This is a genomic window from Rhizobium sp. NZLR1b (assembly GCF_019685155.1).
In the GTDB taxonomy this organism is placed as follows: Bacteria; Pseudomonadota; Alphaproteobacteria; order Rhizobiales; family Rhizobiaceae; genus Rhizobium.
This window is the reverse complement of the sequence record NZ_JABDWC010000002.1, coordinates 283,698-338,404: the sequence shown is the minus strand read 5'-3', so window position 1 is coordinate 338,404 and position 54,707 is coordinate 283,698. Positions and strand designations below refer to the sequence as shown.

The 54,707-nt window shown below is 60.9% G+C and carries 59 protein-coding genes and 1 tRNA gene (2 of these 60 cut by a window edge); 27 read left to right on the top strand and 33 right to left on the bottom strand.

The features are described 5' to 3' along the window. The 3 genes from HJB84_RS03905 to HJB84_RS03895 all read right to left on the bottom strand — a co-directional run. Positions 1 to 1,077, bottom strand: the 5' portion of a protein-coding gene (locus HJB84_RS03905; RefSeq protein WP_207583578.1) for a glycosyltransferase family 39 protein. The gene continues 423 nt to the left of window position 1, outside the view; 1,077 of the gene's 1,500 nt are visible here — the first part of the coding sequence; its start codon is at positions 1,075 to 1,077; its stop codon lies off the left edge, out of view. A 12-nt stretch (positions 1,078 to 1,089) separates the two neighbouring features. Beyond that, complete coding sequence (locus HJB84_RS03900; protein ID WP_221115310.1) at positions 1,090 to 2,106, bottom strand: glycosyltransferase family 2 protein; 1,017 nt, start codon at positions 2,104 to 2,106, stop codon at positions 1,090 to 1,092. Between the two features lie 137 nt (positions 2,107 to 2,243). After that, on the bottom strand, positions 2,244 to 3,737 hold the full coding sequence (locus HJB84_RS03895) for a glycosyltransferase family 39 protein (RefSeq protein ID WP_221115309.1): 1,494 nt from the start codon (positions 3,735 to 3,737) through the stop codon (positions 2,244 to 2,246). 196 nt (positions 3,738 to 3,933) lie between these two features. Between HJB84_RS03895 and HJB84_RS03890 the strand changes: the two genes are divergently transcribed. After that, positions 3,934 to 4,896, top strand: a complete 963-nt coding sequence (locus tag HJB84_RS03890; protein ID WP_207583581.1) for a lysylphosphatidylglycerol synthase domain-containing protein — start codon at positions 3,934 to 3,936, stop codon at positions 4,894 to 4,896. Here the strand turns inward: HJB84_RS03890 and HJB84_RS03885 are convergent. Genes HJB84_RS03885 through HJB84_RS03870 form a run of 4 tightly spaced genes read right to left on the bottom strand, consistent with a single transcriptional unit; the run spans position 4,864 to position 7,203 of the window. After that, positions 4,864 to 6,105, bottom strand: coding sequence for an RNA polymerase sigma factor (locus HJB84_RS03885; protein ID WP_221115308.1), 1,242 nt, complete (start codon positions 6,103 to 6,105; stop codon positions 4,864 to 4,866). The genes HJB84_RS03890 and HJB84_RS03885 overlap by 33 nt on opposite strands. Before the next feature lie 9 nt (positions 6,106 to 6,114). Next, positions 6,115 to 6,474: a YciI family protein gene (locus HJB84_RS03880; protein WP_221115307.1), complete on the bottom strand. Its 360-nt coding sequence runs from the start codon at positions 6,472 to 6,474 to the stop codon at positions 6,115 to 6,117. Between the two features lie 2 nt (positions 6,475 to 6,476). Further along, positions 6,477 to 6,836 carry a YciI family protein gene (locus HJB84_RS03875; protein ID WP_207583584.1) on the bottom strand — a complete coding sequence of 120 codons (360 nt, stop codon included), beginning with the start codon at positions 6,834 to 6,836 and terminating at the stop codon, positions 6,477 to 6,479. Positions 6,837 to 6,846: 10 nt separating this feature from the next. Further along, a complete protein-coding gene (locus HJB84_RS03870) occupies positions 6,847 to 7,203 on the bottom strand; it encodes a YciI family protein (RefSeq protein ID WP_221115306.1) in 357 nt (118 codons plus the stop codon). A 155-nt stretch (positions 7,204 to 7,358) separates the two neighbouring features. Here HJB84_RS03870 and HJB84_RS03865 point away from each other — a divergent pair, with 155 nt between their 5' ends. Continuing rightward, on the top strand, positions 7,359 to 7,577 hold the full coding sequence (locus HJB84_RS03865) for a hypothetical protein (protein WP_207583586.1): 219 nt from the start codon (positions 7,359 to 7,361) through the stop codon (positions 7,575 to 7,577). 9 nt (positions 7,578 to 7,586) lie between these two features. Here HJB84_RS03865 and HJB84_RS03860 read toward each other — a convergent pair whose 3' ends face one another. From HJB84_RS03860 to HJB84_RS03850, 3 genes are all read right to left on the bottom strand, one after another. After that, on the bottom strand, positions 7,587 to 9,089 hold the full coding sequence (locus tag HJB84_RS03860) for an AMP nucleosidase (RefSeq protein WP_207583587.1): 1,503 nt from the start codon (positions 9,087 to 9,089) through the stop codon (positions 7,587 to 7,589). 88 nt (positions 9,090 to 9,177) lie between these two features. Beyond that, the gene (locus HJB84_RS03855) at positions 9,178 to 9,357 is read right to left on the bottom strand and encodes a hypothetical protein (protein ID WP_164010299.1); all 180 of its coding nucleotides are present in this window, start codon (positions 9,355 to 9,357) and stop codon (positions 9,178 to 9,180) included. Between the two features lie 269 nt (positions 9,358 to 9,626). Beyond that, a complete protein-coding gene (locus HJB84_RS03850; RefSeq protein WP_207583588.1) occupies positions 9,627 to 9,965 on the bottom strand; it encodes a DUF2147 domain-containing protein in 339 nt (112 codons plus the stop codon). 444 nt (positions 9,966 to 10,409) lie between these two features. On the opposite strand from HJB84_RS03850, the gene HJB84_RS03845 reads away from it, so the two are divergent. Continuing rightward, on the top strand, positions 10,410 to 10,676 hold the full coding sequence (locus HJB84_RS03845; protein WP_018071017.1) for a sel1 repeat family protein: 267 nt from the start codon (positions 10,410 to 10,412) through the stop codon (positions 10,674 to 10,676). Positions 10,677 to 10,876: 200 nt separating this feature from the next. On the opposite strand, the gene HJB84_RS03840 is transcribed toward HJB84_RS03845, so the two are convergent. The 3 genes from HJB84_RS03840 to HJB84_RS03830 form a co-directional block, all read right to left on the bottom strand. After that, complete coding sequence (locus HJB84_RS03840) at positions 10,877 to 11,989, bottom strand: pyridoxal phosphate-dependent aminotransferase (protein ID WP_207583589.1); 1,113 nt, start codon at positions 11,987 to 11,989, stop codon at positions 10,877 to 10,879. A 160-nt stretch (positions 11,990 to 12,149) separates the two neighbouring features. Then, a complete protein-coding gene (locus HJB84_RS03835; RefSeq protein WP_116405296.1) occupies positions 12,150 to 12,551 on the bottom strand; it encodes a PilZ domain-containing protein in 402 nt (133 codons plus the stop codon). 235 nt (positions 12,552 to 12,786) lie between these two features. Beyond that, the gene (locus HJB84_RS03830) at positions 12,787 to 13,188 is read right to left on the bottom strand and encodes a DUF2177 family protein (RefSeq protein WP_207583590.1); all 402 of its coding nucleotides are present in this window, start codon (positions 13,186 to 13,188) and stop codon (positions 12,787 to 12,789) included. 161 nt (positions 13,189 to 13,349) lie between these two features. Between HJB84_RS03830 and HJB84_RS03825 the strand changes: the two genes are divergently transcribed. Next, on the top strand, positions 13,350 to 13,796 hold the full coding sequence (locus HJB84_RS03825) for a host attachment protein (RefSeq protein ID WP_207583591.1): 447 nt from the start codon (positions 13,350 to 13,352) through the stop codon (positions 13,794 to 13,796). Positions 13,797 to 13,901: 105 nt separating this feature from the next. Here the strand turns inward: HJB84_RS03825 and HJB84_RS03820 are convergent, their stop codons facing one another. Next, positions 13,902 to 14,768 carry a LysR family transcriptional regulator gene (locus HJB84_RS03820; RefSeq protein ID WP_221115305.1) on the bottom strand — a complete coding sequence of 289 codons (867 nt, stop codon included), beginning with the start codon at positions 14,766 to 14,768 and terminating at the stop codon, positions 13,902 to 13,904. Positions 14,769 to 14,859: 91 nt separating this feature from the next. Between HJB84_RS03820 and HJB84_RS33440 the strand changes: the two genes are divergently transcribed. Beyond that, complete coding sequence (locus tag HJB84_RS33440) at positions 14,860 to 15,108, top strand: hypothetical protein (RefSeq protein WP_259669579.1); 249 nt, start codon at positions 14,860 to 14,862, stop codon at positions 15,106 to 15,108. Here HJB84_RS33440 and HJB84_RS03815 read toward each other — a convergent pair. Next, complete coding sequence (locus HJB84_RS03815) at positions 15,059 to 15,391, bottom strand: hypothetical protein (protein ID WP_049733849.1); 333 nt, start codon at positions 15,389 to 15,391, stop codon at positions 15,059 to 15,061. The genes HJB84_RS33440 and HJB84_RS03815 overlap by 50 nt on opposite strands. 371 nt (positions 15,392 to 15,762) lie before the next feature. On the opposite strand from HJB84_RS03815, the gene HJB84_RS03810 reads away from it, so the two are divergent. Beyond that, complete coding sequence (locus HJB84_RS03810) at positions 15,763 to 16,203, top strand: glyoxalase superfamily protein (RefSeq protein WP_221115304.1); 441 nt, start codon at positions 15,763 to 15,765, stop codon at positions 16,201 to 16,203. An 82-nt stretch (positions 16,204 to 16,285) separates the two neighbouring features. Continuing rightward, positions 16,286 to 17,653, top strand: a complete 1,368-nt coding sequence (locus HJB84_RS03805) for an MATE family efflux transporter (protein ID WP_221115303.1) — start codon at positions 16,286 to 16,288, stop codon at positions 17,651 to 17,653. A 45-nt stretch (positions 17,654 to 17,698) separates the two neighbouring features. On the opposite strand, the gene HJB84_RS03800 is transcribed toward HJB84_RS03805, so the two are convergent. The 8 genes from HJB84_RS03800 to HJB84_RS03765 all read right to left on the bottom strand — a co-directional run bounded on the left by HJB84_RS03800 (position 17,699) and on the right by HJB84_RS03765 (position 26,100). After that, entirely contained in the window at positions 17,699 to 17,860 is a 162-nt protein-coding gene (locus HJB84_RS03800; protein ID WP_007626555.1) for a hypothetical protein, read from the bottom strand. Positions 17,861 to 17,962: 102 nt separating this feature from the next. Next, positions 17,963 to 18,799 carry a helix-turn-helix transcriptional regulator gene (locus HJB84_RS03795; RefSeq protein WP_221115302.1) on the bottom strand — a complete coding sequence of 279 codons (837 nt, stop codon included), beginning with the start codon at positions 18,797 to 18,799 and terminating at the stop codon, positions 17,963 to 17,965. Positions 18,800 to 18,871: 72 nt separating this feature from the next. Beyond that, positions 18,872 to 19,099 carry a DUF1127 domain-containing protein gene (locus HJB84_RS03790; protein ID WP_207583597.1) on the bottom strand — a complete coding sequence of 76 codons (228 nt, stop codon included), beginning with the start codon at positions 19,097 to 19,099 and terminating at the stop codon, positions 18,872 to 18,874. Positions 19,100 to 19,187: 88 nt separating this feature from the next. Then, positions 19,188 to 19,985 (bottom strand): 5-deoxy-glucuronate isomerase, encoded by a 798-nt coding sequence (gene iolB / locus HJB84_RS03785; protein WP_221115301.1) that lies wholly within the window; start codon positions 19,983 to 19,985, stop codon positions 19,188 to 19,190. Positions 19,986 to 20,164: 179 nt separating this feature from the next. Next, positions 20,165 to 21,082, bottom strand: a complete 918-nt coding sequence (iolE, locus tag HJB84_RS03780) for a myo-inosose-2 dehydratase (protein ID WP_221115300.1) — start codon at positions 21,080 to 21,082, stop codon at positions 20,165 to 20,167. Positions 21,083 to 21,146: 64 nt separating this feature from the next. Then, on the bottom strand, positions 21,147 to 22,997 hold the full coding sequence (gene iolD / locus HJB84_RS03775; RefSeq protein WP_221115299.1) for a 3D-(3,5/4)-trihydroxycyclohexane-1,2-dione acylhydrolase (decyclizing): 1,851 nt from the start codon (positions 22,995 to 22,997) through the stop codon (positions 21,147 to 21,149). A gap of 200 nt (positions 22,998 to 23,197) precedes the next feature. Beyond that, positions 23,198 to 25,132 (bottom strand): 5-dehydro-2-deoxygluconokinase, encoded by a 1,935-nt coding sequence (gene iolC, locus HJB84_RS03770; protein ID WP_221115298.1) that lies wholly within the window; start codon positions 25,130 to 25,132, stop codon positions 23,198 to 23,200. A 92-nt stretch (positions 25,133 to 25,224) separates the two neighbouring features. Further along, positions 25,225 to 26,100 carry a MurR/RpiR family transcriptional regulator gene (locus HJB84_RS03765; protein WP_221115297.1) on the bottom strand — a complete coding sequence of 292 codons (876 nt, stop codon included), beginning with the start codon at positions 26,098 to 26,100 and terminating at the stop codon, positions 25,225 to 25,227. 206 nt (positions 26,101 to 26,306) lie between these two features. On the opposite strand from HJB84_RS03765, the gene HJB84_RS03760 reads away from it, so the two are divergent. From HJB84_RS03760 to HJB84_RS03745, 4 genes are all read left to right on the top strand, one after another. After that, positions 26,307 to 27,422 carry a Gfo/Idh/MocA family protein gene (locus tag HJB84_RS03760; RefSeq protein ID WP_221115296.1) on the top strand — a complete coding sequence of 372 codons (1,116 nt, stop codon included), beginning with the start codon at positions 26,307 to 26,309 and terminating at the stop codon, positions 27,420 to 27,422. A gap of 86 nt (positions 27,423 to 27,508) precedes the next feature. Further along, positions 27,509 to 28,726 (top strand): NAD(P)/FAD-dependent oxidoreductase, encoded by a 1,218-nt coding sequence (locus HJB84_RS03755; protein WP_207583604.1) that lies wholly within the window; start codon positions 27,509 to 27,511, stop codon positions 28,724 to 28,726. Positions 28,727 to 28,980: 254 nt separating this feature from the next. Next, positions 28,981 to 29,072, top strand: a tRNA-Ser gene (locus HJB84_RS03750). A 565-nt stretch (positions 29,073 to 29,637) separates the two neighbouring features. Continuing rightward, the gene (locus HJB84_RS03745) at positions 29,638 to 30,645 is read left to right on the top strand and encodes a porin (RefSeq protein WP_207583605.1); all 1,008 of its coding nucleotides are present in this window, start codon (positions 29,638 to 29,640) and stop codon (positions 30,643 to 30,645) included. A 104-nt stretch (positions 30,646 to 30,749) separates the two neighbouring features. On the opposite strand, the gene HJB84_RS03740 is transcribed toward HJB84_RS03745, so the two are convergent. Then, complete coding sequence (locus HJB84_RS03740) at positions 30,750 to 31,646, bottom strand: alpha/beta fold hydrolase (RefSeq protein WP_207583606.1); 897 nt, start codon at positions 31,644 to 31,646, stop codon at positions 30,750 to 30,752. A gap of 64 nt (positions 31,647 to 31,710) precedes the next feature. Then, positions 31,711 to 33,786: a lytic transglycosylase domain-containing protein gene (locus HJB84_RS03735; RefSeq protein WP_221115295.1), complete on the bottom strand. Its 2,076-nt coding sequence runs from the start codon at positions 33,784 to 33,786 to the stop codon at positions 31,711 to 31,713. Positions 33,787 to 33,997: 211 nt separating this feature from the next. On the opposite strand from HJB84_RS03735, the gene dapA reads away from it, so the two are divergent. Together dapA and smpB are read left to right on the top strand one after the other, a co-directional pair. Beyond that, positions 33,998 to 34,882, top strand: a complete 885-nt coding sequence (gene dapA, locus HJB84_RS03730; protein WP_207583608.1) for a 4-hydroxy-tetrahydrodipicolinate synthase — start codon at positions 33,998 to 34,000, stop codon at positions 34,880 to 34,882. A 93-nt stretch (positions 34,883 to 34,975) separates the two neighbouring features. Then, positions 34,976 to 35,455 (top strand): SsrA-binding protein SmpB, encoded by a 480-nt coding sequence (gene smpB, locus HJB84_RS03725; protein ID WP_164008587.1) that lies wholly within the window; start codon positions 34,976 to 34,978, stop codon positions 35,453 to 35,455. Between the two features lie 149 nt (positions 35,456 to 35,604). On the opposite strand, the gene HJB84_RS03720 is transcribed toward smpB, so the two are convergent. Next, positions 35,605 to 36,186 (bottom strand): NYN domain-containing protein, encoded by a 582-nt coding sequence (locus tag HJB84_RS03720; RefSeq protein WP_207583609.1) that lies wholly within the window; start codon positions 36,184 to 36,186, stop codon positions 35,605 to 35,607. 296 nt (positions 36,187 to 36,482) lie between these two features. On the opposite strand from HJB84_RS03720, the gene rpoZ reads away from it, so the two are divergent. The 12 genes from rpoZ (at position 36,483) to HJB84_RS03660 (ending at position 46,983) form a co-directional block, all read left to right on the top strand. After that, positions 36,483 to 36,887 (top strand): DNA-directed RNA polymerase subunit omega, encoded by a 405-nt coding sequence (gene rpoZ, locus HJB84_RS03715; RefSeq protein ID WP_003558080.1) that lies wholly within the window; start codon positions 36,483 to 36,485, stop codon positions 36,885 to 36,887. A 189-nt stretch (positions 36,888 to 37,076) separates the two neighbouring features. Continuing rightward, a complete protein-coding gene (locus HJB84_RS03710; RefSeq protein WP_207583610.1) occupies positions 37,077 to 39,311 on the top strand; it encodes a bifunctional (p)ppGpp synthetase/guanosine-3',5'-bis(diphosphate) 3'-pyrophosphohydrolase in 2,235 nt (744 codons plus the stop codon). Positions 39,312 to 39,504: 193 nt separating this feature from the next. Beyond that, positions 39,505 to 39,654, top strand: coding sequence for a DUF3563 family protein (locus tag HJB84_RS03705; RefSeq protein WP_207583611.1), 150 nt, complete (start codon positions 39,505 to 39,507; stop codon positions 39,652 to 39,654). 158 nt (positions 39,655 to 39,812) lie between these two features. Continuing rightward, a complete protein-coding gene (locus HJB84_RS03700) occupies positions 39,813 to 40,403 on the top strand; it encodes a DUF2062 domain-containing protein (RefSeq protein WP_164008596.1) in 591 nt (196 codons plus the stop codon). A gap of 38 nt (positions 40,404 to 40,441) precedes the next feature. After that, positions 40,442 to 40,846, top strand: coding sequence for a holo-ACP synthase (acpS, locus tag HJB84_RS03695; protein ID WP_007626522.1), 405 nt, complete (start codon positions 40,442 to 40,444; stop codon positions 40,844 to 40,846). Positions 40,847 to 41,115: 269 nt separating this feature from the next. Continuing rightward, positions 41,116 to 41,859, top strand: coding sequence for a signal peptidase I (gene lepB, locus HJB84_RS03690; RefSeq protein WP_207583613.1), 744 nt, complete (start codon positions 41,116 to 41,118; stop codon positions 41,857 to 41,859). Next, complete coding sequence (gene rnc, locus HJB84_RS03685; RefSeq protein WP_207583614.1) at positions 41,856 to 42,575, top strand: ribonuclease III; 720 nt, start codon at positions 41,856 to 41,858, stop codon at positions 42,573 to 42,575. The genes lepB and rnc overlap by 4 nt, the downstream gene beginning before the upstream one ends. Positions 42,576 to 42,582: 7 nt before the next feature. Next, positions 42,583 to 43,524, top strand: coding sequence for a GTPase Era (gene era, locus HJB84_RS03680; protein WP_221115294.1), 942 nt, complete (start codon positions 42,583 to 42,585; stop codon positions 43,522 to 43,524). A gap of 150 nt (positions 43,525 to 43,674) precedes the next feature. After that, complete coding sequence (locus HJB84_RS03675) at positions 43,675 to 44,427, top strand: Crp/Fnr family transcriptional regulator (RefSeq protein WP_207583615.1); 753 nt, start codon at positions 43,675 to 43,677, stop codon at positions 44,425 to 44,427. 102 nt (positions 44,428 to 44,529) lie between these two features. After that, positions 44,530 to 45,015 (top strand): hypothetical protein, encoded by a 486-nt coding sequence (locus tag HJB84_RS03670; protein ID WP_221115293.1) that lies wholly within the window; start codon positions 44,530 to 44,532, stop codon positions 45,013 to 45,015. Between the two features lie 98 nt (positions 45,016 to 45,113). Continuing rightward, positions 45,114 to 45,878, top strand: coding sequence for a DNA repair protein RecO (gene recO / locus HJB84_RS03665; protein WP_207583617.1), 765 nt, complete (start codon positions 45,114 to 45,116; stop codon positions 45,876 to 45,878). A gap of 109 nt (positions 45,879 to 45,987) precedes the next feature. After that, positions 45,988 to 46,983, top strand: coding sequence for an aldo/keto reductase (locus HJB84_RS03660; protein ID WP_207583618.1), 996 nt, complete (start codon positions 45,988 to 45,990; stop codon positions 46,981 to 46,983). Between the two features lie 40 nt (positions 46,984 to 47,023). Here the strand turns inward: HJB84_RS03660 and HJB84_RS03655 are convergent, their stop codons facing one another. From HJB84_RS03655 to HJB84_RS03645, 3 genes are all read right to left on the bottom strand, one after another. Further along, positions 47,024 to 47,881, bottom strand: coding sequence for an MOSC domain-containing protein (locus HJB84_RS03655; RefSeq protein WP_207583619.1), 858 nt, complete (start codon positions 47,879 to 47,881; stop codon positions 47,024 to 47,026). A gap of 9 nt (positions 47,882 to 47,890) precedes the next feature. Further along, entirely contained in the window at positions 47,891 to 48,535 is a 645-nt protein-coding gene (locus HJB84_RS03650) for an HD domain-containing protein (RefSeq protein ID WP_221115292.1), read from the bottom strand. Between the two features lie 145 nt (positions 48,536 to 48,680). Beyond that, positions 48,681 to 50,576, bottom strand: a complete 1,896-nt coding sequence (locus HJB84_RS03645) for a bifunctional diguanylate cyclase/phosphodiesterase (protein WP_207583621.1) — start codon at positions 50,574 to 50,576, stop codon at positions 48,681 to 48,683. Between the two features lie 426 nt (positions 50,577 to 51,002). Between HJB84_RS03645 and HJB84_RS03640 the strand changes: the two genes are divergently transcribed. Together HJB84_RS03640 and HJB84_RS03635 are read left to right on the top strand one after the other, a co-directional pair. Next, positions 51,003 to 51,356, top strand: a complete 354-nt coding sequence (locus HJB84_RS03640) for a hypothetical protein (RefSeq protein WP_207583622.1) — start codon at positions 51,003 to 51,005, stop codon at positions 51,354 to 51,356. Positions 51,357 to 51,561: 205 nt separating this feature from the next. After that, a complete protein-coding gene (locus tag HJB84_RS03635; RefSeq protein WP_207583623.1) occupies positions 51,562 to 52,077 on the top strand; it encodes a superoxide dismutase family protein in 516 nt (171 codons plus the stop codon). A 78-nt stretch (positions 52,078 to 52,155) separates the two neighbouring features. Here the strand turns inward: HJB84_RS03635 and HJB84_RS03630 are convergent, their stop codons facing one another. The 4 genes in view from HJB84_RS03630 to HJB84_RS03615 are tightly spaced (at most 58 nt apart) and all read right to left on the bottom strand, a layout consistent with a single transcriptional unit that may run on beyond the window. Further along, positions 52,156 to 53,043, bottom strand: coding sequence for a mechanosensitive ion channel family protein (locus HJB84_RS03630; protein WP_221115291.1), 888 nt, complete (start codon positions 53,041 to 53,043; stop codon positions 52,156 to 52,158). 58 nt (positions 53,044 to 53,101) lie between these two features. Next, a complete protein-coding gene (locus HJB84_RS03625) occupies positions 53,102 to 53,632 on the bottom strand; it encodes a tyrosine phosphatase family protein (protein ID WP_207583625.1) in 531 nt (176 codons plus the stop codon). After that, positions 53,629 to 54,237, bottom strand: coding sequence for a YfbR-like 5'-deoxynucleotidase (locus tag HJB84_RS03620; RefSeq protein WP_207583626.1), 609 nt, complete (start codon positions 54,235 to 54,237; stop codon positions 53,629 to 53,631). Before HJB84_RS03620 ends, HJB84_RS03625 begins: the two co-directional genes overlap by 4 nt. Next, positions 54,234 to 54,707 carry the 3' portion of a folate-binding protein YgfZ gene (locus HJB84_RS03615; protein WP_221115290.1) on the bottom strand. Its footprint extends 399 nt past the window's final position, so the window shows 474 of its 873 coding nt (coding positions 400-873); the start codon falls outside the window, past its right edge — the gene reads right to left on this strand; it ends in the stop codon at positions 54,234 to 54,236. The genes HJB84_RS03620 and HJB84_RS03615 overlap by 4 nt, the downstream gene beginning before the upstream one ends.

Here is a 54,707-nt window from a genome sequence, read left to right as displayed (position 1 = left end):
TGCGATCAGCACGCAGGCCATCAGCACCGGCAGCACCGGCCGGAGGCGGCGTAGCCCTCCGGAAAGGTCGATGCCGGCAGCCTGCATCTTCGCCAGGAAATAGATCGGCAGCACCAGCAGGAACGGGTCGAGCCAGCGTTCACGCACAGTGGTGGAGCCGGTGAAGAGCACGATGAGAACGATGCCGGCAAGGCTTGCGAGCATCATCCGCTCCATCATCCCGGTCCAGCGGTTGCCGGCCGAAAGGGCACGGATAAAATCCCGGCGGAAGGTGGCGGCGAAAATGGCGACCGGCAGCGCCGCAAAGGCAATGATGGCAACGACAAAGGCGATGATGCCCTTGCCGATTCGCACCATGCCGGCGGGTTCGTTGCCGGCGGCCATCTTGACCAGAGTATCCGAGGAAGCAAATGCGAGATTGTCTCGCAGCCAGATCGCGTGCGGCAGGACGATGGCGAGCGCAATGACGATTGCCGCCAATATGCGCCAGTCGAGCGCCCTGCGGCGCCATTCGGCATCCGGCAGGATGGCGATCAAGCCGGCGGCTGGCATCAGTGCGAAATTATATTTCGAGATCAGGCCAATGCCTGTGGCAAGCCCGAGCACGAGATAGCTGCCGAGATTCGGTCGATCGAGCGTGCGGAAAAAGCCGTAGAGAAACAGCGAACTGGCAACGAGCAGTGCCGTCGTGTGGGTCAGATCCTGCTGGGCCATAAAGGAGACCTGGGGCAGGGTGATCAGCGCGAGCATGCCGATGGCGGCAAGCGCCTGGTCCTTCAAAGCTTCGCGCCCGGCAAGGCCGTAGAAAAGGTAGCACAGAAAGAGGAGAATATTCTTCGGAACGATCAGCGCGCCGATCGACATGCCCGTGACCGAAACGACGGCATATTGCATCCAGTTGTAGAAGGGCGGCTGCGGACCGTAGCCCGCCAGCAGATATTGCGAGAAGAAGGATTGCTCGGCCTCGTCGAGCTCCAGCGAATGCGGAAGCGCGAGGCGCAGCACGATGTTGAGCACGAAATAGGCCGCAAGCAGCAGGCCGGCGGTTTTGATCGTCCTCGTCGCGCGCTCCAGCATCGTGCTGCCGGCTTAGGCTTGGCTTCGATCGTCGAAGATCTGCCGCACGATATAATTCGGAGAGGCGTCGTCACGGTAATAGGTGCGCGCGATCATCTCCGCCAGGATGCCGGTTGTGATCATCTGCACCGACGACAGCAGCAGCACGACGCCGACCATCAGCATCGGCCGCGTGCCGATATCGTTGCCCATGATGAACTTGTCGAAGCCGAGATAGATGAGGATCAGCATCGCGACCGCACCGAGGCCAAGACCCAGCGAGCCGAAGAAATGCCCAGGCCGCGCCTTGTAGCGCATAAAGAACATCACCGACAGCAGGTCGAGAATGACGCGGACGGTGCGCGAAATTCCGTATTTCGAAACGCCGTGTTCGCGCGCATGGTGGGTGACGGTCATCTCGCCGATGCGCGAGCTCGGGACGACGCCGGCCACCCAGGCCGGGATGAAGCGGTGCATTTCGCCCATCAGCTTCACCTGCTTGATGATTGAGGCACGGTAGATCTTCAGGCTGCAGCCGTAATCGTGCAGCTTGACACCGGTGATGCGGCCGATCAGGTAGTTTGCGCACCAGGAGGGGATCTTGCGCAGCAGCAGACCGTCCTTGCGGTTCTTGCGCCAGCCGACCAAGAGGTCGAGTTCGCGCCGTTCCAATTCGGCGACCATCGCAGGAATGTCCTTCGGATCGTTCTGCAGGTCGCCGTCCATCGTTGCGATCAGCCGGCCCTGAGCGGTGTCGATACCAGCCTGCATGGCAGCGGTCTGGCCGAAGTTGCGCTGCAGCTCGACAATCCTGAGCACCAGCCCGTCGCGTCCGACGAACTTGCGGGCGTTGACGAGCGTCGCATCCGTGCTGCCGTCGTCGACGAGGAGCAGCTCCCAGCGATGGGGATAGGCTGCCATCGCAGCCACGACACGCTCGACGAGCGGACCGACGCTATCCTCTTCGTTGAAAATCGGCACGACCAGCGACAGCTCGAGCGATTGTACCGGATCATTCGTACCGCGAATGGGCTCTACGGTTGTCTGCAACGTTCATCTCCAAAAGGCCGGACGGCCGAGCAATCTTACTGCTGCCGTCGCGCTTGCGGAAGGCTAGTACATGAACTGTCCGCCGGTTGCCAGCGGGCAATGCCGGTTTCCCCGCAATCGCTTGACCTGCCGCAACGCTATTTGGCGCCGCCCTCTACCCAGGAATACCCGATGGAGAAGCTGCGTTTGCCGTCACCGAAGAGATAGGGCAGCGTCAGCGTGTTCAACTCCTGCAGATGAATGCCTGATCTTGCGAGATCGTTGGCGAAGCCGGGGGAAATCGTCGGGTCGTCTGCGGTCTCGCCGCGCCAGACAACCAGAACCGGTCCCTTCGCAGCCGCATATTCGGGAACCCCGGATCCCGGGAAGAACGGTATCACCACGGGAACATCGGGAAGCGCCAGCTTCAGATTGCCGGCCACGAACTTGGTTCCAGCGACGATGAGAACCGGCTTGCGGGTCGCGGTCAATTCAGCGACGTAGCCCGCAAAGGGTACGTTCGTTCTCGTATAGGTGCCGATATATTGAATGCCGATGATCCGGAAGAGAAGGATCGACAGGATGACGACCATGAAGACCGGCACCACGGGCCGGAAGCGCGCAAGGCCGGCGGAAAGATCGACACCTGCGGTTTCCAGTTTCAGGAACAGATAGAGCGGCAGGACGAGCAGGCAGGGGTCGAGCCAGCGCTCGTGGATATCGCTTGCGCCGGCAAAGAGCACCACGCCGACGAAAGCGACCAAACTGATGACCATCATCCGCTCGATCACCCGGATCATCGGGCTGGACGAGGAGAGCGCGCCAAAGAAGTCCCGCCGGAATGCGGCTGCGACGAGAACGATCGGCAAGGCGACGAAGCCGAGGACGGCGATGAGGAGAGATAATAGTCCCTGTCCGATGCGGGGCATGCCGGCGGGGGCCAAGTCTTCTGCGGTCATTCGCTCCAGTGTCGGCCCAGAGGCGCTGAGGAGATTGTCAGGCAACCAGAGCGCATGCGGCAGCACGATCAGAATGGCGACTACGATCGCCGGCAGCAAACGCCAGTCGATCAGGCGGCTGCGCCATTCCCGGTCAGGCAGCACGGCGAGGAGTGCTGCAGCCGGCAGGATGGCGAAATTGTATTTCGAGATCAGCCCGATGCCGGTGGCGATGCCGATGACGAGGAAACTTGCGAGCGTCGGCTGGCGCAGCGTCCGGAAAAAACCGAAGAGGAAGAGCGAGGTCGCAAACAGCAGGGCGACGGTATGGGTCAATTCGCGCTGCGCCATCAGGCCCACCTGCGGCAGCGTAATCAGGCTCAGCATGGCGACGGCTGCCAGCGAACGGTTCTTCAGCACCTCGCGGGCAGCAAGCCCATAGAAGAGATAACAGCCGAAGAGAATGATATTCTTGGGCACCGACAGCACCCACATCGATATGCCGGTCACCGAAACGATGGCATATTGAATCCAGTTGTAGAACGGCGGCTGCGGGCCGTAGCCGGCAAGCAGGTATTGTGAATAGAAAGATTGCTCCGCCTCGTCGAGATCGAGCGTATGAGGCAAGGCGATGCGCAGCGCGATATTGAGCAGGAAATAGACTGCCAGAAAAATGCTTGCGCTCGTAATGCTTTTGGTAATCCGCTCCAACATCGATCTCCACGTCAAGCCGGCAAGGCATGTGATTTACCGGTCAGCGCTCGGATCGTCGGCGGGGAAGCGGAGTTCGCCGCCACTGCCCATCAACTCCGCCGTTGTGCGCAACCGTCATTTCTCTTAAAAGGCCTGGCGACGGGATCGGGCCCTGCCGACCCAAGCCCTGCCGACCCAAGCAAGGAATGCCTACTACATGAAGAGTTCGATCGTTGAAAGCCGGCAATCCTGGTTTATGCGCAATCGCATGACGGTGCTGACGGTCGTCATCGTCGCAGCCTATGCGCTCTTCATCCAATGGTTCTGGGGTTGGCCTGTCATTATCAGGCAGTGGGCGGATGTCGGCGCCGGTCCGGTGATCGGCGCGCTGGTGCTCCTGACGAGCACCTATTTCCTGCGCACCTGGCGCATCTATGATTATTTTCCGAAGGAGACGGCCGGCCGGTTCGCGGTCCTCTTCCGCGTCACGCAGATCCACAACCTGTTGAACATCATGCTGCCCTTCCGCACCGGCGAGACCAGCTTTCCGCTGTTGATGCGCACGGAGTTCGGTATTCCGCTGACGCGCGGAACCTCGGCGCTGTTCGTCATGCGGCTGCTCGACCTGCACGCGCTTGTCGCCGCCGCCGGTATCGGTTTTGCCGTCGCCGCCGCAGATGCAGTTGTTGCCTGGTTGCTCTGGACGATGTTTCTGCTGCTGCCGGTCGCAGCTTTCGCCGCCCGCAAGCCGCTGCTGCGCCTCGCCGCCAGGCTGCTGCCGGGGAAGGCGCAGAAATTCGTCGCCGAGATCGAAAACGGGTTGCCGGTCGATGCCATCGCTTTTACACGCGCCTGGGCGATGACCATCGTCAACTGGCTGGTGAAGGTGATGGTGCTTGCCTGGGCGCTCGGCCTGATGGGCGTGCTGCCGATGGCGGCAAGCTTCGGCGGTGCGCTTGGCGGTGAGCTTTCCTCCGTGCTGCCGGTACACGCGCCGGGTGGCGTCGGTACCTATCCGGCCGGCATCACCGCCGGCGCCATTGCTCTCGGCGCTTCGAGCGAGCGGCTGGCCCTGGCCGCGTTGGCGCAGGCAAGCGTCAACGCCCACCTGCTGATCATCGTCTCAGCGCTGACGGGCACGGCGATCTCACTGCCGCTCGGGCGTCGCGGCAAGCTCTGAAATCCGTTTTCTGAGAAATGCCTGCTCCGGCTCCTGCCGGCAAAGCGACAGCGCCGTTCCATAGGCCGCGATCGCCTCCTGCCGCCGGCCGAGGCGCCGCAGGAAATCGGCGCGCGCCGAATGAGCGAGATGAAAGGCCTTGAGCTCCTGGCGTTCCAGAATGGCATCGACCAGATCCAGCCCCTTCGCCGGCCCTTCCGCCATCGCGATCGCCACGGCGCGATTGAGTTCGACGATCGGCGAGGGCTGAGCCGCCAGAAGAAGATCGTAATAGAAGGCGATCCGCCGCCAGTCAGTCTCATCGGCAGCAGGTGCCCTGGCATGCTCGGCGGCGATTGCCGCCTGCAGTGTGTAGGTGCCGATCTCTCCCGCCCGCATCGCCTCGGCAAGCAGCGCCGATCCTTCCGCAATCTTTTCATGATCCCAGAGCGAGCGGTCCTGATCGGCAAGCAGCACCAGCAGCCCCTGCTCATTGCTGCGGGCGGTGCGGCGGGAATCCTGCAGCAGCATCAGCGACAGCAGGCCGCGGACATCGGGATGCGGCAGCAGCGCCAGAAGCAGCCGGGCCAGACGGATCGCCTCCGCCGTCAGGTCGGCACGAACCACGGCCTCGCCCGAAGAGGCGGAATAGCCTTCGTTGAAGACCAGGTAGATGACGTGCAGCACCTGGTCGAGCCGCTCAGGCAGCGCCTCGCGGCCTGGCACCTCATAGGGGATATTCTCCGTTCGGATCCTGTTCTTGGCGCGCACGATCCGCTGGGCGACCGTCGGCGCCGGGGCGAGGAAGGCATGGGCGATCTCCTCGGTGGTCAATCCGCAGATTTCCCGAAGCGCCATCGCCGTCTGCGCATCGGAGGGGATGGCGGGATGGCAGCAGGTGAAGATCAGCCGCAGCATATCGTCCTCGATTGGTTCCATGTCGCCGATCTCCGTTGCATCAGGCGTGTAGAGGCTGTCCTCGATGTGATGCTGCGACGCATCGAAGCGCGCTCGCCGCCGGATCGTGTCGATCGCTTTGAAGCGCCCCGTGGAAACGAGCCAGGCGAAGGGATTGCCGGGAATGCCGTCGGCCGGCCATGTCCGGGCGGCCGCGGCGAAGGCGTCGTGCAGCGCTTCCTCGGCCCGGTCGAAATCGCCGAGCAGGCGGATCAGCGTCGCCAGCACCCGGCGCGATTGGGTTCGATAAATCTCCTCGATCAGGCTTTCCAACGGCGCACCTCAGTCCGGCAGGGTCAGCATCCGTACGGGCCGAAGTTCGACCGCGCCGAAACGCGCCGAAGGGATCCGCCCGGCGATCTTTTTTGCCGTTGCCATATCTGGCGCTTCGATGACGTAGAAGCCGGCCAGATGCTCCTTCGTCTCGACATAGGGACCGTCGGTCGCGGACAGAGTGTTGTCTCGAACACGCAGCACGGTCGCCCTATCAGGCATCTCAAGCGCATCGGCGTGGACCATGATACCGTCGCGGCGCAGTTCCTCGTCGAAGGCGAAATGCGCTTTGACGAGGTCATCGGTCTCTTCAGATGTCAGCGTGCCGTCGGTGTCGGCGCTGTTATAGATCAGGCAGATGTAGCGCACGACTATTTCCCATCCTGGATGGCATAAGTCGGGCGCACTTCGATTGAGCAATATCTGAGGATCGGAAAACTGGACACGATCGTCTTCGCCTCCTCGATATTCTCGGCTTCGATCAGCACGAAACCACCGAGGTGCTCTTTGATTTCGGCAAAAGGACCATCGGTCGCGGAGGCTTCGCCGTTGCGCAGGCGGACGGTGATCGCCGCTGACGGTTCATGCAAGGCGAGCGCCACCAGCAGATGACCGCTCTCGCGCCAGCGATTGTCGCTGGTGATGCACTCCTGTGTGAGCGCATCCCATTCGGTCTGAGGAACCAGCTTGCTTTTTTCCGTGTCGAACCAGATCTGGCATAGAAACTTCATTGGTACCTCCTCATTGAGCTGCGAATTCGTGGATGGGCCGCACCTCGATCGCGCCGAGCTTGGCAAGCGGGATGCCAGCGGCGATGCGGATCGCGTCGTTGAGATCCTTGGCCTCGATCAGGATGAAGCCGCCGAGCGCCTCCTTGGTCTCGGTAAAGGGACCGTCCGTTATCGACATTTCACCGCCCCGCACCCTAACGGTCACCGCCGCTTTCGGCGACTGCAACGCCTGGGCGACGATCATATGTCCGCTTTCGACGAGGTCCTTGTCATAGTTCAAGGAGTTCGTGTCGAGCTTGGCCTTCTCCTCTTGCGTCATGGCGTCGAGCACGCCGTTATCGAACCAGACCTGACAGAGATATTTCATCGCGGACAGCCTCCCTTGCGGCGCTTCAATGACTCTGGACGATCGAGCTTCGCGCATTTCGACATCGCCCTAAAAAAACTTTTGGTGGGTCGGCTGTCGAAACGGCAAGTCAGCACTCGACAAGGCTTCATCGAAACCTGTCGAGGAGAACGACAATGAGCATTCTTGAAATCGCGCTGGCAAGCCAGATCTGGGCACGTCGCCATGAAAAGCGTCAGCAGGAGTTCCTCGAAAGCGATGGGCTGAAGATTCTCCAGCGCGTCGCTTTCGCCTTCCTGGCCTTCACCCTGTTGATCGCAGGGCTGAATATTGCCGCTGGCAGGCCGCAGACGCTTGCACAGCGCTCAGTGCCTGTTGTGATGACAGGCCGATGAGGAAACGGCCTATTGGAAGGCCGTTTCGAAGAAGCTGCGCAGCTTGCGCGAATGCAGCGCTTCCGTCGGCATGGCGGCAAGCTTCTGCACGGCGCGGATGCCGATCTGCAGATGCTGGTTGACCTGTGTGCGGTAGAAGGCCGTCGCCATGCCCGGCAGCTTCAATTCGCCGTGCAGCGGCTTGTCGGAAACGCAGAGCAGCGTGCCGTAGGGCACGCGGAAGCGGAAGCCGTTGGCGGCGATCGTCGCCGATTCCATGTCGAGCGCGATTGCGCGCGCCTGGGACAGCCGCTTCACCGGCCCGCGCTGGTCGCGCAGTTCCCAGTTGCGGTTGTCGATCGTCCCGACGGTGCCGGTGCGCATGATGCGTTTCAGCTCGAAGCCCTCGTAGCCGGTGATTTCGGCAACGGCTGCCTCAAGCGCCACCTGCACTTCGGCCAGCGCCGGGATCGGCACCCAGACCGGCAGATCGTCGTCGAGAACATGGTCCTCGCGCATATAAGCATGGGCAAGCACATAATCGCCGAGCCGCTGGCTGTTGCGAAGACCGGCGCAGTGGCCGAGCATCAGCCAGGCATGCGGGCGCAGCACGGCGACATGATCGGTGATCGTTTTGGCGTTGGAGGGGCCGACGCCGATATTGATCATGGTGATCCCGGCATGGCCCTTCTTCTTTAGATGGTAAGCCGGCATCTGCGGCAGGCGCGTAAGCGCCGCATCGGTTTCCGGCGCGCTCGAGCCGGGCAGGGTGACGATGTTGCCGGGCTCGACGAAGGCCGTATAGCCGTCGCCGCCCTCCGCCATCAGCTTGCGAGCCCAGCTGCAAAATTCGTCGATATAGAACTGATAGTTCGTGAACAGCACGAAATTCTGAAAATGCTCGGCATGCGTCGCCGTATAATGCGACAGACGGGCGAGCGAATAGTCGATGCGTTGCGCGGTGAATGGCGCAAGCGGCGAGGGCTCTCCCGGTGGCGGGATATATTCGCCGTTGGCGATCTCGTCATCGGTGGTGTTGAGGTCGGGCGTGTCGAAAATATCGCGCATCGGAACGTCGATGAAGGCGTTTGTCGATGCTTCCACATGCGCACCCTCGCCGAAGGCGAAATGCAAGGGGATCGGCGTCGTCGATTCCGACACGATGACCGGAACATTGTGGCTCTTCACCAGGAGCGCCAGCTGCTCCTTCAAGTAATGCTTGAAGAGCTTCGGCCGGGTGACTGTCGTCGTATAGATGCCCGGTGCCGTGACATGGCCGTAGGAAAGGCGCGAATCGACATGGCCGAAGCTTGTCGTCTCGATGCTGACCTGCGGATAGAAAGCACGATAGCGCGAGGAGATCGGAGCGCCCTGCGCCAGCTCGGTGAAGCTCTTGATCAGGAATGCCGTATTGCGCTCGTAAAGCGCCGTCAGCGCCTCCACCGCCTTGGCGGGATCATCAAAGCTCTGCGACTGGAAAGGGGGTGGCGAGGATATGTCGAGCGGCGACAAAGGGGAGATTCGTTTGTTCATGACGCATTATAGAGAGTTGTTTTTGACAAGCAAACGACGCGCGCCGGCGGAATCCGATTATTTTATCGTCTTCCGCGTCAGATGCCGCTCACTGCACCGATGGCGCGCAGAAGGTGCCGTTTCTCTCCAGGCAGGTATAGCTCGCCCCGAAATGCGACTGTGCGCCACCGCCGCCATTGTGCACCACCACCGCCGAAAACGTGATCGCGAAGATCGCCGCAAACAGTGTGATGATGCTGAAACGCCTTGCCAGAATATACATGTCCATTGCCTTGCTCCCGATACGCAACTCTATCGTGACAAGGGTTTTGCCATGGGGCGGCTGAATGAGTGCTGAGATACCGGTTCATCCAGCGTTCAGCTTGCCGGGGAGGCTCGGGCGGGTTGCAGAGGGGATTTACATGGGTTCGCCAGGCCCGGCTCAACGCGTTCGATTTTGCCGGGTCGCTTGGGTGAAGGGGCGGAAAAGGGCCGCTGGCATGCCGGGGCGTTGGCATGCCCCGCGTTTGGTGATCGTCGTGCAGCCGCCTTACAGGCTCAGAGCCGTGTCCATGTCTGGGCCTTGCAGAGGACCTTCATCACGCAGCCTTGCATCCTCAGCGAATTGCCGGAAATCTTGCCCGAGCCGCTATAAGTCTTGTCGGCGGCCGGGTCGATGATCTCGCCGGCATAGCTGCCACCGGTTCCCGCAAGCGTGCCGATCTTCCGGCCGGCATATTTGCCGGTCTTCAGCGTCACGCAATAACTGCCGCCGCAGGAAGCGATCACCGCCGTATCGCCGGCGGCCGTCTTCCAGTTACCGACGATCGGCTCCTCGGCATGCGAGATCCCCGCGATCATTGTTATGGCGGCGGCGAGAACGAAGCTGCGGATCATCTTTTCCTCCATGATGTCCCTGATCGGCCGCGAAACTAACTGACGCGAACGTAAAGGTAAATAAGCATGATTGTTATCCCGCAGACTGGGCAAAAGACGCGAGAAAAAGCCGTGCGGCGGCCTTTCAAAAATATCGCCTGCTGATTTCATGATGAACGATCCCTTTATTTTCAGATCTGAATCTTTCGTAAAATTCGAGCGAAAATCCCTAATCCGCAAGGCATCTGATGTTTAACAAAAACCCAAATTTACCAAGCATTTGCACTTTGTTTGTCTAGAATTAATCATGCATTTTAGGCGTTTTTTGAAAGCCGTTTGGCATAGTGAACCCATCAAACGAGCGGGGCAAACCCGCCGGACCGCAAGGGCCGCAAGCCGCGATAGACGGCAAGGCCCAGAGGTAAAACAGGGTAAGTCATAAACAGGCTAACAGGGATAAAACCGATGGCACGCTTTGAAATGCACAATGCTGAAACGGCCACCATGGGTGGCGACAACAGCGCCGATGTCTTCTGCGAAATGGGTCTGATGTATGCGACCGGCCGCGGTTGCGAAGTCGATCTTGTCGCAGCTCACAAATGGCTGAACATCGCCGCAATCAAGGGCAACGACCGCGCCGCCGAGCTTCGTGCCGACGTGGCCGCCGCCATGGACAAGATGCAGCTCGTGGCAGCGCTACGCGCCGCCCGCGAGTGGATGACGGTTCACTGACATTGTCCTGCCGGCAAATCGGCAGGAACGATATAACAACCTCGAAAAGAGGGGCTGGCGGGCACTTTAGATGGGGCCGACGCCGGGAGAACGGAACCGCGACCGGATCCTCCACCCGGTCGCGGTTCTCGCTGTTTTACAGCAAAGAGTGAGAGCATGATGCCGCCCGAAAACCGCTGACATTTTCGGCACATGCTCCATCAGCCGATCTGTTTCAGCACCTGCGGCAGGGTTTCTTCGAGAAGCGCCATATCCGCCTCTGGCCCGACGCTGACGCGAATGCAGCGATTGAGGGGCGCCACGCCAGGCATGCGGATGAAGACGCCGCGTTCCATCAGACCGTCGACGATCGCCCTGGCATATGCGCCGTCGCGGCCGGCGTCGATCGCCACGAAATTCGTTGCCGAGGGCAGGGGCTCAAGGCCGTTTGCCCGGGCGATACCGCCGATCCGGTCGCGCGCCGCGTGGATTTTCCCGACCACCTCGACGAGATAGGCCTGGTCCTTGAGGGCGGCGAGCGCTGCGGCCGTCGCCAACCGGTTCATGCCGAAATGATTGCGGATCTTGTCGAAGGCCTGCGCCGTGCCGGCGGCCGAGATCACGTAGCCGGTGCGCGAGCCGGCAAGCCCGTAGGCTTTGGAGAAAGTGCGGGTGCGAACGACGTTCGGCAGGTCGATAAGCGAGGAAATCGACGGCAGCGACCCTGCCGGCCCGGTCTCGCTATAGGCCTCGTCGAGCACCATCAGCGTCGTCTCGGGCAGCGCCCGGGCGAAAGCGACGATCCTGTCGGCATCCCACCAGCTCCCCATAGGATTGTCGGGATTGGCGAAATAGACGAGCGGCGCATTCTCGCGCTTCACGGCATCCAGCAGCCCGTCGAGATCCTCACGGTCGTTTGCGTAGCGAACCGTCACCAGTCGGCCGTCGAAACCGGTCACATGGAAGTTGAAGGTCGGGTAGGCGCCAAGCGAAGTGACGACAGGCGCGCCCGGCTCGATCACCAGCCGGACGATTTGGCCGAGCAATTCGTCGATGCCGCTGCCGATGGCGATATTGGTGGCCGAGACGCCGAGATGGGCGGCAAGCGCTTGCCTGAGCGCGAAATTTTCCGGATCATTGTATTTCCAGATATTGCCGGCCTCCTCGCGCATCGCCGCAAAGACGGAAGGGGCTGGACCAAAGCCGTTCTCATTGGCGCCGATACGGGCCAAAACGGCAAGTCCGCGTTGGCGCTCGATCGCCTCGGGGCCGACGAAAGGAACTGTGGAAGGCAGGGCGCTGGCAAGAGGCGTGAAGCGCGAAAAGGCGGACATGCGACGGCGGTTTCCCGGATATCGTGACAATTGGCGAAACAATAGGCCCGGGCACGGCCAACGCAAGCAAGATTATTTCCGCAACGGCAGCCCAGCGCGTCTTTTCAGACGCGCGAGACGCCAATCCCGATTCAAGGAATTATGCAGCCTCTTGGCCTGTTCACGCCCGGAAGATCGGCCCGCGCCGGGCGGCGATCGCTTCCATATTGCCGACGAGGAAATCGGTGCGGACGACGCGGCGCAGAACCTCGGGGTCCATAATGTTGATGAACCGCACGCCGATGCGTTCCTTGTGACGATAGACTTCGGCGCATCCGATGCGATAGGCGAGGCCGAGAATGTTGAGATAATAATGCTTCGGCAGGCCGGCCGTGGTCGATACGACAAACGTCGCGCCACCCTGGGAAATATCGATGATCTCGGCGCTTCGCATCGAGACGCCTGTGAGGCACGGCCGGACGGCGACGATGCGGGCTGGCCGCTTGACGCTGAATTCTTCCCAGCGCAGGTCGTAAACAGCGGACTTCACCGTGGCAAGGTGTGTGGCGCGGAGCATAGACATTCACATTCTCCGTCAGGACGCATTTGGGGTCTATGATCTCGATCAGGGCGGTTTTGATCGAGCAAGCTGGTCTTCATCCCGAGCAATCTGGTCTTGCTCCCAACCAAGGTCACATGAATGTTTTGCACATTCGTCAAATATAAAATTACAATTTTAACGAGTTCAAACTTTGTTCCTATGCGGGACGCCGTCATGTCCATTATCGGGACGCGGGCTTTCACTCCTTGGTATCGTTTCAGGCAAGAATTCTGACGGCGAGATATCCGCCGCCGGCGGTCAGCGCCGTCAGCAACGTGCCCCACGCCATGTCGACAAGGCTCATGGCGAGTGGCCAGTTGCGGAGTGTGGCAAGATTGGTGACGTCATAGGTGCCATAGGCCGCCAATCCTAGAATGGCGCCGTGAAGAAACGCTGTGGCGATCGAGCCTGCCGACAGCGCGGGCAGCACTGCAAGCACGACCACTGCGGCGGCGAAGAACAGGTAGAACAATGCGGCGACCGCTAGATTGGGGGAAGGCAGCATCAGCGCCCCCAACTGGTCGCGATAAAAGTTGCGGGCGATGAGGCCAAGCCATATCCCGTCGCAGACGAGCAGGGTGAGAAAGGTGCCGGCATAGGCCAACAGTGATGTCTTCATCGTCAATCTCCCGAACCTGCCTTTTCTACGCAGCAAAGGCCGACCGGATTGCCGCCCGTTCGATTTCGGTGCAATTTTCCCGAACTCTTTCAACTGCCGGGCGTTCTGCCTTGATCGATGACGCAGGGCGCGCTTCGAATGACGACAGCGAGGAGTTGAAAATGGCCAACGTTAAAATCCCTTTGGAATCATGGGTTGTGGTCTGTGACGGAGCCAAGGCTCTGATCATGCAGAACGCGGGCGATGCCCAACTGATGAACCTGAAGGTGCTGGAAACCCTGACGCAGCCGAGCGCGCCGGATCGCGAGATTGGCGCCGATAAGCCCGGCCGAACCCATGCAGCAAATGGCTTCAGCGGCAGCGCTGTCGAGGAGACCAGCTGGCAGGATCAGGCCGAAGCCGAATTCCTGAAACAGGTGGCGGAAAAGCTTGACGAACTGGTGCAGGAAAAGAGTGCCCGCCGCATCGTTATCGTCGCACCGCCAAAAGCGCTCGGCACATTGCGGCCGGCGCTCAGCGCCGATACCCAGGCCGTGATCACCGCGGAAGTGGCGAAGGACTATACGAATATGCCGGTCGATGAGATCGAGCGCCATCTCGCCGCCTGAACCGACAGAAGCCTATCGACAGCGCCGCGCGTCGATTCCGGCGCGTTAAGGACGCTGTACACTTTGAATGATGGGGGCGCGGGTCGAGAGGCCCGCGTTTTTGTGTCATATCGACGGCCTCTGCCCGGCAAACAGGTCTTCATGATCGGCAAAGAGTGCCGCCAGGCGGTCGATGACGATCCTGACCTCCGGCCGTTGCCGCTCGTCGTCATGCGCAACGATCCACATTTCGTAGGTCAGTTCGTCGATGAGAGGCCCGGCGCGGACAAGGTGGCGTTCCGGGTCGCCGATGAAACATGGGAGCACGCCGCGGCCGGCGCCCCCACGGATCAGGTAAAACAGCATATGCGGCGTGTTGGTCCAGCTGGTGATCCAGTAATCCGGCTGTTCGAACGTCCATTTGTCCGCCGGCGTGACGGCGGTATCGGTGCCGAGCGAGATCCAGTTGCAGTTGGCTTCGTCATAGTCTGCCGCCTGGTAAACCGCATGCGCCACCTTGACCGAGCGGCGGATCGCGACGTTACCGCTGTCCGGCCGGCTGTGGCCAACGGCGATATGCGCTTCCCGGTAGGTGAAATCGACGCTGGCATCAGAGGTCTTGTAGCACATGCGGAAACTGTCCTTCGGCGTCCAGACGCTGGCCAGATGGTCGGCGATGAAACGCGACGTCCAGCTGTCGGCGGCCGTCGAGACGATCGGCAGTGTCAGAACCTCGCCGCGCCAGTCGGAGATCGCACGCGCCGCATCCTGCATCAGCCGGACGCGGCCGAGCAATTCCTGCCCGTCCCTCGCGAGCAGATAACCGGTGGGGCCGCGGCTGAACAGCGATCTGCCCGTCACTCGTTCAAGCGCCAGCATCCGCCTGCCGATCGTCGGCGCGCTGAGCCCGGTGCGCGCGGCTGCGGCCGAGAGCCCGCCGCCGGTCGCGACATGGAAGAAAAGTTGCAGGTCGTCCCAGCTCGCATCTTTCATGGATGAAAACCCCCTTTCCCCAGCGCCTCTACATCGGAGCGGCGTGAAGCCCTAGCTCAAGTGCTCCAGCCAATAGATGGAGGATGAAGCAATGCTTCTCAACTGGGTAGTTCTCTTCAGGGAAATTGAAATCCGCAATCGCCGGATCCGCCGCGATGCTTTTGCCGACCCGCTCGATCGACCGGAGTGGCACGGGAGTCTCTGGGTCGTTCCGATCATTGCTCGTCTGGCCGCAAGGCGGGACGTCGAAACAAAAATGCCGCGCCGCAATGATCTACCGATCGCAAGCCTCAGGTTTCGAAGCTCAGTCGTAGCACGTGGTGCAGAAATTCCGGATTGAGCAGCATGTTGAAGCTGACCGTCACCCATTCGCCTTCGCGCTTGACCATGGTTGCGCCGATCTCGTCATGGATGCCGAGAATTTCGAGGAAGAAATGGCTCGGCATTTCCAGGTTCGGGCTGACTTCGAGCAATGCGCCGGCAAGCGTGATCGTGCGGATCAGGCAGCGCACCTGCGTTCCGGTGCTGAGGTGATGGCCGACGAAGATGATGTTGCCGGGCCTGTCGAGATTGAATTCCCTGTAAGCACGTTCCGGCTTGGGGTGTTCTGTGTCGAGGTGCATCTGAAAGGCCCTTTCAGCCTCCGCTTGTTCTACCACAGGATATTAGTTGAAGAATGCTGACAGCTGCTGAACAACATCGATAAGATTGAATGTTTATGTGGAACTTGCGGGGAAATCGCACCGATTTCGAGCAGATTTGCCCCAAATTTGCTCATTCCCAAATTTGCTCATTATCAAGTGCGCATGCGCCATTCTTGACATGTCGGCGGCGTTCGCGCATACAGAGGCCGGTTCGAGGCACCGGCCGCTCGCGGATGAAAATCCATGGTGAAGTCCTCGCGATCATGGTCACGGCCCCTTGTGCATGCTGACTGGCGGCAATGCGAGCTCCCATTCACAGTCGAAGAGCATGCCTTGCGAAGGCTCACTCCATGACGGCGAACTATCCTGCCATTGAAGAATTGAAGGCCCAGGCCAAGCGATTGCGCCAGGCGATGAACGATCGCGGCACCGCACTGACCCACAGTGCAGCCCTCGAAATGATTGCCCGCCAGCACGGCGCACGCGATTGGAACACGCTCGCAGCCCTTGCGGCAAAGCCCAATACCAGCCCGAAGACACAGCTCTTCGTCGGCGCCCATATTCGCGGCCGCTATCTCAATCAGCCGTTTACCGGCGAGATTCTGGCGCTTTCGGCCTTGCCGGGCGGCGATCTCCACAGGATCACCATCCATTTCGACGAGCCGGTTGATGTCGTCACCTTCGAGAGCTTTTCGGCCTTTCGCCGGCGCGTGAACGCGCAGATCGATGCCGACGGCGTCTCGCCGCGGAAGACCTCGAACGGCGTGCCGCATCTGGTGCTTGATCTCTAGATTGCTTTCTTTCTTTTGAGGCCGTCCAGATCCGGATGATTTAGCCGGCTCGGGCCTTGCCTCCTATCGCACGGATTTCTCCATGACCGCTCTTTCCCAAGGCAACGCCTTTCTCACCGGCTGGCTGCCGGCCGTCTTCATCAAAACGGCGGCACCGATCGTCGCGATCACCACCGTCAACGGCCTGTTCACCGTCGTCGATGCCTACTTCCTCGGCGCCTATGTCGGCCCTGACGCGCTTTCTGCCGTCAGCCTGATTTTCCCGGGGCTGATGCTGCTCGTCGCCTTGCAATCACTGGTCTCGAACGGCATGGCCAGCATCCTTGCCCGCCGGCTCGGCGCCGGCGATCGCCAAGGCGCGCGCCGAGTATTCACAGGCGCCCATACGCTGGCGCTCGCCGTCATCCTGATGCTCAACGCGGTCTACTGGACCGCGGGCCGGCAGATCATCGATGCCGGTGCTGCCGGCAACGCCGCGGTGGCTGAGGGCGCCATGCTGTTCATGGGCACAATGATCGCCTTTGCGCCGGTCAGCTTCTTCCTGTCGCTGCATCTCGACGGATTGCGCTGCGAAGGCAAGATCGGTTTCATGACGCTGGTGACGCTGTCGGCCTCGCTGCTGAACATTCTCGCCAACTGGCTGTTCATGGCCGTCATGCATTGGGGCGTGCTCGGTTCGGCGGTCGGCTCCATCACATCGCAATTCGTCTGTCTCGCAGCCGTGCTCGCCTATCGCCGGCGCCGGCCGGCGGCCCTCAGGCCTTCTTTGGAAACCGCATTGACCGAGTGGCGCGGCATCGTCGCCTTCGGCGCGCCGATGAGCCTCGGCTTCATCGGCATATCGCTGGCCTCGGCAGCCATTCTGATCAATATCTCGCTCTGGAACTCGCATGACCACGTCGCGACGATCGCCGCCTACGGCATCATCACCCGGATCATGACCTTCACCTATCTGCCGCTGCTCGGCCTCAGCATTGCCCTGCAGACGATCGCCGGCAACAATCATGGTGCTGGTCTCAAGCTTCGCGTCGGCCAAAGCCTGCAGATCGCCATGCTCGCAGCGCTCGTCTATTGCAGCCTGGTGGAGATCACCGTCGAGTTGCTGGCTGGCCGCCTCGGCGCCGTCTTCGTCGCCGATCCCGCCATTGTCGCCGAGGTCAGGCGAATTCTGCCCTGGACGATCGGCGCCTATTTTCTTTTCGGGCAGATGCTGATTCTGTCTTCCTATTTCCAGTCGATCGGCGATGCGCCGCGCGCGGCGATCTTCGGCCTGTCGCGGCCCTACCTGCTGACCCTGCCGCTCACTTTCCTGCTGCCCTTTATCTTCGGCGAGCAGGGGATCTGGATGGTGCCGGTCTTTGCCGAGGCAGGCATGTTTATCCTCGCCTTCCTTGTCCTGTCACAGAATGCAAAACGCCGCGGCTGGCGTTACGGCCTCCTGCAGGCCTGAATCGCAAGAGCCGCGCTGCGGAGCGCGGCTCTTGCCTGATGCCGTCTACTCCTTGCCTGTCGGAGCCGCCGATGTCGCCGCTTCCGCCTCGTTCAGCGCCTCGGCGCATTCCTGGCAGCAGACCTCGACCGTCTTGCCGCCGAGCTTGACGGTGATGGTCTCGGCGCCGAGTTCGCAGTCGCAGGCGGCACAGGTTGTCTTCTTCATCTGGTGATCCTCCGGTTGATCGTCCACGGATCGGGACGGGCTGATAAGATCATCGAAGACCGCAACGCCGCTGTCGAAATCTTTAGCGATCGACCTGGACCATCACCTCCGGCGCAGCTGCGTCGCGCGCTGGAATTCGGCCGGGGTCTGCCCGAAGGATTGTTTGAAGGAAGCGCTGAAATGGCTGTGGCTGGAAAAGCCGAGATCGAGCCCGAGCGCGGTCAGATCGTCGTACTCTCCGAGTAGATCGAGCGCGCGGGCAAGTCTCAGCCGCAGCTGATAGCGATAGAGCGGTGTCGCCTCGACCTGTTGGAAGACCTGGGTGAGATAAACCGGCGAGACGCCCACTTCGACGGCGATTTCGCCGAGCGTCCAGCGCCGCGCGAGATCGGAGGAAAGCACCAGCTTTGCCCGGTCGACGAGTTTCTGCCGGCCGGCGCTGGCGCCCGGCGCATGCGATGTGCGCTCGCCGAGCGAGCGGCGGACCAGCGTCAGTGCGAGTGTTTCTGCCTCCAGCGTTTCGGCGACATTGCGGCTCAAACCGTGACGCAGGAGGGCGACCAGCGCCTGTGCGCGCGGATCGATCCGTCGGCGCTGGCGGCGGAAGGAAAAAGCAGGGCCGGGCTGCACCTGATCTTTCGGCGCGAGTTCTTCGAGCATGGTTTCGTCGATTGCCAGATCGATGCAGGCGTCGCCACCTTCGATCGGATGGCTGATCCGATATCCCTGGCCGGCATTGAAGAACAACAGCTGATTGGCTTCGGCCACCGTGTCATTGCGGCCGACATGCCGCATGAAGACGCCGCGATAGGGATAGACGAGGCTTGTTGCGTGGGCGCATTCCTCGTCGCTCTTATGGCGGCACTCACCATTGCAGACGATGTCACGAATGGTGATCATCTTCGTTTGCAGGAGCGGTCCTGTTGAAAACTGCGACATTTGATGTTCCGGGTCAGGACAGGCCGCCGACGAGGCGGCCCGAGGCACAGTATCACAACTGACGCCTGTATTTTAGTAGCGACTATAGACGTGAACGTCGCTTTCTGTCTGCCCCCTGGAGAGACCGATATCTTTCAACTGATCGTCGGAAAGTTCCATTAGCGCATTACTGTTGCGCCGTTCGCCTATCTTGCGCGCCAGCCAGCGTGCTGCCGCGACGACGGCAAGAAGCAGGCCGGGACGGAAATGACGCGAAGAGCGAATATTCCGGGCCGAGATTGTGACATTCGAGCTGTGCATGGTGTCCTCCATCCGTGTTTGGATGGAGGCAGTGAACCATCAACGGCAGCTTGCCGCTGTCAGATTATTTAGCGATCTGACGCAGTCCTCACGCCTTGACCAGCCACTCGTGCTCGACGGCATTGTGGAATTTCCAGATCCGCGTCGGCCCGGCCATGACGTTGAGGTAATAAAGATCGTAGCCATGGCAGGCGGCGCAGGGGTGATAGCCTTTCGGCACCAGCGTCACGTCGCCGTCCTCGATCGCCATCGCTTCGTCAAGCGAGCGATCGTCGGTGTAGACGCGCTGGAAACCGAAGCCCTGCGGCGGATTGAGGCGATGGTAATAGGTCTCTTCCAGGAAGCTCTCGTTCGGAAGGTCGTCCTGGTCGTGCTTGTGCGGCGGATAGGACGATGTATGGCCGCCGGGCGTAATCACCTCGACGACAAGCAGCGAATGCGCCGAGCTGTCGTCCTCAGGCATGATATTGTTGACGTAGCGCACATTCGTGCCCTTGCCGCGCGTCACCTGCGCATGCGTGCCCGGCGGAATTTCCTTCGCCGGATAGGTGCCACCGCCGGGCGCCGAGCAGACGGCGAGCTCCAGATCAGTTTCAGCCGTCACCGACCACGTCGATTCCATCGGGATGTAGAGCGCATGCGGCGCGCCTTCGAACGGGTTCATGCGGCCGCCGAGCGTGCCGAAATCCTTGGTGCCTGCCGACGCCTTGCCCTTGCCGCTCACCCAGACGAGGCACACTTCGCGGTCGCCCGTCTCTCCGGAAACGGTCTCGCCCGGTTTCATCCGATGCAGGTCGAAGCCGACATAGGTCCAGCCGGCATTCTCAGGGGTGACATGCGTGACCCGGCCATGTGTGCCCGATGGTTTGACCTTGAGGTTTGGCATGGTGATTTCTCCTCGTAAGTTAGGGGGCACGGTCCCCTCATCCGGCTGCCGCCACCTTCTCCCCGAGGGGAGAAGGGATATGCCGCGCCGTCTCTTTTCCCCTTCTCCCTTGGGGGAGAAGGTGCCCGGAGGGCGGATGAGGGGGCCTCTTGCTCCAGCAGTTCGGCAGGACCTTTCAGTTATCCCTTCGGAAACCCTTCGGTCTCGACTGTATAACCCGCGGCGGTCATGACCCGCATCAATTCCGCATGGCCGATCTCGGCCATCTTCTGCGGAGGTGACTTGCGTGGATCCTGTTCTGCCTCGACAACGAACCAGCCTTCATAGCCGTGATCGGCCAGCCGCTGGACGATGGCGCCGAAATCGAGCGAGCCGTCACCCGGCACCGTGAAGGCGCCGAGCGCCACTGCGTCGAGGAAGGATTGCCGGCTGCGGTCGAGCCCGTCGACGACAGGCTTGCGGATGTCCTTGACGTGAACATGGTTGATGCGGGCGTGGTGGTTGCCGATGGCGCGCAGCACGTCACCGCCGGCAAAGGCGAGATGGCCGGCATCGAGCAGCAGCGGAATGCCTGCGCCCGAAGAGCGCATGAAGGCGTCGAGTTCCGGCTCGGTTTCGACGACGGCGGCCATATGATGGTGATAGGAGAGCGGCATGCCCTGTTCGGCGCACCATTCCCCAAACTCGGTGACGCGGCGGGCATAGGCCTTCATCTCGTCGTCGGAAAGGCGCGGCTTGGTCGCGAGCGGCTTGGACCGGTCGCCCTGGATCGAGCGGCCGACCTCGCCATAAACGATGCAGGGCGCATTGACCGCCTTGAACAGCTCGATCATCGGAGCGATGCGGTCTTTGTTGGCGGTAAGCTCCTCATTGACCAGCGTGCCCGAGAACCAGCCGCCGCACAGCGTCACGTCGGCGGCGCGCAGGATGGGCAGCATATCCTGGGGATTGCTGGGGAAACGACGGCCTTGCTCCATGCCGGTAAAACCGGCGCTGCGCGATTGCCGAAGGCATTCCTCCAGCGATACGTCGTCGCTAAGTTCAGGAAGATCGTCGTTCCACCACGCGATGGGCGACATGCCGAGTTTGGCCTTCATCACATTCTCCTTAAAAGCACTGCAGAAGAGCGGCTCCGCTCCTCCGAAAAATGACAGCAGTAGATTAGCCGATGCGCTGGGCGGCGCGTGCGTCGACATAGCCCTTGCGCGCCTCGTTGACCTGTTCGCGGGGGCTGACCTCCGGCACCGCGACATCCCACCAGTGGCCACCGGCCTCCGTGGTAACAAGCGGATCGGTGTCGATGAGGAAGACCGAGGTGCGATCGTTCTTCTTCGAACCGGCGATCGCCTGCTCCAGCTCGGTGATCGAGCCGACCTTGACGGCAATGGCGCCCATGCTTTCGGCATGCGCGCGGAAATCGATCTCCGGCATCACCTCGTGATAGGAGTCCTTGAGCAGATTGTTGAAGTTGGCGCCGCCGGTGCCCATCTGCAAGCGGTTGATGCACCCATAGCCGCGATTGTCGAGCACGACGATGTTCAGCTTGAGGCCGAGCATGACCGAGGTCGCGATCTCGGAGTTCATCATCATGTAGGAACCGTCGCCGACCATGACGACGACATCCCGTTCGGGATGCGCCATCTTGGCGCCGAGCCCGCCGGCAATCTCGTAGCCCATGCAGGAAAAGCCATATTCCATGTGATAGCTGCCCGGCGCTGTCGCCGGCCAGAGTTTGTGCAACTCGCCGGGAAGGCCGCCCGCAGCGCAGAGTACCGTCGTATTCTCGCCGCCGATCGTGCGCGCCACCGCGCCGATCACCTGGGCGTCGGAGGGCAGGGCGGCATTGGTCGTCGCCAACGCTTTAGCGGCGGCCTCCATCCAGGCCGTCTTCTCCGCAGCCGCCTTTTCGGCCAGTGCCGCCGGCGCCTTCCAGCCGGAAAGCCCCGCCGAAAGCGCCTTCAGCCCTTCGCGGGCATCGGCCACCAGCGGATGGCTGTCATGCTTCACCGCATCATAGGCGGCGATATTGAGACCGATCATCCTGAGGCTGTCGTTCTTGAACAGCGCCCAGGAGCCGGTGGTGAAATCCTGGCAGCGGGTGCCGACGGCGATAACGAGATCCGTCTCTTCGGCAATCGCATTCGCCGCAGACGTGCCCGTGACGCCGACCGAGCCAAGCGCCAGCGGATGGGTCTCGTTGATCGACGATTTGCCGGCCTGGGTGACGACAACCGGAATGGCGTGGGCCGCGGCAAAGGCGGCAAGCTCCTTCGTCGCCTGCGAATAAAGCACGCCGCCGCCGGCAACGATCACCGGCTTCTGCGAGGCCTTGATCAGCGCGATGGCATTCGCCAGCTCGTCGGCATCCGGTTGTGGCCGGCGGGTCGTCCAGACTTTTTCATCGAACAGGCTTTCCGGGTAATCGCAGGCTTCCGCCTGGACGTCCTGGCAGAGCGACAAGGTCACCGGGCCGCAATCCAGCGGATCCGTGAGCACTTGCATGGCGCGCTTCAGCGCCGAAATGATCTGCTCGGGCCGGGTGATGCGGTCGAAATAGCGCGAAACCGGACGGAAGGCATCATTGGCCGAAACCGTGCCGTCGCCGAAATCCTCGATCTGCTGCAGCACCGGATCTGGCGCGCGGTTGGCGAAGACGTCGCCCGGCAGGAAAAGAACGGGAATACGATTGACATGCGCGACGCCAGCGGCTGTCACCATGTTCAGCGCGCCGGGGCCGATCGAGGTGGTGCAGGCCATGAAGCGCGTGCGGAAATTCGCCTTGGCATAGGCGATCGCCGCATGCGCCATGCCCTGCTCGTTGTGGGCGCGATAGGTCGTCAACTCTCCGCGCACCTGATAGAGCGCCTCGCCCATGCCGGCGACGTTGCCGTGGCCGAAGATCGCCCAGACGCCGCCGAAGATCGGCACCTTTTTGCCGTCGACAATAGTCATCTGCTTTTTGAGGAAATGTGCGACGGCCTGCGCCATCGTCAACCGTATCGTCTTGCCCATCGGGGCCTCCCGAACTTTGAACTCTCTATCTATCTTCCCCTCCCCAACCCGTCTCCACAAGGGGGAGGGGCCAATCTGCCGGGCTCTCTGCTTCGCGCCGCAACGTTTCATCCTCGGGATGCTCGCTCATGGCGTGAGGTGATGCCTCAAGTTAAGTCCCTCCCCCTTGTGGGGAGGGGTTGGGGAGGGTCTTAATTTTCCTACTGACGCTCGCGCGTCTTCAGCCACGCCTCTGTCAACTGCCGGAAGCGGCCGGCCATATCGGTGATCGCTTCCTCGTCGTTCATTGCGCCCGAAAGCCAGGCGCGCGCCGCATCGGCAAAGATCGTTCGGCCAACGGCAAAGCCCTTCACCGAAGGAGCAGCCAGCGTCGCCTCGAAGCAGGAAATCAGCTCGTCGGCGGGCGCCTCGAGCCCGAGCAGTACGATACCGCGGCACAGGGGATCATTTTTGGCGATCACCGCATCGATCTTCTTCCAGGCTTTGCTCGATGCCTGCGGCTCGAGCTTCCACCAGTCAGGCTTGATGCCGAGTGCATAGAGCTCTTCCAGCGCGGTTGCGATCGTATCGTCCGTCAGCGGTCCGTTCTTGCCGGCAATGATCTCCACCAGCAGTTCGCGCCCGACCTTGCGGGCCGCCTCGAACAGCGTGCGCAGCTTCTCCTGTTGCTCGGTCTTCAATTCGGCCAGATCATCGGGATGGTAGAAGCACAGGCACTTGATGCAATGGCCAAGCGGCCATTCCACAAGCTGCGAGCCGATATCCTGGCTGAATTCGAAGCGCAGCGGCTTCGAGCCCGGCAATTCCACCGGCCGGCCGATCCACGAAAAATTCTTCGCCGCCGCATCGAAGAAGGCGTCACGGCCGAAACGTTCGTCGATCAGCATGCCGTAGCCGTCGCGGCCATTCGAAACCCGCGACGCGGCGGCGACCGCCAGCCGCTTGAAGGCGACGATCTTTTCGTGGCCGACGCCGAGTTCATCGGCGACGCTGACGAGTTGTGAACGATGATCGATCGCCAGCGCCATCAGCAGCGGGATTTCGCCGCGCCGGGTCGATGCCCAGTGAATATGATTGATCGCCTCGTCCTTACGCAGCGCCCGGTGTTTGCTGCCACTCGTCAGGAAGAAGTCGAGTTCCGCCCAGGTCGGATATTCCGGCGAGCAGAGCAGGCGGGAGACGGCAAAGGCGCCGCAGGCATTGGCCCAGGTGGCGCAGGTCTTCAGCGGCTCGTCACGCAGGAAGCCGCGCAGGAAGCCGGACATGAAAGCATCGCCGGCGCCGAGCACGTTGAAGACTTCGATCGGAAAACCCTGGCCGACGATGCCGGCTTCAAGATCGTCGGCGATCGGCCCGTCATAGACGATGCAGCCCATGGCGCCGCGCTTGAGCACGATCGTCGCCGGCGACAGGCGACGAATCTCCTTCAGCGCGCCGAGCACGTCGTCGGCGCCGGAAGCGATCAGGATTTCCTCTTCGGTGCCGATGATGAGGTCGCAATCCGGCAGCGTCTCCTTCATCTTCGAGGACACCCGGTCGGATTTCACGTAGCGCTCGAAGCCTTCCGCATGGCCGGCAAGGCCCCAGAGGTTCGGCCGGTAGTCGATGTCGAAGATCACCTTGCGGCCGTTCGCCTTGGCGATGCGAATCGCCTTGCGTTGCGCGGCCTCGGTATTCGGCCTCGAGAAATGCGTGCCGGAAACGAGAACGGCGCGCGACGATTTGATAAAATTCTCATCGATATCGCCTTCATCGAGCGCCATGTCGGCGCAGTCGGACCGATAGAAGATCATCGGCGACACCCCCTCGGCCTCGACCGCAAGCAGCACCAGCGCCGTCAGCCGCTCCTTGTCGGTGACGATACCGTCTGTTGCCACACCTTCGCGCGCCGACTGCTCGCGGATGAAGCGTCCCATCTGCTCGTCGCCGACGCGGGTGATGAGACCGGATTTGAGGCCGAGCCGCGCCGTGCCGATGGCGATATTGGCCGGGCAGCCGCCGACGGACTTGGCGAAGGAGGCAATGTCCTCCAGCCGCGAACCGATCTGCTGGCCGTAAAGATCGACCGAGGAGCGGCCGATAGTGATTACATCAAGCGCCGGCTCCGGCTGTGAGCTCGGATTCGATTGTACCATGATGTCCTCCCGCTAGATTTTGCGCGGCTTCCAGTGCCTGCGAATTTTCAATAATGAAACATCGGTTCCGTTATTTTGTCAATTCGGAATGTTTATTCCATTTTCGCTTTTCCAGCTTTTGGATGCTGAAGCTTGCGGCGCCGTTCGGCGATCGCCACCGGAAGCGCCATGGTGAGCGCCATCGAGGCAGAAAGCGAGCGGAAGCCGGCGAAATCGGCTTCCGCCACCTCGAACCAGTGCGTGGCGCAGGCGGCAAGCGGCGAGAACGCCGAATCGGTGATCGCGATGACGGGGACGCCGCGGTCGGCAAGCTCCTGGCTCTGGCTGAGGCTGTCGGCCGCATAGGGCGAGAAGCTCGCGGCGATCGCTGCATCCTTCGGTGTTGCGAACTGCACCATTTCGGGGTCGACGCCGTTCGGCGAGGCGACGATCTGGTGGCGGATGTTGAGCTTGGAAAATGCGTAGGTCATGTGCGCCGTCAGCGGGTAAGAACGCCGTTTGGCGATCAGATAGATCGTTTCGGCGGCGGCAAGGATACTCACCGCTTTCGTGAACGTATCGCTCTGCACCGTCGCCGCCAACCGGTTGACCGACTGGCTGGCCGCGGCAATGAAACCGGAAAGCAGATTGGCATCCTCGTCGTCGCCGCTCGTTTGCTCCAGCGTGACGAGCCGCTCTTCATAGCTCAGGGTTCGGTCGCGCAGCCTTTCGCGGAAGATGCTCTGCAGGTCGGAAAAGCCTTCGTAGCCCAGATGATGCGCCAGGCGCACCAGCGTCGAGGGCTGGACGTCGGAGGCGGCTGCAATGCTTGCCGTCGTGCCGAAAGCGATCTCGTCGGGGTTGCCGAGCGCGAAAGCGGCGACCTGCGCCAGCCGCTTCGGCATGTTCGCCTTGCGCTCGATGATGGTGCTGCGCAGGCTTTCGAAATCGCGCGGCACACGCGCCTGCCTCTGGGGATCGTTATCCATGCTTGCTGCCCGCGAGATGAAACAAATATTCCATATTATTGAGCATAGACGATTTCAAATCACACGCCTAATTGTTTTTAATCCTCTGTAATTGAAGGGTTTTGAACAATTTTTCGGGAAAAACGCGAAAATGCCTGCGGACAACTCTCTTGTCAAAATGATCCAAATATTCCAAAAATCTGCGCGCAGCTTTGGAGGAGACGGAAATGAAGTCACTTGGCATCGGTTTGATCGGCACCGGCTACATGGGCAAATGCCATGCGTTGGCGTGGAATGCGGTGAAGACGGTGTTCGGCGATGTCGAGCGTCCGCGTCTCGTGCATCTGGCCGAAGCCAATGCCGGGCTGGCGCAGACGCGGGCCGGTGAATTCGGATTCGAGAAGGCGACGGCCGACTGGCGGGAACTGATCGCCGACCCCGAGGTCGACGTCGTCTCGGTCACCACGCCCAATCAGTTCCACGCCGAGATGGCGATTGCAGCCCTCGAGGCCGGCAAGCACGTCTGGTGCGAAAAGCCGATGGCGCCCGCCTATACCGATGCCGAGCGCATGCTGGAAACGGCGGAGCGTTCCGGCAAGGTTGCCGCCCTTGGCTATAATTACATCCAGAATCCCGTCATGCGGCACATCAAGATGCTTGTTGGTGAGGGTGCCATCGGCACGGTCAACCATATCCGCGTCGAGATGGACGAGGATTTCATGGCCGATCCCGATGTCTTCTTTTATTGGAAGAGCGAGCTTTCCGCCGGCTACGGCGCGCTCGACGATTTCGCCGTGCACCCGCTGTCGCTGCTCTGGTACCTCTTCGGCCATGTCGAGGCCGTCATAACCGACATGGTGAAGCCCTATGCAGACCGACCGCTCAGCGACGGTGGCCGTCGCGCCGTCGAAAACCACGATGCCGCCAACGTGCTGATGCGGCTTGGCGGCGGCATCTCCGCTGTCTTGATGGCGAATCGCGCCGCCTGGGGCCGCAAGGGCCGCATCGCCCTGCAGATTTATGGTTCGAAAGGCTCGATCGTCTACGACCAGGAGCGGATGAACGAATTCGAACTCTATCAGGCCGAGGGTCGCGGCTCCGAACAGGGTTTCCGCAAGATACTGGCGGCGCCCGCCCATCGGCCCTATGATCGGTTCATCCCAGCGCCCGGCCACGGCCTAGGCTTCAATGATCTGAAGATTATCGAATGCCGCGAGCTGATCCGGGCGATATCGGGCGAGCCGTCGTCGATCGTGACATTTAAAGACGGTCTCAGGATAGAGAAGTCGGTGCATGCCATGGCACAGTCCTTCCACGAGCGTCGCTGGATCGAGATCGGCTGAAGGTAAGAAGCCGCTTTCCGTTGACGGCGCGCAGAGCAGGGAATAGGCCTTGGCGCGGTTGTCGGCGCATTTTCGGGAGTGAGATCGTGACGGATAGACTGGTGATCATCGGCGCGGGACAAGCCGGCTTCGCATTGGCGGCCAAGCTGCGTGCCTTGAAGGACGCGCGCCCGATCACCCTTATCGGCGCCGAAGACGTGGCGCCTTATCAGCGCCCGCCGCTTTCGAAGAAATACCTGCTGGGCGAAATGACCTTCGACCGCCTGCTGTTCCGCGCCGACCACTGGTATGCCGACAATAACGTCGATCTTCGCCTTTCGACCTGGGCCGAGCAAATCAAGCCGGACAGCAAACAGGTTCTGCTGCAGGATGGCTCTGTTCTCGATTACGGCACGCTGGCGCTCGCCACCGGCTCGACGCCGCGCCGGCTGCCGGCCGCAATCGGCGGCGATCTCGAAGGCGTCTATGTCGCCCGCGACAAGCGCGATGCCGATCTGCTCGCCGACGAGATGCGCCCCGGTCGCCGCGTCCTCATCATCGGCGGCGGTTATATCGGCCTCGAGGCGGCAGCCGTCGCCCGCCACCGCGGCCTTGAGGTCACCGTCATAGAGATGGCTGACCGCATCCTCCAGCGCGTCGCCGCGAAGGAGACCGCCGACATCATGCGCGGGATCCATGAGACCCATGACGTGGTGATCCGCGAGAAAACAGGGCTCAAGCATCTGGTCGGCAGGGATGGCCGCGTCACTGGCGCCGCCCTGTCCGACGGATCGGTTATCGACATCGACTTTGCCGTCGTCGGCATCGGCGTCGTGCCGAATGACCAGCTCGCCAAGGAAGCCGGCCTCGAAGTCGCCAACGGCATTGTCGTCGACGAATTCGCTCGCACCTCCGATCCGGCGATCTTTGCCGCCGGCGATTGCGCAGCTCTTCCCTGGCAGGGTGGCCGCATCAGGCTCGAATCGGTGCAGAACGCCGTTGACCAGGCCGAAGCGGCGGCCGCCGTCATCGCCGGTGGCAGCGAGCCATATGATCCGAAGCCGTGGTTCTGGTCCGACCAGTATGATGTCAAGCTGCAGATCGCCGGCTTCAATCTCGGTTATGACGAAACGCTGCTGCGCCCCGGCGCCCGCGAAGGCGCCCATTCGATCTGGTACTTCAGGCAAGGCCTGCTGATTGCCGTCGATGCCATCAACGACGCCAAAGCCTATGTGACCGGCAAAAAGCTGCTGGAATCCGGGACCAACCCCGACAGGTCGATTCTCGCCGACCCCTCCGCCGACCTCAAGCGCCTGCTTGGCTGAGCCCAAGACCGATCGTCGCAACGAATCACAGCCAGCGGAATCGCCGTGCTCGGCTCGCCGATGATATCGAACGCCGGGCAGCAAAGCTCAGCTTCTTCGCTAAAGAGAACGAAGCGCGATCAAATTCCGCGGATCAGCCCAGGAAATGCGGTCTGTTTAAGCAACCGGTCGAAATGCCGGCCACTGCATTTCTTCTGGTGAAACCTGAAAAAACCCTTGCATTCACAGACCGGTCACCATAGTTAGGCCGCACCGGAGAGGTGGCCGAGTTGGTCGAAGGCGCTCCCCTGCTAAGGGAGTATACGTCAAAAGCGTATCGTGGGTTCGAATCCCATCTTCTCCGCCATTTTGATTTTTCCCAGCTCAAATCGATTCTTACTGTCCGGCAGAGAACCCCCTTCGCTTGGGTAGGTCTCGCGGCTGCGCGATGAGAAAAATCGCTCCGCTCTGGGCGAGAGAATCGCCGGCGGGAATCACCGCCCGCTCCCATGCCCCGGCAAGCGGCGAAACCGGTTCTGTGCATGTCCGGTTACGCTTGCCGCAGTGGCGATATCTCCTTCAGCATCCGGATTTCGTCAAAAAGGCGTCCCAAATATGTTGCGCAGCCCATGTCCAGTTCATTGTTGATCCGACCTAAGCCGCCGCAAAATCAGGGTTTTCTTAACAAAGCATAAAGGAAATCGCGGCCGGTGGCCCGACTTGTGTCCTTTCAGCAACAGAATGTCGGGAAGGCTCCCCCAAAACCCCCGTCCGAGTAAGTTGGTGATTGCGTGACGGCTTCCGTCTTGTATTTTCAGCGTCGGAAGCAAGGGCGACTGATCGTCCACTTCTTCAAACACGGGGATGGGGCAGGGAACGCTGCTCAGCGAAAGATCCCAAACCCGATCGAAACTTTGAATTGGAGGTCATTTATGAACATCAAGAGCCTTCTTCTCGGCTCCGCTGCTGCTCTCGCAGTAGTTTCCGGTGCTCAGGCTGCTGACGCTATCGTTGCTGCTGAGCCGGAACCGGTTGAATACGTTCGCGTCTGCGACGCTTACGGCACCGGCTACTTCTACATCCCGGGCACCGAAACCTGCCTCAAGATCGAAGGCTACATTCGTTTCCAGGTCAACGTTGGCGAAGATATCGGCGGCGATTCTGACTGGGATGCGGTTACCCGCGGTCAGGTTCAGTTCACGGCCAAGAGCGATACCGAGTATGGTCCGCTGACCGGCGTCATCGTCATGCAGTTCAATGCTGACAACGCCACCGATCAGGAAGCCAAGCTCGACTCCGCTTACCTCGACGTCGCCGGCTTCCGCGCCGGTCTGTTCTACAGCTGGTGGGACGATGGCCTCTCCGGCGAAACCGACGATATCGGCTCTCCGGTTACGCTGCATAACTCCATCCGTTATCAGTACGAAACCGGCGACTTCTATGCTGGCATCAGCGTCGACGAGCTGGAAGACAGCCCGTTCTATGATGGCGAAGAAGCCAACAACGTCGGCGTTGCAGTCGGTCTCGGCGGTAAGGCTGGTGCATTCAGCTACCAGATCACTGCCGGCTATGACACCGACAATGAAGAAGGCGCCGTCCGCGCAATGGGTACGGTTGAAATCGGTCCCGGCACGCTCGGCCTCGCAGCTGTGTACGCCACCAACCCGAACGCTTACTACAACGCGGCCGAATGGGCGATCGCTGCAGAATACGCCATCAAGGCGACTGACAAGCTGAAGATCACCCCTGGTGTTCAGTACTACAGCGACTACGGTGTTGACGGCAGCGACTTCGCCGACGGCGATGCTTGGAAGGTTGGTCTGACGGTTGATTACCAGATCGTCGACAACTTCTACGCCAAGGCTTCGGTTCAGTACCTCGATCCGGAAGATGCTGACGACTCCACGACGGGCTACTTCCGTCTGCAGCGTTCGTTCTAATCTGATCTGATTTCGGTCAATCTGGAAAGCCCGGCTCTCGAGCCGGGCTTTTTGTATTTCGATAAATGGCAGGGATAGCTGCCGGATGTCCGGCGTCAATCAGGCTATCCGCAGGAGGCGAGAAAAGCTCGAATAGCTGCGGGAAGATTGCTGAGATGCAGGAGGGGTGCATGTCCTTGCCCTTCGACAGCATGCAGGATCAACCTTGAATGCCGCCGTGCCATTTCGCCCGCGGTCTCCTTTGAGAGCAGAGACGTATTTTCGCCACGGATCAGCATGAGCCGAAATCGGCTCAGGCTTTCGAATTGCTCCCAGAGATCGGGTAGCGGCTGGCTGAGATCGACCGATTTCAGTGCCTCCGCGATCGCCGGATCGAAATCGGCGACCGGCCTTCCGCCGATGTCGCGATAAATGGCACGTGCCATCTCGCGCCAGTCGTCGCTTTCAAGCGCGGTGAACGACGCGCCATGATTTTCCTTCAATATATCGGCCGCGGCGTTCCAGTTTGCCGGCCTTCTGCCGCCGTTGAGATAATCGCGGATCCGCGCCAGCCCTTCGGCCTGGACCACAGGCCCGATATCGTTGAGGATGACGGCTTCGAGAAGATCCGGCCGTGTCGCCGCGATCAGGTGCAGGATCAGCCCGCCCCGAGACGTGCCGATGAAGATCGCCCTCTCGATTCCGAGTGCCGCGCAGGCGGCAACGACGTCGCCGGCCTCCATCGTGAGATTGTAGTTCGCCTTGTTCTCATCCCAGGCCGAGTTTCCCCGCCCGCGCGAATCGAGCGCGATGACCCGGCGCGGTTCTGTCATGTCCCCGGAGAGAAGCAGCGCAAGCGGGTGAAAATCCCGCGTATTGCGGGTCAGGCCGGGCAGGCAGACGACCGGCAGTCGTCCCGCGGTTGCCGCCTCGCCGGGCCGATAGTCGCGGGCATAAAGCTTCAGCCCATCCGAAGACGCGTAAAATCGTTCCTGGAAACCGCTTGCATCCGTATCCGGCATCGCATCCCTCGAGAGTTGTTGATCCCGCAGATGTAGCCTGCTTCTCGAGCCGCGCCAAACGGCTTCAGGAGGCGCTGCGACCGCCGATCAGGTCGCGCTCGATATCGGTCGGCTGGCCGAGACGGGCCTTGTAGACCTCGTAATTCTCCATGACCCGCTGGACGTAGTTGCGCGTTTCGGGGAAGGGGATGCGCTCGATCCAGTCGACGATCTCGTCGATCGACTTGCCGCGCGGATCGCCATAGCGGCCGATCCATTCCGGTACCCGCTTCGGTCCGGCATTGTAGGCGATGAAGGTGAGAATGTAGGAGCCGCCGAAGGCGTCGATCTGCTCGCCAAGGTAATGCGCGCCGAGTGTGGCGTTGTAACCGGCATCGGCCGTCAGCTTGTCTTTCGAATAGGCGATGTTATGGCGCTTGGCCACCGCCTGGGCTGTCCCCGGCAGAAGCTGCAGCAATCCCCGCGCATTCGCCGCCGAAACGGCGGCTGGGTTGAAGGCGCTTTCCTGCCGGGCGATGGCATAGGCGAGTGCCTTGCCGGAGCCGGAGATATTGGCATTCGCCGGGATGACGCCGACAGGAAAGGCGAGTGCTGCGACGTCGATGCCGCGTCCATAGGCGATCTTGCCGATCTGCAGCGACAGATGGTGATCGCCGGATTGCTCAGCCTGTGCCGCAAGCACAGCCAGTTCACCCGGGCTCTGCAGTTGATCGGCGAGCGCCAGATAGAGAATGTCGGCCCGCCATCCGTGGCCTGCCGCCTCCAGCCGGGCGATCGCCTGCACGGCTTCGCGTCTCTGGAAGCGTTGCCGGTCGTCCGCGGTCGGCGAGGGATAGGTAACGTTCAGCGTCTTTCGCCCTAACCGTTCCGCCGCGAGCTGGCCATAGAAAGTGCCGGGAAAAGTCGCAGCCTTCGCATAGAATTCGCCGGATTTGCCAGGACCTCCGGCCTCCGCCGCTCGTCCCAGCCAATACCAGGCGCGTGAAACCGAGATCGGCCCGTTTGACGTCTGGAGGATCTTGCGGAAGTGTTGTTCCGCGGCAGCCGGATCCTGCAGGCCGCGAAGCGCGTACCATCCGGCATGGAACTCAGCCTCGACGATATCCGTCGGGCTCGTTGCGGCGTAATTTGCGACGATGCGATAGGCCGGCTTGAACTGTCCCTGGTCGACGAGACCACGGCTGACGATACGCTGCTCGTTCCACCACTCGCCCGAATTGACAAGGTCGCTGCGCTCGGGCGGCATCTGCTCCAGAAGTGCTGCCGCCTCGGCATATTTGTCCTGCTTGCGGAGATATTCGATTCGCGCAAACAGCAAGCCGGCATCGCCGCGCCATCTGGCATCGACGGTATCGAGTAGCGCGCCGGCATTGCCAGCCTTGGCGTCGACGGCAGACCAGGCCTTGTAGAGCGACTGCGCCTGGCCCATGTCTCCAAAGCGCTTAGCCTGCGCCACTCGGCCGCGATACATCAGATAGTCCATCCGCGCCTTGTGGTCGGCGGGCGTCAGCAGCGCCGAAAACTCGATGAGCATCTTATCCTCGATCGCCTTGTCGAGAGCCTCTCCACGCCAGACCCTGCGGATATATTTTGCCGCCTGCGCCTGCTTGCCCGTTGCAATCAGCGCCCGGCCGAGGATGACGGCGCCCTGCATCGTCTCAGGTGCGGTATCGCCGAAGGCGGCGAGCACGGCTGATGGGGCGGGGTTTTCATCATAGAGCGCGCGTTCGGAATAGGCGCGCAGCCGCGAAAGGCCCGGCCAGCTCTTGAGCTCTTGCGCAGCACTGGCGATTTCATAGGAGGGAACGCCCTTCAATCCGGAAACGGCGATCGCCCAGGTGAGGATATGGCGGTCGAGCGTATCGTCGCGCATGCTGTCGCGGATCGACAGCGCTAGCTGCGGGTCCTTGTCGGAAAGCGCGTCGAGGCCGGCTTTCAGATCGTTGTTGACTGGCGCGACTGCCGGATTGCGCGGAATGGCGCCTGTTGTGATCGATTCCGGTATGGCCGTCTCAGGAATGAAGCCGAGCGGCTTGACAGCAGGCACGGGCGCGCTCTCGCCGGGAAGCGGCGACGCTACACCGCCCCACGCGGCGGCAATGAAGCCGAAGGCGGACAGAATCAAGACAGCTTTCTTCATCCGGGATCTCGCAACGAAAACACGCCCTGCCATTTGGCTAGAGGCATCTTAACGAAACCTTACCGTACCAGGTAAAATTCATTCACATCTGCTATCGGAATTGCCCTAAACCGAACTCTACGCGCTTGTCGCGATGATTTCGGCGCTCTATGGTGCGCAAAATATTCATGGAATGCGGCCGAAGCAAGGATTTGGTCGTGAGGAGCTTTGCATGTTCAATGGGTCCATTCCCGCCCTCGTCACCCCCTTCACGGATGCCGGACTGATCGACGAAGACAGCTTCGCCGCGCATGTCGACTGGCAGGTCAAGGAAGGCAGCCGGGGTCTCGTTCCTGTCGGCACGACGGGCGAATCCCCGACGCTGTCGCATGCCGAGCACAAACGGGTGGTGGAACTCTGCATCGAGGTTGCTGCAAAACGCGTCCCCGTCATGGCCGGCGCCGGCTCGAACAATACACGTGAGGCGATCGAGCTTGCCCAGCATGCCCAGAAGGTCGGTGCGGACGCAGTTCTGGTCGTCACGCCTTACTACAACAAGCCGACGCAGAAGGGCTTGATCGCGCATTTTTCGGCGATTGCCGAGGCCGTCGATCTACCGATCTATATCTACAACATCCCCGGCCGCTCCGTGGTCGACATGACGCCGGAAACGATGGGTGCGCTCGCCAAAGCCCACAGGAATATCGTCGGGGTCAAGGATGCGACGGGCAAGATTGAGCGTGTCTCCGAGCAGCGCATCACCTGCGGTTCGGATTTCAGGCAGTTGTCCGGCGAGGATGGGACGGCGCTCGGCTTCAACGCCCATGGCGGTGTCGGCTGTATTTCGGTAACGGCCAATGTCGCCCCGCGCCTCTGCGCCGATTTCCAGGCGGCGACGCTGGAAGGCAACTATTCGAGCGCGCTGGAATATCAGGATCGGTTGATGCCGCTGCATAAAGCGATCTTCCTGGAACCTGGTCTTTGCGGCGCCAAATACGGGCTCTTCAAGCTTGGTCGTATGAGCCGCAACGTCCGCTCGCCGCTGATTTCGACGCTGGAACCGGCAACGGAAACGGCGATCGACGCCGCCCTGCGCCACGCCGGGCTTCTGAACTGAAGAGACCGGCCGTCTTCACAAGGCCGGGTCGTTCCCCTACATAAGGGCAAGCAATGAGGGCGCGGCTTTTCGCGCCCTGAAGGGAATATCGTCATGGCCCCCAAAGGCAGCCAGCGCGTGGTGAACAAGGTCGTGGCCGAAAACCGCAAGGCCCGCTTCAACTACGAGATCATCGATACCTACGAGGCCGGCCTCGTGCTGATGGGCACGGAGGTCAAGGCGCTACGCGAAGGAAAGGCCAATATTGCCGAATCCTATGCGTCGGATGAGGGCGGCGAGATCTGGCTGATCAATTCCTATTTGCCGGAATATCTGCAGGCGAACCGCTTCAATCACGAACCGCGCCGACGCCGCAAGCTGCTGCTGTCGGGGCGTGAAATTCATCGCCTGCGCTCTGCTATCAACCGCGAAGGCATGACGCTGATCCCGCTGAAGATCTATTTCAACGATCGCGGCCGGGCAAAGATGGAGCTGGCGCTCGCCAAGGGCAAGAAATTGCACGACAAGCGCGAATCCGAGAAGGAGCGGGATTGGAACCGGCAGAAGAGCCGCCTTCTGAAGGACAATGGCTGACCACACTGGGCTGCCCACTATGCCGTGATTGGCGATCACACTGCAGTCGGCCGCTGTCGCTGATCTCGAGTGTGCAGGTATGGCGGTGCGGGGAGGGGCTGCCACGCCCTTTCCCTCGCGGCCACTCGCTTCGAAATGATCGATTGAGATCAATCCTCTACATCGTTCGCCGGTGCGACTTCGACCTGACGTGGGGCTCGCTCGGCGGGATCGCGACCAATTTCAGCTTTCAGAGATAGGAGATCGATGAAGTGATCGGCTTGGCGACGCAGGTCGTCGGCAATCATCGGCGGCTGGGTCGCCATGGTTGAGATCACCGAGACCTTGCGGCCCCTGCGCTGCAACGCCTCGACCAGGTTGGTAAAGTCGCCGTCGCCCGAGAAGATAACGAGATGATCGACAGTTTCGGACTGTTCCATGGCGTCGATCGCAAGCTCGATGTCCATGTTGCCCTTGATCTTGCGTCGACCCATGGAATCCGTGAATTCCTTGGCAGGCTTGGTGACGACTTTATAGCCGTTATAGTCGAGCCAATCGATCAGCGGCCGGATCGACGAATATTCCTGATCTTCGATCAGAGCCGTATAATAGTAGGCGCGCAGCAAATAACCGCGTTTCTGGAATGCTTTCAAGAGCTTGCGGTAATCTATGTCGAAGCCGAGGCTCTTGGATGCAGCGTAAAGGTTGGCGCCGTCAATGAAGAGTGCAATTTTCTCGCGTGGGTCAAACATCGCTTACCAATCCAATGAGAGCAATAGAAATCCGCAGGACCAAAATCCAATAAAAACAATGACTTGTGTTTTGACTTCGATCTGATCCATATTTTAACAATTATTCATATATGAAAGATTTAGGGCACGATTCGGCATATTCCAAGCAACCTTCGGTGGAATTGTGACATTCTCCATGGAAATTTAGCTCGGCCGCGGATAAAGACGAGGGGAGCCGGAATGAAAAACTTGTATTTGCCCGGTTTTAATTGTATCCGGCGTGCTAATCCCGAAATGACGACCGTAAAGGACAGGCAATGGCCCGTGTCACAGTTGAAGATTGCATCGACAAGGTGGAGAACCGCTTCGAGCTGGTTCTGCTCGCCAGCCACCGCGCCCGGCTGATTTCCCAGGGTGCCTCGATCACCATCGATCGCGACAACGACAAGAACCCGGTCGTCGCCCTGCGCGAAATCGCCGACGAGACGCTTTCGCCCGATGACCTCAAGGAAGATCTGATCCATTCGCTGCAGAAGCATGTCGAAGTCGACGAGCCCGAGCCCGATCCGGCCAGCATGATCGCCGCCGGCGGTGTCGCCGCAGCCGACAGCGAAGAGCAGGACGACGTGCCCGAGACGATCACTTTCGACCAGATGTCGGAAGAAGAGCTGCTCGCCGGCATTGAAGGCCTCGTGCCGCCGGAAAAGAGCGACGACTACTAAGCGCGTAGCCTGATCCAGGTCGCATGTGATCCCCCGGTTGAATCCGATCCGGGAAAAGTTTCATGCGATGGAAAAGAGCGATGATTACCAATCGTCAATCTTGCGCCTTTATTGCTTAGGCATATTATTGCCCATGTGTGCGCCAATCGTTGATTGGCGCGCTTTTATTTTTATCGGAGTGGCTTTGGAATGATGCGGCAGTACGAGCTCGTGGAGCGGGTTCAGCAATACAAGCCCGATGCCAATGAAGCACTGCTGAACAAAGCCTATGTCTACGCCATGCAGAAACATGGCCAGCAAAAGCGCGCGAGCGGCGATCCCTATATTTCCCATCCGCTCGAAGTCGCCGCCATCCTCACCGACATGCACCTCGACGAATCGACGATCGCGGTTGCCCTGCTGCACGATACGATCGAGGATACGACGGCGACGCGCGCCGAGATCGACGAACTCTTCGGCGAGGATATCGGCCGCCTGGTCGAGGGTCTGACGAAGATCAAGAAGCTCGACCTCGTTACCAAGAAAGCCAAGCAGGCGGAAAACCTGCGCAAGCTGCTGCTGGCCATTTCCGACGATGTGCGCGTGCTGCTCGTCAAGCTTGCCGACCGTCTGCACAATATGCGCACCCTCGATCACATGTCGGCCGACAAGCGGGCCCGCATCTCCGAGGAGACGATGGAAATCTATGCGCCGCTCGCCGGCCGCATGGGCATGCAGGACATGCGCGAGGAGTTGGAGGAACTCTCCTTCCGGCATATGAACCCGGAAGCCTACGACACCGTCACCAAAAGGCTGGAAGAGCTCTCCAAGCGCAATGAAGGCATTGTCAAGAAGATTGAGGCCGAACTGCGTGACCTGCTGGTCGCAAGCGGCCTGACCAGCGCCTATGTCAAGGGCCGGCAGAAGAAGCCCTATTCGGTCTTCCGCAAGATGCAGTCGAAGTCGCTTTCCTTCGAACAGCTTTCCGATGTCTACGGCTTCCGGTTGATCGTCGAGGACATCCCCTCCTGCTATCGGGCACTCGGCATCGTTCACACCCGCTGGCGCGTCGTGCCTGGCCGCTTCAAGGACTATATCTCGACGCCGAAGCAGAACGATTATCGTTCCCTGCACACCACCATCGTCGGTCCTTCCAGCCAGCGGATCGAACTGCAGATCCGCACCAAGCGCATGCATGAGATCGCCGAATTCGGTATCGCCGCCCACACGCTCTATAAGGACGGCGCCACCAATGCCGACGGCGACATCCTGTCTCGCGAATCCAATGCCTATTCCTGGCTGCGCCATACGATCGAAGCGCTCGCCGAGGGCGACAGCCCGGAAGAATTCCTCGAGCACACCAAGCTCGAACTCTTCCAGGATCAAGTCTTCTGCTTCACGCCGAAGGGCAAGCTGATTGCCCTGCCGCGTGGCGCCACGCCGATCGATTTTGCCTATGCGGTGCACACCAATATCGGCGATACCACGGTGGGCGCCAAGATCAACGGCCGGATCATGCCGCTGGTGACGCGGCTTGCGAATGGCGATGAGGTCGAGATCATCCGCTCCGGCGTGCAGGTTCCACCCGCAGCCTGGGAGGAGATCGTCGTCACCGGCAAAGCGCGCGCCGCCATCCGCCGCGCCACCCGCATGGCGATCCGCAAGCAATATGCCGGCCTCGGCCACCGCATTCTCGAACGCACCTTCGACAGGGCCGGCAAGATTTTCTCCCGCGAGGCGATGAAGCCGGCGCTGCACCGCCTCGGCCAGAAGGAAGTCGAGGATGCGATCGCTGCCGTCGGCCGCGGCGAGATGTCTTCGCTCGACGTGCTGCGCGCCGTCTATCCCGACCATCAGGATGAGCGCGTCACCGTGAGGCCCTCCGGCGACGACGGCTGGTTCAATGTCCGCAGTGCTGCCGGCATGATCTTCAAGATCCCCGGCAAGACCAAGCCCGGGCCTGATGGCGGCCATTCGGAAATCGACACCGACGCCGATATCGGGCCGATCCGCGGCCTGTCCGGCAATGTCGACGTCAAGTTCGCGTCAACAGGCGCGGTGCCCGGCGATCGCATCGTCGGCATCATGGACCAGGGCAAGGGCATCACCATCTATCCGATCCAGTCGCCGAGCCTGCAGCGCTTCGACGATCAGCCCGACCGTTGGATCGACGTCCGCTGGGACCTCGACGAAGCCAACAAGTCGCGTTTCATGGCGCGCATCATGGTGAATGGGTTGAACGAGCCCGGCACGCTTGCCAAGGTCGCCCAGACGGTTGCAGGCCTCGACGTCAATATCCGTTTGCTAAATACCGTGCGGGTAGCGGCGGATTTCACCGAGATGATGCTCGAGGTCGAGGTCTGGGACCTCCGTCAGCTCAATCAACTGCTCGCTCAGATGAAGGAACTGGACTGCATCGCCACGGTTCGGCGGCTTTATGAGTAGGCTCTTTGTTAAGCCCTCAGGGCTTTGAGCGCAAAATTGCACATTTTATGATCGTTCCGTGGTCAAGGTGGAGCGTTAAAAAGGCAAGCAATGCGCCAAATGCATGGCTGTCTCCATGTTGCGGCTGTAGTAATTAACTTGTGCCGAGCCTATCTTCTGGTCATCGAAACGCAAACAGAAGATGAGACAAGAAATGTTTGACCCCATCAAGAAATTCGCCCGTGCCTTCCGCGCTCCGACCACGCAGGAACGTGAAATGGCATATCTCAATGGCTCGCTCGATCGTATCGATCTCGAGTTTCGTCAGCGCCAGGTCGACCGCGGTCTGTTCCGCACGCGCTGATACTGAACTTTATACTTGAGACGAGTGAGGGACGTTATGCATGACGGACGCCCCTTGGCATGAAGAAGCTCCTCACCGCGAAGAGAACTGAGCTGTTTTTTACGCGGTATCAACTGCCGCTCTTGTCATGGTCATGTGCGCTGCACTAAATACCGGCCATGTTGTTTCGCCGTCGCAAGCCCGCGGGATTCAAGGAAAAGATGCGAGAGCTTTTATGGCCCCGCAAAGGTTTCCTTCGCCCGATCCGTTATCTGACAATGCGCATCCTGCGCCTCAGCGCTTCGCCGCATGCGGTTGCGGCCGGCGTCGCTGCGGGTGTCTTCGTCTCGTGGACGCCGTTCATTGGCGTGCATTTCGTCATGGCTTTTGTCATCACCTATTTCCTCTCCGGCAGTATGGTGGCCGCCGCCCTCGGCTGCGCCGCTTTCGGCAATCCGCTGACCTATCCCTTCATCTGGGGCATCACCTGGGAGATCGGGCATCTGCTGTTGAGCCGTGAGGATCATCTGGCGGGTCAGACCGTTGATCTGGCTGCCCTCTTTCACAAGCTGAACTTTTCCGAACTGTGGAGGCCGGTGCTCGAACCGATGCTCGTTGGCGCCATTCCGCCCGGGATCGTCACCTCCGTTGCGCTCTATGCGCTGACGTTCTACACCGTGAAGGGTTTCCAGACGCGCCGCCACACACGGCTGTTGGAGCGGGCGCGATTGCGCCTAGCCAGCCCGGCCGGCGACATGCCGAGCGTATGAGCCTGATCAAGAATGCTTAAGCGACGGAAGGTTCCGGCATGATCATCGGCATTGGCAGCGATCTGATCGACATTCGCCGCGTCGAGAAATCCATCGAACGCTTTGGCGAGCGCTTCACCCGTCGCTGCTTCACCGAGATCGAGCGCGCGCGTTCCGACCGCCGGGCAAATCGTGGTGCATCCTATGCCAAGCGTTTCGCCGCCAAGGAGGCCTGTTCCAAGGCGCTCGGTACCGGCATAGCCCAGGGGGTCTTCTGGAAGGACATGGGCGTCGTCAACTTGCCGAGCGGCAAGCCGACCATGGTTTTATCGGGCGCCGCCGCCCTGATCCTCGAATCGATGCTGCCCGCAGGCCATAGGCCCGCCATTCATTTGACAATAACGGATGATTATCCCTTGGCGCAGGCCTTCGTGATTATCGAGGCGTTGCCCGAGAGCCTCTGATCGCGACCTCGGGAGCTGTTGATCGCGACCTCGGGAGATGTTGATCGCGACCTCTCGTCGCTTTTGATGTTGTCGCCATTGCCGCAACCGGCCGAAGTCGCTAGAACAGGGCGATTTTAGGCCGGGCCGGCCCAAAATCTGAATCCTGTTCTCGATTAAAGAATTAGAGCATGATGTCATAAGAAAACCGCTGACACTTTTCGGCATCATGCTCTAAGAGAACGACAGAAAAATTGCGCCGCCGCGGCGTCTTGAAGGAATAAGACTGCGTGTCCGAAAAAGTCGAAACCAAGCCGAACGCCCTCTGGGAAAATATCAAAGTCATCATCCAGGCGCTGATTTTGGCGATGGTGATCCGAACGGTGCTGTTCCAGCCCTTTACCATTCCGTCCGGTTCGATGATGCCGACGCTGCTCGTCGGCGACTACATCTTCGTCAATAAGTTCGCTTACGGCTATTCGAAATATTCGCTGCCCTTCTCGCCCGATATCTTCAGCGGCCGCCTGTTCGGCTCCGATCCGAAGCGTGGCGACATCGTCGTTTTCCGCTTCCCGCCAAACCCTGAAGTCGATTACATCAAGCGTTGCATTGGCCTGCCGGGCGACCATATCCAGGTTACCGACGGCGTGCTCTACGTCAATGGCAAGCCGGTTCCGAAGGTGGCTGACGGTACCTTCACGTCGGATTACAAACTCGATCCGGGCGCCGATGTACCGGTCTTCCGCGAAACGCTCGACAGCGGCAAGACCTACGATACGCTCGATCAATCTCCCGTGTCGCGCGGCGATAACACCCGTGAATTCATCGTGCCGGAAGGCCATTATTTCATGATGGGCGACAACCGCGACAACTCGCTCGACAGCCGTTTCGACGTCGGCTTCGTGCCTGCAGAAAATCTTGTCGGCCGCGCCAGCGTCATCTTCTTCTCACTCGGCAACGACACCTCCTTCCGCGAAATCTGGAAGTGGCCGACGAATATGCGCTGGGACCGCCTCTTCAAGGTTGTTGAATGAGCAAGGCGCAGACGCTTTCTGCGGCCGACCGCGCAAAGCTTGAAGGCCTGATCGGTCACGACTTCGCCGAAAAGGAACGCCTGGATCGGGCGCTGACCCATGCCAGCGCCCGCACCGAAAAGGGCGGCAATTACGAACGGCTGGAATTCCTCGGCGACAGGGTGCTCGGCCTCTGCATCGCCGAGCTTCTGTTTCGCACCTTCGGTGCGGCGGCGGAAGGCGAGCTCTCGGTTCGCCTCAACCAGCTCGTCAGCGCTGAAACCTGCGCTGCCGTCGCCGACGAACTCAGTCTTCACCTCTATATCCGTACCGGCGCCGATGTGAAGAAATTGACCGGCAAGCGGATGATGAACGTGCGCGCCGACGTCGTCGAAAGCCTGATCGCCGCGATCTATCTCGACGGCGGCCTCGAAGTTGCCCGCCGCTTCATCCTGCGCTACTGGCAGGGCAGGGCGGTCAGGGCCGATGGCGCCAAGCGGGACGCCAAAACCGAGCTGCAGGAATGGTCGCACGCCAAATTCGGCGTCACGCCCAACTACCGGGTTGATGAACGCAGCGGACCGGATCATGATCCGCGTTTCAAGGTGACGGTGGAAGTTGCTGGCATAAAGCCGGAAACCGGCGTAGAGCGGTCGAAGCGCGCCGCCGAACAGGTTGCGGCGACGAAGATGCTTGAGCGCGAAGGCATTTGGCAGCAATCGCCTGCCGGAAACTGACGGGACAATGACACAAGAAGAAGATATCGCGGCCGAAGCTGCTGCAGAAACCGATCGTCCGACGCATTCGGGCTTCGTTGCGCTGATCGGGCCGACCAACGCCGGTAAGTCGACGCTGGTGAACCGCCTCGTCGGCGCCAAGGTCTCGATCGTCAGCCATAAGGTGCAGACGACGCGTGCCATCGTCCGCGGTATCGCGATCCATGACAACGCCCAGATCGTCTTCATGGACACGCCCGGCATCTTCAAGCCACGCCGCCGGCTCGACCGCGCCATGGTGACCTCGGCCTGGGGCGGTGCGAGGGATGCCGATCTGATCGTACTGCTGATCGACAGCGAGCGCGGCCTGCGCGGCGATGCCGAAGCCATCCTCGAAGGCCTCAAGGAGGTCCGGCAGCCCAAAATCCTGCTGCTCAACAAGATCGACCGCGTCAACCGTGAGGATCTGCTGGCACTCGCGGCCGCGGCCAACGAGAAGATCGCCTTCGATCGTACCTTCATGATATCAGCCGAAAACGGCTCCGGCTGCGACGATCTCATGGACTATCTGGCCGCCACGCTGCCGGAAGGGCCGTGGTACTATCCGGAAGACCAGATCTCCGATCTGCCGATGCGCCAGCTCGCCGCCGAGATCACCCGCGAGAAGCTGTTTCTGCGCCTGCACCAGGAGCTTCCCTACGCCTCGCATGTCGAGACCGAAAAGTGGGAAGAGCGCAAGGACGGCTCGGTGCGGATCGAGCAGGTGATCTATCTCGAGCGCGACAGCCAGAAGAAGATCGCGCTCGGCAAGGGTGGTGAAACCATCAAGGCTATCTCGACTGCGTCGCGCAAGGAATTGTCGGAGATCCTCGAGCAGCCGGTCCATCTCTTCCTGTTCGTCAAGGTTCGCGAGAATTGGGGTGATGATCCCGAGCGGTTCCGCGAAATGGGTCTCGATTTCCCGAAATAAGCACGGCAAGGATTTCGTCGGCCAGGCGCCAGACCGTTGTTTCCGCATAAAGAAATCGCTTTGCTCACGGAACAAATTTGTGGCTTTCGCATTCCTGAATGAACGGCGTGCAAGCGATGGTGCGTCGGTTTTGCGACGGCAAGGGCAAACATGGTGACGTCGAGATCGGTCAATTCTTTCAAGACCCCTTGCCAGCAATGTCCCTTGCGGCCCCTGCCGCATTTCAGGGAATTCAGCCGCGACGAGCTGGAATTCGTCTCGAGCTTCAAGAGGGGTGAGCTTGCCGTCGATGCCGGCTCCACTATCCTCGTCGAGGGCGCACACAGCGCTCATCTCTTCACCGTGCTTGCTGGTTGGGGCTTTCGCTACAAGATGCTGGAGGATGGGCGCCGCCAGATTCTGAATTATATCATGCCAGGCGATCTGATCGGCCTGCAGGGAACGATCGCCGGCGAGATGCAGCATTCCGTCGAAGCGCTTTCGCCGGTATCTCTTTGTGTTTTCGAGCGTGACAGACTGATGACGCTCTACAACAAACACCCCTCGCTCGCCTTCGACATCACCTGGATCGCTGCGCGCGAGGAGCGTATTCTCGATGAACACCTGCTCAGCATCGGCCGCCGCACGGCGCTGGAAAGAGCAGCCTACCTGATCGCTTTCCTGTTTGAGCGTGGCCGGAAGCTTAATCTCTTCAACGGCCGCAAATTCATCCCCATCACCCAGCAGCACATTGCCGATACACTCGGCCTTTCCATCGTCCACACCAACAAGACCCTGAAAAAGCTCGGTGAACGTCGGTTGATCCGCTGGCAGGAGCGCGGCTGCGAGGTTCTGAACGGCGAGGAATTGATGGCCATTGCCGGCTGGGAAGGGCTCGGAGAGGGCAAACGCCCCTTCATCTAACCCTTGGCCCTATGTCTTTTTTAAATGCGCATTAGCAGCTCGGAAAATAAGGTCGGTCGTCGCCTTTCCTCCGATTTTGATTCTTATCGACCGGGCAGAAAAGTGGTTTATTCAGAAATGGTGGCGGAATTCACCGATAGCGTGCCATGCGGGGCACCGGAAGGCAATGATGTTGGCGAAACAGCCGGGACGCTGCGACAGGCGCCCGACGGGAGGCATGGAATCATGAGCGCAATCCGTGTTCTGGTTCTTGAAGACAGTCTGATCATCGCGATGGAGGCGGAGGATATGCTGCGCCTGGCCGGCGTCGAGAGTATCGATATCGTCGGCAGTGTGGAGCAGGCGAGGGCTGCTATCGCTGCGGAGACATATGATTTCGCCCTTCTCGACGTCAATCTCGGTGAGGGCATGAGCTTCGGATTTGCCCGCCATCTTCTCGATATTGGCATTCTCTTCGGCTTCGTCAGCGGCTATTCCGATACGGGCGATTTCCCGCCCGACTTGCAGCACATTCCGCTTTTGGTGAAGCCTTTCGACGAAACGGCGATGCGTGAATTCCTGCTGAGGCTTTTCCCGGCTGTCGCCTGATGCGCTCCGTGACAGGAGCATGATGTCGCCCGAAAACCGCTCACTGTTTTCGGCATCATGCTCTAGGATGGATTCGTCGGCCGTAAGGACTTCTTTCGATGCAGTGGCAGGACCATGCGATCATCCTGGGCGTTAAGCGCCACGGCGAGACGAGTGTCATCGCCGAGGTGATGACGCGTGATCGCGGCCGCCATCTCGGCCTGGTTCGTTCCGGCCGGTCGCGCGCCATGCAGCCAGTGCTGCAGGTGGGCAATGCCGTGGAGGTCCTTTGGCGCGCCAGGTTGGACGAGCATCTCGGCGAATTTCGCGTCGAGCCGGTGACGTTGCGCGCCGCCCGCCTGATGGAAACGGCGACCGCCGTCTACGGCGTTCAGGCGATGGGCGCGCTGCTGCGGCTGCTGCCGGAGCGTGACCCGCATCCGCATCTCTTCGATGCGCTGGAGGTCATCCTCGATCACCTGCACAACCCGGCCGATGCCGGCGAACTCTTCGTGCGTTTCGAGCTTGCGGTGCTGAACGATCTCGGCTTCGGTCTCGATCTGGCCGAATGTGCCGCGACCGGCGCCCGTTCCGATCTCGCCTATGTCTCGCCGAAATCCGGCCGCGCCGTCAGCCGCAGCGCCGGTGCCCCCTGGGCGGACAAGATGCTGCTCCTGCCGCCCTTCCTCGGCATCGAAGGCAACCATGCAGCCGACTTCGACAGCCTTGCGGCGGCGTTTCGTCTGACGGGATTCTTTCTGCATCGCCACGTCTATGAACCGCGAGGCATCGAGGCCGTTGCAGCCCGCGAGGGCTTCGTTCAGGCGGCACTCAAGGCGCTCAATCCTGCTTTGCGGACGCTTTCCGGTCAGATCTCCGCCTGAGATCGGTTTTCAGCCGTTTTTTACGGGTGCAAAACATCCTCCGGATTTGGCGGTTTACCCGTATATGAGCCCTTCCTATGTCTTGGAGACGCCAACCAAGGAGGATTTCATGCTGATCAAGACCGCAACCCCGACGACGATCACGCTCTGGAACGGCCGCGAAATTCCGCGTCTCGGCATGGGATGCTGGGCGATCGGCGGTCCCTTCTTCGCCGGCGACACACCACTCGGCTGGGGAGACGTCGACGACGATGAATCGGTGGAAGCGATCCATCGCGCCATCGAACTCGGCATCCGCTTCTTCGACACCGCTTCAAACTACGGCGCCGGCCATTCGGAGGAGGTGCTCGGCCGGGCAATCGGCAATCGCGACGATATTATCGTCGCCACCAAGTTCGGCTTCGCCACCGATTCGCAAACCAAGCAGGCAACCGGCGCTTTCGCCGACGAAGCCTTCATCCGCCGTTCGGTCGAGACCTCGCTGCGCCGTCTCAAGCGCGACCGCCTCGATCTTCTGCAGTTCCACCTCAATGACTTTCCACTGGCACAATCGGACGCAGTCTTCGACACGCTGGAAGCGTTGCGCGCCGAAGGCAAGATCGATGCGTTCGGTTGGAGCACCGATTTTCCTGATCGTGCTGCCCGCCATGCCGGCCGTCAGGGCTATGTCTCCGTTCAGCATACGATGAATGTCTTCGAGCCGGTGCCGGAGATGATCGCGGTGATCGAGAGAAAGGGCCTGATCTCCATCAATCGCGGTCCGCTGGCCATGGGCCTCCTAACCGGCAAATTCACCGCCGACAAGGCGGTCGGCGCCAAGGATGTACGGGGCGCAGCCCTCGACTGGATGGTTTATTTCAAGGACGGGCGCATGGCCCCGGAATTTACCGCAAGGCTCGACGCCGTCCGCGATCTCCTGACATCGGGCGGCCGCACGCTGACGCAAGGGGCGCTTGGCTGGCTCTGGGCGAGGTCGCCGCGCACCCTGCCCATTCCGGGCTTCCGCACCGTCGCCCAGGTGGAGGAAAATGCCGGCGCGCTGGAAAAGGGACCGCTATCGGCCGATGTCATGGCCGGGATCGACGCGGCACTCGCGCGTGTCTGACGCTTCCAAAGCCTGTCGCATCAGATCCTGAGGACACGCATCATGCTGCGACGCGACGCTTGAGCGCCCAGCCCTCCGGCCTCTCTTCTATAATGCTGACTGTGTCGCCGATCATGATCCTGCCGTTGCCGCGTGGGGTGACGTTCCAGCCGAAAAGCGGGCCGGGCACACGTCTGTCGGCCGACATGCGGATGCGGCCCATGGCCGGCATCGGGTTTGGCCCGTCGCGTGAGCCGGTCAACTGGTCCTGCGTCGTCATGATGCAGCGCGAGCAGGGTTTGACGAGATCGAAGCGGATGCCGGCGATCTCGATCGCCGCCCAGCGGTCCTCCGGCCAGGCCTCGTCGATATCGATGACGATGTTCGGCCGGAAGCGTTCCATGCCGACGCTGCCTTCGCCATGGGCGGCGAGATCGGCATTCAGCGCCTTCAGCGAGCCGGTCGTCGTCACCAGGATCTGGTAGCCGTCGGTAAAGGTGACCGGCGTGCCTTCGCCGGCCCATTCGGCATTCGCAGTCCGCCGGGCCTGTCCGTCGAAGAAGACCAGCCGCACCTCGCGGCCAAGCCATTCGGAAAGCTGACGGTTGCTCTCGGGATCGGCGACGGCGGCGCTGACAGTTGATTTCCAGACGGACACATCCATGCGGCTTTCAGGCTGAGGCGGCGGTACCGATATTTCCGGTTTTCCCTGCATCAGCAGCCGAAAGACGCCGGGTTCCGGTCGTACTTCGATACGCGCGAGGTCCGGCAACTCGCGCTGGGTGATGAAGTGCCCGTGCGCATCGGTGATCATTGCTCGCCGGTCGCCAGGAAGCCCATAGGCGTCGATGTCGGCCGAAGGCAGGGCAAGGCCGCGGGCGCTCTTGAGCGGGTAGATGAAGAGGTCGCTGATATGCATGCCGTTCTCCTAGATCTCGTCCATGAATGCCTGGAGGAAGTCGCGCAGGCTTTGGTCGCGATCGGCCGCCAGCCTGCGGCCGGTCTCGGTCTGGAACCCGTCCGCCAGTTTGAACAGCTTCGTCTGGAAATGGTCAATCGCATAACGCTTGTCATCGAGCGGGCGGTTCGCTGCCGCCGGATCGAATGGATCATAGAGTCCAGATCCCAGTCGCCCGGCGATATAGAAGCAGCGTGCGGCGCCGACCATGCCGATCGCATCCAGCCGGTCGGCGTCCTGGAGGATCTTTGCCTCCAATGTCTGCGCCACCACCCCGGCCGAGAAACTATGCGCGGTGATCGCGTGAGCCGCGGCTTCGATATCCGCGTGGCTCCAGCCGAGGTCTGCCAGGATGGCCGATGCCTTTTCCGCCGCCAAGGCCGACGCTTTTGCCCGTAGCGGCGAATTCTTCTCGACGGCGACGCAGTCGTGCAGCAGCACGGAAGCGGCAAGAACCCGCCCGTCGCCGCCTTCTCTAGCATGGATGCGCATGGCGTTCCGGAAGACGCGCAGGATATGGGCAAGGTCGTGCGAGCCGTCGTCGCCATCGGCAGCGTCTGCGATCAGCGCTGCGGCGAGAGTTTCATAAGGAGAGAAGGCTTCGGCCTCGAACATTGCGCCACCTGTTATGAGGAAGAATGTTTTCCGTCGATAGAACACCGGAACGGAAGCGGAGATCTCGGTCAAAGCCCGCGACAATGAAGGCTCGCTGACCGCTGCCGATTTTGTAGCGGCTTGCCGTGCGAGTCGCAATCGAGGCTCAGCCCCGGGGAAGATGCATCTTGCCGCCGTTCTTCGGAAGGGAGAGAAGATGGGGCACGTCACGCACGGGTCTCGGCGGACTGATGTGATAGCCCTGGATCTCGTCGCATTCCTCGCATTCGAGCAGCGCCAGCTGTGCGGCCGTCTCGACGCCTTCGACGGTAACGCGCATGCCGAGCGCATCGCCAAGCAGGATGATTGCATGCATGATCGCATGCGCTTCCTTGTTGTCGACGATGTCGCTGACGAAGGATTTGTCGATCTTGATCTTGTCGAAGGGGAAGCTCGAAAGATAGCTCAGCGAGGAATAGCCGGTGCCGAAATCATCCATCGAGATGCGGATGCCGCGCTCCTTCAGCGCATGCAGGATCGGCAGCACCTCGCTGAGATTTTCCATCAGCACGCTCTCGGTGATTTCGAGCTCAAGCCGCGACGGCGATACAGCAGCAGCGGCAAGCGCCTCGCTGACGTCCTCAGTCAGGTCGCTGCTGCTGAACTGGATCGCCGAAACGTTGACCGCGACCTTGATATCCTCCGGCCATTGCGCTGCATCGTTGCAGGCTTGGCGCAAAACCCAGCGGCCGATATCGACGATAAGGCCGACCTCTTCGGCGAGCGGAATGAAATCCATCGGCGCAACGCGGCCGCGGATCGGGTGGTTCCAGCGGATCAGAGCCTCGAAGCCGCAGATGCGCCGCTGCGAAAGGTCATAGAGCGGCTGGTAATGCAGCTCGAATTCTTCTTTTTCAACGGCTGCTCTGAGGTCGGCCTCCAGCGCATGGCGCATCTGCATCTGCACTTCCATCTCGCCTGCGAAGAAACGCTCGCGCTTGCGCCCGTCCGCCTTGGCATGCGACAGCGCCACGCCGGCATTCTTCAGGAGGATATCGGTGTCTTCGCCATCCCCCGGGGCGACTGCGATCCCCATCGAGACGCTGAGCTCCACTTGTTTCTCGCCGTGGATGAATGGCTCGGAAAGCGCACGGCGGATCTGCTCGGCAAGGGCAGTCACGTTCCACGGCTGCTGTCTGCCTGTCTGCAGGATGGCGAACTCGTCCGAGCCGAGGCGCGCCAAGGCATTCTCCGAACCAGCCGAGGCTCGGATGCGCTGGGCGACCTGCTGCAATATTTTGTCGCCGACTGACACGCCCATCGTGTTGTTGATCGATTTGAAACGGTCGAGATTGAGGTGAACAAGGGCGATCTGCTCGTCCGGCTTGCGCTCGATGAGCGTCGCATCGACCTGCTCGCGGAAATGGATGCGATTCGGGAGGCCGGTCAGCGGGTCGTGATGGGCGAGATAGGTGATGCGCTCGGCCGCCCTTCGATCCTCGGTGACATCGGCATGAATGGCGATGTTGCTGCCGTCGGCAAGGATGGTCACCATGCTCTGGATGATGCGGCCGTCGTCCATCAGCCATTCGCGCCGACGGATACTGCTGCGTTTTGTGGTTGCAGAGGAATGTCGCCCGACCCGGCGGCCGGGTTTGGCGCTGGCGCCCTCCGCGCCGCGCATTTTGTCGGTGAGATCGGCGATTGTCGCGCCGGCAGCGACATCGTCCTGCGTCAGGCCGAAAAGCTGAGCGAAGCGAATGTTGGAAAGTGTCAGCCGTTGGTCCGCGTCAAATACGCTGAGACCGAGCGGCAGGTTGTTGAGGATGATTTCGAAGAGCCTTTGCTGTCCGTCGAATGCCTGACTGAGGGCGGAAATATTGCCTCTCAGCGCATGGTTTTCTCTCAGCAGCGTATCCGCGCTTCTCTCGATTTCGTCATAGTCGCTTTCATGGACGCGGTAGGTCGCGATCACAAGCTCCATCAAACGTCGCGCATCGACCGATCCATCGGCCATGACGGCCTGGCTGCATTGCTTCCAGAAGAGCGCTTCAGCTTTCATGGGGATGCCTCTTGCGGGGCGGCTGCGACAGCAATGGTCGTCCTCACCTGATGAACGTACCTCATCACATCGAAAACCCTTCCAAAGTGAACATAAAATTGATTTTTTTATAAGCTGAAAGTCTGGGTAGTGGCTTGTGGCGCCCATTCTGGTCGGACGGGATTAATATTCGGTTGCAGTGCGGCAGCGAGGCCAGATCGTTAGGCATTTGTTTTATATGTGAAAAATCGCTGAAATACCGCGAGATCCCCTCATTCGACCTCGACGGAAGGTTGGCAGCCAAGCATTGCGTTAACGGTTGTCAATCATCGTTAATGAGAAGTTAACAACTTATTGACGCACCGCGCAAATCAGTTTAACCAGCGAGTCAATTAGTGATTTTCCACGTTCGTATTGCGTACAAACACCACCGGCTAAAGGCGGTGAATGGAGGTTTGTATGACCAGCACCACATCCGTTTCGGACACTTCATATGCATATCTGGCGACGCTCTCGCGGCTTGATGCCAATGGCGATGGTGTCCTCAGCCGCGGCGAACGCGCCGCCGATCAGAAGCCCGGCATCATCAAGGAACTCCTGGACGAGGACAAGGCCAGCGAAACGCAGCCGAAATTTTCCGGCAGCCTGATTGCGCTGATGATGGACTCGCGTGACAGCGGCGTGGCAGCCAGTATCGCCGTTCCCTATCCTTTGCAGCAGACCGCGCCGACGACCGGCGATCGGTCGGACGATGTTTACCGCAACACTTACGGCCAGTTCGACTTCAACGCCGTCGCCTGAGCCACTCCCGAATCAGGCGATCTGCAAGCCGGCCGTTTGGCCGGCTTTTCCAGTCCTGTGTTCCCAGCGCATGACCCGAAAACCGGAATCGATATCAGCAAAGGATCATGCGTTAATCCAACGGATAGAGCGTCCTTTGTGCTTAATCAGGAACACCTTCCTGGCTGACACGTTCAGAAGGACAACCGGACGGAAGGAGACCTCCATGAAAGCCATGTGCACCATCGCCGCCCTGAGCCTGCTTGCAGTTGCATTGCCGGCGAGCGCTCAGGACAAGCAGACGGCGGTCGCCAATTTCGTCGGCAAGGACGGCAAGGAGGACGGCCGCGCGCAACTGACGGCTGCCGCCAGTGGTGGCGTCCTGATCGAAGTCGAGATATCGGGGCTGCCGGCCAACAAATGGGTGGCCTTCCATGTTCACGAGACCGGCCGCTGCGATGCCGCGACCCATCACGAGTCGGCCGGCGGTCACTTCAACCCTGAGAAGGCCGAGCACGGCCTCCTTGCCGCCAAGGGTCCGCACGCCGGCGATATGCCCAATCAGTATGTCGGAGAGGACGGTATGCTGAGAGCCCAGGTCTTCGATAGCAAGGTCACGCTCGACGGCAAGACCGACGGAATTCGCGGCCGCGCATTGATGGTCCACGCCAATTCGGATGATTATCGCAGCCAGCCCTCCGGTGATGCCGGTGAAAGACTCTCCTGCGGCGTCATCCAATAGACTGTTACGACAAAATTATACGCCGATTCAACGTGTTAAGAGCTATGCGATCTGAAATCGCGGCGGTGCTGGAATGTGTCATTGGCGCGTCGGCGCCGGCTTTTCGGCCGCCGCCCTGCCTTTGGAGTTCTTTGCCGACGCAGCGTCCGGTACATCTGGAACAACGTCCCGATCCCTCTCGTTGAAAGCGAGTTTGACGCGCTTTATCATGTCACGGCTGACCGCCCACCAGTCGCCGGTCTTTGCCCAGTAGCGCAGCGTCACCAAGATCGCGCCGTCACCGAGGCTATCGATGAAGACGCTTGGTTCCGGTGACCTCAGCACCCGGGAATCGGCTTTGGCAAGGCCCATCAGTGTCTCCAACGCTTGATGGATGTCATCCCCATCGGCGATCTTGACGTTCACATCGTTCCGTCGCGTAGGCTCGCGACTGAAATTGGTAATCGGCGTGTTCCAGAGTGTCGAATTCGGCGCCAACCGGTAGAGCCCGTCGCCGGTCCTGAGTTCAGTCGCAAACAACCCGATTTCGCGCACTGTGCCGGCCGCACTGCTGGTCTCGATGTATTCCCCGACTCGAAATGGCCTGAGGATCAGCAGCATGATGCCGGCGGCGATATTCTGCAGCGTCCCCTGTAGCGCCAGTCCGATTGCCAGGCCGGCTGCGCCGAGGGTCGCGATGATTGAGGCGGTCTGGACGCCGAACTGGCCGAGCACGGTGATGAACACCAGGATAAGCAGCGCGTAGCGCAGCACATTGGTGAAGAATCGCGCCAGCGTCTCGTCGATGCCATGGACGCGCGACAGGCCTTCATAGGCCCAGCGGCTGGTAAAACCGGCGAGCGCCCAGCCGAGAATGAGCAGGATGACGGCGCCGAGGACGGAAAAGGAATATTGCACTGCCAGCGCGCTCGCCTGGCTGAGCGCCGTTTGCGTGGCGAGAAGGACGTCGGCTGCCTGTTGTTGCATGATCTGGCCCTGTCGATTGTTCTTGGTCGGAGGCTAGATGGAGCGAATGGCGGTAGCGTCAACCGCAGGCGGCGTCGTCGATCGCAAGCACGAAGGGCGCGTTGCCGTCGGCATCCGCACCGCGGCCGATTGCCCGCACTGCCGCGACCAACTGGCCGCGGCGGTTAAGCAGCGCGTCGCCGATCTCGATCAACCGGGCATTCGGCGTCGCGAAAGGCGAGGCCGCCCGCAGCCGGCCGGCAAGCCTTTCTTCGCTCTGATCCGGTACGAGCGACAGCGCGGCGATCAGGGCTGCCGCCGGCGATCGCGACACGCCCATCCAGCAATGGATGAGCAGCGGCGTCTCCTGCCGCCACGATGCGGCAAAGTCGATAATTCCCTGCACATGCGTCTCGTCGGGCGCCACCAGGCCGCCGGTGCCCTTGAAGGCGATGTCGTTCATCGCAAGCGTCAGGTGGCGGTCGGCCGCGATCACGCCAGGTCGGTGAAAGGCCTGCTCCTTGGCGATCAGGCTGATCATGTCACGCGCCTTGTGGCGCACCGCCATCTCCGCGATGCGCGACAGCGGCGAGACGACGATGAAGCTCACGACACCATCTCCCGCTCGGCCTCGATCGCCGCGAAGCGCTCGCAGAACAGTCGCTGCGCTTCGACTGCCGGCAGGGGCTCGATCATCAGCATCTCCGGGCTGATGCCGCGCGGCTGGCCGAAGAATTTCTGCGCCTCGGCGGGTGTGAAGCCGGCAAGCACCGTCGCCTCGAAATAGGCGGCGATCGTATCGGCCTTCTTGATTCGGTCCTTGAGGTCGCGCGAGGGATGCGGCGGCAGGCCGAAGCGCAGGTGCACTGCGGCCTCCAACCGCTTCTCCACCGTCTTGTAGCCGCCGCCGACCACCGATTTGAACGGTGAGATCATATCGCCGATCACATATTCGGGTGCATCATGCAGCAGCGCCATCAGACACTCCTGCGGCCGCGCATCGTTGAAGCGGCGGAAAATGTCTTCAACGACGAGACTGTGCTGCGCCACCGAAAAAGCATGATCGCCTGATGTCTGGCCGTTCCAGCGAGCGACACGCGCCAGCCCATGGGCGATATCGATCAGTTCGACATCGAGCGGCGAGGGGTCGAGCAGGTCGAGCCTGCGCCCGGACAGCATACGCTGCCAGGCACGCGGGGCTTTTGCGGTTGTCACGCACTGGCCTCGTCGGCGCTGGTGGGGAAGACAAGGCCGGACCATGCCGGCAGGACGAGGGAAACAGGTGTTTCGCCGGCGAGCAGCGGCGTGCCTGCGGCGATTGCGGCGCCGGCGCGGTCGATACGCACGATCGCAAGTCCATGGTCGCCTTCGACCGAACCGAGCGTCCCTATAGGCTTGCCGGCCGCGGTGATCTCCGTTCCCGTCCCCGGCAGGGCTGTCACGGCATAAACGGTCACGACGCGCCGGCGCGCAGTGCCGCGGTGCTGCATGCGCGAGACGACCTCCTGGCCGACATAGCAGCCTTTCCTGAAGGAGAGGCCGCCATTCAAATCCATCAGCACGTCATGCGGGAAGGCATCCTGCAGGGCGAAGTCCGATCCTGAGGTGACGATGCCGAGCCTGATACGCAGCGCGTCATAGAGCGCTTCCTCACCTTTGCCGTGTTTGCCGGGCCGACGGACCAG

Bases quoted from the DNA above. Each gene is read 5' to 3' on its own strand.
- HJB84_RS03705 (WP_207583611.1), top strand. From the start codon at position 39,505: ATGTTTGACCCCATCAAGAAATTCGCCCGTGCCTTCCGCGCTCCGACC.
- rnc (WP_207583614.1), top strand. From the start codon at position 41,856: ATGAGCAAGGCGCAGACGCTTTCTGCGGCCGACCGCGCAAAGCTTGAA.
- HJB84_RS03640 (WP_207583622.1), top strand. From the start codon at position 51,003: ATGGAGGTTTGTATGACCAGCACCACATCCGTTTCGGACACTTCATAT.
- iolC (WP_221115298.1), bottom strand. From the start codon at position 25,132: ATGGTACAATCGAATCCGAGCTCACAGCCGGAGCCGGCGCTTGATGTA.
- HJB84_RS03805 (WP_221115303.1), top strand. From the start codon at position 16,286: ATGACCGCTCTTTCCCAAGGCAACGCCTTTCTCACCGGCTGGCTGCCG.
- acpS (WP_007626522.1), top strand. From the start codon at position 40,442: ATGATCATCGGCATTGGCAGCGATCTGATCGACATTCGCCGCGTCGAG.
- HJB84_RS03825 (WP_207583591.1), top strand. From the start codon at position 13,350: ATGGCCAACGTTAAAATCCCTTTGGAATCATGGGTTGTGGTCTGTGAC.
- recO (WP_207583617.1), top strand. From the start codon at position 45,114: ATGCAGTGGCAGGACCATGCGATCATCCTGGGCGTTAAGCGCCACGGC.
- HJB84_RS33440 (WP_259669579.1), top strand. From the start codon at position 14,860: ATGCTTCTCAACTGGGTAGTTCTCTTCAGGGAAATTGAAATCCGCAAT.
- HJB84_RS03890 (WP_207583581.1), top strand. From the start codon at position 3,934: ATGAAGAGTTCGATCGTTGAAAGCCGGCAATCCTGGTTTATGCGCAAT.
- HJB84_RS03760 (WP_221115296.1), top strand. From the start codon at position 26,307: ATGAAGTCACTTGGCATCGGTTTGATCGGCACCGGCTACATGGGCAAA.
- era (WP_221115294.1), top strand. From the start codon at position 42,583: ATGACACAAGAAGAAGATATCGCGGCCGAAGCTGCTGCAGAAACCGAT.
- HJB84_RS03815 (WP_049733849.1), bottom strand. From the start codon at position 15,391: ATGCACCTCGACACAGAACACCCCAAGCCGGAACGTGCTTACAGGGAA.
- HJB84_RS03720 (WP_207583609.1), bottom strand. From the start codon at position 36,186: ATGTTTGACCCACGCGAGAAAATTGCACTCTTCATTGACGGCGCCAAC.
- HJB84_RS03645 (WP_207583621.1), bottom strand. From the start codon at position 50,576: ATGAAAGCTGAAGCGCTCTTCTGGAAGCAATGCAGCCAGGCCGTCATG.
- iolB (WP_221115301.1), bottom strand. From the start codon at position 19,985: ATGCCAAACCTCAAGGTCAAACCATCGGGCACACATGGCCGGGTCACG.
- HJB84_RS03850 (WP_207583588.1), bottom strand. From the start codon at position 9,965: ATGATCCGCAGCTTCGTTCTCGCCGCCGCCATAACAATGATCGCGGGG.
- HJB84_RS03790 (WP_207583597.1), bottom strand. From the start codon at position 19,099: ATGCACAGCTCGAATGTCACAATCTCGGCCCGGAATATTCGCTCTTCG.
- rpoZ (WP_003558080.1), top strand. From the start codon at position 36,483: ATGGCCCGTGTCACAGTTGAAGATTGCATCGACAAGGTGGAGAACCGC.
- HJB84_RS03745 (WP_207583605.1), top strand. From the start codon at position 29,638: ATGAACATCAAGAGCCTTCTTCTCGGCTCCGCTGCTGCTCTCGCAGTA.
- HJB84_RS03810 (WP_221115304.1), top strand. From the start codon at position 15,763: ATGACGGCGAACTATCCTGCCATTGAAGAATTGAAGGCCCAGGCCAAG.
- dapA (WP_207583608.1), top strand. From the start codon at position 33,998: ATGTTCAATGGGTCCATTCCCGCCCTCGTCACCCCCTTCACGGATGCC.
- HJB84_RS03795 (WP_221115302.1), bottom strand. From the start codon at position 18,799: ATGTCGCAGTTTTCAACAGGACCGCTCCTGCAAACGAAGATGATCACC.
- HJB84_RS03830 (WP_207583590.1), bottom strand. From the start codon at position 13,188: ATGAAGACATCACTGTTGGCCTATGCCGGCACCTTTCTCACCCTGCTC.
- HJB84_RS03800 (WP_007626555.1), bottom strand. From the start codon at position 17,860: ATGAAGAAGACAACCTGTGCCGCCTGCGACTGCGAACTCGGCGCCGAG.
- smpB (WP_164008587.1), top strand. From the start codon at position 34,976: ATGGCCCCCAAAGGCAGCCAGCGCGTGGTGAACAAGGTCGTGGCCGAA.
- HJB84_RS03875 (WP_207583584.1), bottom strand. From the start codon at position 6,836: ATGAAGTTTCTATGCCAGATCTGGTTCGACACGGAAAAAAGCAAGCTG.
- HJB84_RS03700 (WP_164008596.1), top strand. From the start codon at position 39,813: ATGTTGTTTCGCCGTCGCAAGCCCGCGGGATTCAAGGAAAAGATGCGA.
- HJB84_RS03835 (WP_116405296.1), bottom strand. From the start codon at position 12,551: ATGTCTATGCTCCGCGCCACACACCTTGCCACGGTGAAGTCCGCTGTT.
- iolD (WP_221115299.1), bottom strand. From the start codon at position 22,997: ATGGGCAAGACGATACGGTTGACGATGGCGCAGGCCGTCGCACATTTC.
- HJB84_RS03660 (WP_207583618.1), top strand. From the start codon at position 45,988: ATGCTGATCAAGACCGCAACCCCGACGACGATCACGCTCTGGAACGGC.
- HJB84_RS03710 (WP_207583610.1), top strand. From the start codon at position 37,077: ATGATGCGGCAGTACGAGCTCGTGGAGCGGGTTCAGCAATACAAGCCC.
- HJB84_RS03840 (WP_207583589.1), bottom strand. From the start codon at position 11,989: ATGTCCGCCTTTTCGCGCTTCACGCCTCTTGCCAGCGCCCTGCCTTCC.
- HJB84_RS03675 (WP_207583615.1), top strand. From the start codon at position 43,675: ATGGTGACGTCGAGATCGGTCAATTCTTTCAAGACCCCTTGCCAGCAA.
- HJB84_RS03765 (WP_221115297.1), bottom strand. From the start codon at position 26,100: ATGGATAACGATCCCCAGAGGCAGGCGCGTGTGCCGCGCGATTTCGAA.
- HJB84_RS03845 (WP_018071017.1), top strand. From the start codon at position 10,410: ATGGCACGCTTTGAAATGCACAATGCTGAAACGGCCACCATGGGTGGC.
- HJB84_RS03735 (WP_221115295.1), bottom strand. From the start codon at position 33,786: ATGAAGAAAGCTGTCTTGATTCTGTCCGCCTTCGGCTTCATTGCCGCC.
- iolE (WP_221115300.1), bottom strand. From the start codon at position 21,082: ATGAAGGCCAAACTCGGCATGTCGCCCATCGCGTGGTGGAACGACGAT.
- HJB84_RS03855 (WP_164010299.1), bottom strand. From the start codon at position 9,357: ATGGACATGTATATTCTGGCAAGGCGTTTCAGCATCATCACACTGTTT.
- HJB84_RS03630 (WP_221115291.1), bottom strand. From the start codon at position 53,043: ATGCAACAACAGGCAGCCGACGTCCTTCTCGCCACGCAAACGGCGCTC.
- HJB84_RS03650 (WP_221115292.1), bottom strand. From the start codon at position 48,535: ATGTTCGAGGCCGAAGCCTTCTCTCCTTATGAAACTCTCGCCGCAGCG.
- HJB84_RS03870 (WP_221115306.1), bottom strand. From the start codon at position 7,203: ATGAAATATCTCTGTCAGGTCTGGTTCGATAACGGCGTGCTCGACGCC.
- HJB84_RS03895 (WP_221115309.1), bottom strand. From the start codon at position 3,737: ATGTTGGAGCGGATTACCAAAAGCATTACGAGCGCAAGCATTTTTCTG.
- HJB84_RS03820 (WP_221115305.1), bottom strand. From the start codon at position 14,768: ATGAAAGATGCGAGCTGGGACGACCTGCAACTTTTCTTCCATGTCGCG.
- HJB84_RS03860 (WP_207583587.1), bottom strand. From the start codon at position 9,089: ATGAACAAACGAATCTCCCCTTTGTCGCCGCTCGACATATCCTCGCCA.
- HJB84_RS03635 (WP_207583623.1), top strand. From the start codon at position 51,562: ATGAAAGCCATGTGCACCATCGCCGCCCTGAGCCTGCTTGCAGTTGCA.
- HJB84_RS03740 (WP_207583606.1), bottom strand. From the start codon at position 31,646: ATGCCGGATACGGATGCAAGCGGTTTCCAGGAACGATTTTACGCGTCT.
- HJB84_RS03865 (WP_207583586.1), top strand. From the start codon at position 7,359: ATGAGCATTCTTGAAATCGCGCTGGCAAGCCAGATCTGGGCACGTCGC.
- HJB84_RS03655 (WP_207583619.1), bottom strand. From the start codon at position 47,881: ATGCATATCAGCGACCTCTTCATCTACCCGCTCAAGAGCGCCCGCGGC.